The organism is Roseateles sp. GW821-FHT09B06 (assembly GCF_059418245.1).
The window spans coordinates 1-55,300 of record NZ_JBWKPM010000006.1; the positions used below are offsets into that span (position 1 = coordinate 1).

50 protein-coding genes, 3 tRNA genes and 1 riboswitch are annotated in these 55,300 nt (G+C 69.2%); of the genes, 16 read left to right on the forward strand and 37 right to left on the reverse strand.

Annotated elements, in window-relative coordinates; genetic code table 11:
- From AC07OQ_RS07080 to AC07OQ_RS07095, 4 genes are all read right to left on the reverse strand, one after another.
- Window positions 1–92, reverse strand: a 92-nt coding sequence (locus AC07OQ_RS07080) for a GTP-binding protein (protein ID WP_005434227.1), incomplete at its 3' end; no start/stop codon positions are given.
- Between the two features lie 42 nt (window positions 93–134).
- Window positions 135–209, reverse strand: a tRNA-Thr gene (locus AC07OQ_RS07085).
- 80 nt (window positions 210–289) lie between these two features.
- Window positions 290–363: transfer RNA gene (locus tag AC07OQ_RS07090), tRNA-Gly, on the reverse strand.
- Window positions 364–446: 83 nt separating this feature from the next.
- A tRNA-Tyr gene (locus AC07OQ_RS07095) sits at window positions 447–532 on the reverse strand.
- A gap of 392 nt (window positions 533–924) precedes the next feature.
- Here AC07OQ_RS07095 and AC07OQ_RS07100 point away from each other — a divergent pair.
- The gene (locus AC07OQ_RS07100) at window positions 925–3,570 is read left to right on the forward strand and encodes a TonB-dependent receptor (RefSeq protein WP_495052401.1); all 2,646 of its coding nucleotides are present in this window, start codon (window positions 925–927) and stop codon (window positions 3,568–3,570) included.
- Between the two features lie 96 nt (window positions 3,571–3,666).
- Here AC07OQ_RS07100 and AC07OQ_RS07105 read toward each other — a convergent pair whose 3' ends face one another.
- The 15 genes from AC07OQ_RS07105 to trpE all read right to left on the reverse strand — a co-directional run bounded on the left by AC07OQ_RS07105 (window position 3,667) and on the right by trpE (window position 19,011).
- Window positions 3,667–4,377, reverse strand: coding sequence for a DUF6445 family protein (locus tag AC07OQ_RS07105; RefSeq protein WP_495052402.1), 711 nt, complete (start codon window positions 4,375–4,377; stop codon window positions 3,667–3,669).
- A 43-nt stretch (window positions 4,378–4,420) separates the two neighbouring features.
- A complete protein-coding gene (locus AC07OQ_RS07110; protein WP_495052403.1) occupies window positions 4,421–5,494 on the reverse strand; it encodes an acyltransferase family protein in 1,074 nt (357 codons plus the stop codon).
- Between the two features lie 4 nt (window positions 5,495–5,498).
- Window positions 5,499–6,410 (reverse strand): glycoside hydrolase family 16 protein, encoded by a 912-nt coding sequence (locus tag AC07OQ_RS07115; protein ID WP_495052404.1) that lies wholly within the window; start codon window positions 6,408–6,410, stop codon window positions 5,499–5,501.
- A 13-nt stretch (window positions 6,411–6,423) separates the two neighbouring features.
- Window positions 6,424–7,734 carry an MFS transporter gene (locus tag AC07OQ_RS07120; RefSeq protein ID WP_495052405.1) on the reverse strand — a complete coding sequence of 437 codons (1,311 nt, stop codon included), beginning with the start codon at window positions 7,732–7,734 and terminating at the stop codon, window positions 6,424–6,426.
- Between the two features lie 16 nt (window positions 7,735–7,750).
- A complete protein-coding gene (gene nagZ, locus AC07OQ_RS07125; RefSeq protein ID WP_495052406.1) occupies window positions 7,751–9,232 on the reverse strand; it encodes a beta-N-acetylhexosaminidase in 1,482 nt (493 codons plus the stop codon).
- Window positions 9,233–9,341: 109 nt separating this feature from the next.
- Entirely contained in the window at window positions 9,342–10,364 is a 1,023-nt protein-coding gene (locus AC07OQ_RS07130) for an SIS domain-containing protein (protein ID WP_495052407.1), read from the reverse strand.
- On the reverse strand, window positions 10,345–11,481 hold the full coding sequence (nagA, locus tag AC07OQ_RS07135) for an N-acetylglucosamine-6-phosphate deacetylase (RefSeq protein ID WP_495052408.1): 1,137 nt from the start codon (window positions 11,479–11,481) through the stop codon (window positions 10,345–10,347). Before nagA ends, AC07OQ_RS07130 begins: the two co-directional genes overlap by 20 nt.
- A gap of 21 nt (window positions 11,482–11,502) precedes the next feature.
- A complete protein-coding gene (locus tag AC07OQ_RS07140; protein WP_495052409.1) occupies window positions 11,503–12,261 on the reverse strand; it encodes a GntR family transcriptional regulator in 759 nt (252 codons plus the stop codon).
- Complete coding sequence (locus AC07OQ_RS07145; RefSeq protein ID WP_495052410.1) at window positions 12,261–13,193, reverse strand: glucosamine kinase nucleotide-binding domain-containing protein; 933 nt, start codon at window positions 13,191–13,193, stop codon at window positions 12,261–12,263. The genes AC07OQ_RS07140 and AC07OQ_RS07145 overlap by 1 nt, the downstream gene beginning before the upstream one ends.
- A gap of 117 nt (window positions 13,194–13,310) precedes the next feature.
- Complete coding sequence (locus AC07OQ_RS07150) at window positions 13,311–13,997, reverse strand: uracil-DNA glycosylase (RefSeq protein ID WP_495052411.1); 687 nt, start codon at window positions 13,995–13,997, stop codon at window positions 13,311–13,313.
- Window positions 13,994–14,794: an indole-3-glycerol phosphate synthase TrpC gene (gene trpC / locus AC07OQ_RS07155; protein ID WP_495052412.1), complete on the reverse strand. Its 801-nt coding sequence runs from the start codon at window positions 14,792–14,794 to the stop codon at window positions 13,994–13,996. The genes AC07OQ_RS07150 and trpC overlap by 4 nt, the downstream gene beginning before the upstream one ends.
- 5 nt (window positions 14,795–14,799) lie before the next feature.
- Window positions 14,800–15,837 carry an anthranilate phosphoribosyltransferase gene (trpD, locus tag AC07OQ_RS07160; protein ID WP_495052413.1) on the reverse strand — a complete coding sequence of 346 codons (1,038 nt, stop codon included), beginning with the start codon at window positions 15,835–15,837 and terminating at the stop codon, window positions 14,800–14,802.
- A gap of 1 nt (window position 15,838) precedes the next feature.
- Window positions 15,839–16,867: a low-specificity L-threonine aldolase gene (gene ltaE, locus AC07OQ_RS07165; RefSeq protein ID WP_495052414.1), complete on the reverse strand. Its 1,029-nt coding sequence runs from the start codon at window positions 16,865–16,867 to the stop codon at window positions 15,839–15,841.
- Window positions 16,864–17,448: an anthranilate synthase component II gene (locus AC07OQ_RS07170; protein ID WP_495052415.1), complete on the reverse strand. Its 585-nt coding sequence runs from the start codon at window positions 17,446–17,448 to the stop codon at window positions 16,864–16,866. The genes ltaE and AC07OQ_RS07170 overlap by 4 nt, the downstream gene beginning before the upstream one ends.
- 78 nt (window positions 17,449–17,526) lie before the next feature.
- Complete coding sequence (gene trpE, locus AC07OQ_RS07175; RefSeq protein WP_495052416.1) at window positions 17,527–19,011, reverse strand: anthranilate synthase component I; 1,485 nt, start codon at window positions 19,009–19,011, stop codon at window positions 17,527–17,529.
- A gap of 402 nt (window positions 19,012–19,413) precedes the next feature.
- Between trpE and AC07OQ_RS07180 the strand changes: the two genes are divergently transcribed.
- Window positions 19,414–20,022: a chalcone isomerase family protein gene (locus AC07OQ_RS07180; protein ID WP_495052417.1), complete on the forward strand. Its 609-nt coding sequence runs from the start codon at window positions 19,414–19,416 to the stop codon at window positions 20,020–20,022.
- On the opposite strand, the gene gph is transcribed toward AC07OQ_RS07180, so the two are convergent.
- Both gph and AC07OQ_RS07190 read right to left on the reverse strand, forming a co-directional pair.
- On the reverse strand, window positions 20,004–20,672 hold the full coding sequence (gph, locus tag AC07OQ_RS07185) for a phosphoglycolate phosphatase (RefSeq protein ID WP_495052418.1): 669 nt from the start codon (window positions 20,670–20,672) through the stop codon (window positions 20,004–20,006). The two genes, AC07OQ_RS07180 and gph, sit on opposite strands and share 19 nt — an antisense overlap.
- A 62-nt stretch (window positions 20,673–20,734) precedes the next feature.
- On the reverse strand, window positions 20,735–21,538 hold the full coding sequence (locus tag AC07OQ_RS07190) for an SDR family NAD(P)-dependent oxidoreductase (RefSeq protein WP_495052419.1): 804 nt from the start codon (window positions 21,536–21,538) through the stop codon (window positions 20,735–20,737).
- A 110-nt stretch (window positions 21,539–21,648) separates the two neighbouring features.
- Between AC07OQ_RS07190 and AC07OQ_RS07195 the strand changes: the two genes are divergently transcribed.
- From AC07OQ_RS07195 to AC07OQ_RS07215, 5 genes are all read left to right on the forward strand, one after another.
- On the forward strand, window positions 21,649–22,644 hold the full coding sequence (locus tag AC07OQ_RS07195; RefSeq protein ID WP_495052420.1) for a GlxA family transcriptional regulator: 996 nt from the start codon (window positions 21,649–21,651) through the stop codon (window positions 22,642–22,644).
- 61 nt (window positions 22,645–22,705) lie between these two features.
- The gene (locus AC07OQ_RS07200; protein WP_495052421.1) at window positions 22,706–23,800 is read left to right on the forward strand and encodes a carbohydrate kinase family protein; all 1,095 of its coding nucleotides are present in this window, start codon (window positions 22,706–22,708) and stop codon (window positions 23,798–23,800) included.
- 11 nt (window positions 23,801–23,811) lie between these two features.
- Window positions 23,812–24,714, forward strand: a complete 903-nt coding sequence (locus AC07OQ_RS07205; protein WP_495052422.1) for a pseudouridine-5'-phosphate glycosidase — start codon at window positions 23,812–23,814, stop codon at window positions 24,712–24,714.
- A gap of 136 nt (window positions 24,715–24,850) precedes the next feature.
- The gene (locus tag AC07OQ_RS07210; protein WP_495052423.1) at window positions 24,851–26,062 is read left to right on the forward strand and encodes an efflux RND transporter periplasmic adaptor subunit; all 1,212 of its coding nucleotides are present in this window, start codon (window positions 24,851–24,853) and stop codon (window positions 26,060–26,062) included.
- Window positions 26,059–29,172 carry an efflux RND transporter permease subunit gene (locus tag AC07OQ_RS07215; protein WP_495052424.1) on the forward strand — a complete coding sequence of 1,038 codons (3,114 nt, stop codon included), beginning with the start codon at window positions 26,059–26,061 and terminating at the stop codon, window positions 29,170–29,172. Before AC07OQ_RS07210 ends, AC07OQ_RS07215 begins: the two co-directional genes overlap by 4 nt.
- 7 nt (window positions 29,173–29,179) lie before the next feature.
- Here the strand turns inward: AC07OQ_RS07215 and AC07OQ_RS07220 are convergent, their stop codons facing one another.
- The 8 genes from AC07OQ_RS07220 to AC07OQ_RS07255 all read right to left on the reverse strand — a co-directional run bounded on the left by AC07OQ_RS07220 (window position 29,180) and on the right by AC07OQ_RS07255 (window position 37,763).
- The gene (locus AC07OQ_RS07220) at window positions 29,180–30,613 is read right to left on the reverse strand and encodes a diguanylate cyclase domain-containing protein (RefSeq protein WP_495052425.1); all 1,434 of its coding nucleotides are present in this window, start codon (window positions 30,611–30,613) and stop codon (window positions 29,180–29,182) included.
- A gap of 53 nt (window positions 30,614–30,666) precedes the next feature.
- Window positions 30,667–31,146 (reverse strand): low molecular weight protein-tyrosine-phosphatase, encoded by a 480-nt coding sequence (locus AC07OQ_RS07225; RefSeq protein WP_495052426.1) that lies wholly within the window; start codon window positions 31,144–31,146, stop codon window positions 30,667–30,669.
- A 169-nt stretch (window positions 31,147–31,315) separates the two neighbouring features.
- Window positions 31,316–31,600, reverse strand: coding sequence for a hypothetical protein (locus AC07OQ_RS07230; protein ID WP_495052427.1), 285 nt, complete (start codon window positions 31,598–31,600; stop codon window positions 31,316–31,318).
- 354 nt (window positions 31,601–31,954) lie between these two features.
- Window positions 31,955–32,338 carry a hypothetical protein gene (locus tag AC07OQ_RS07235; protein WP_495052428.1) on the reverse strand — a complete coding sequence of 128 codons (384 nt, stop codon included), beginning with the start codon at window positions 32,336–32,338 and terminating at the stop codon, window positions 31,955–31,957.
- A gap of 21 nt (window positions 32,339–32,359) precedes the next feature.
- On the reverse strand, window positions 32,360–35,608 hold the full coding sequence (locus tag AC07OQ_RS07240; protein WP_495052429.1) for an nSTAND1 domain-containing NTPase: 3,249 nt from the start codon (window positions 35,606–35,608) through the stop codon (window positions 32,360–32,362).
- A gap of 7 nt (window positions 35,609–35,615) precedes the next feature.
- Window positions 35,616–36,299: a ribulose-phosphate 3-epimerase gene (gene rpe / locus AC07OQ_RS07245; protein ID WP_495052430.1), complete on the reverse strand. Its 684-nt coding sequence runs from the start codon at window positions 36,297–36,299 to the stop codon at window positions 35,616–35,618.
- Between the two features lie 37 nt (window positions 36,300–36,336).
- On the reverse strand, window positions 36,337–36,963 hold the full coding sequence (locus tag AC07OQ_RS07250) for a DNA-3-methyladenine glycosylase I (protein WP_495052431.1): 627 nt from the start codon (window positions 36,961–36,963) through the stop codon (window positions 36,337–36,339).
- The gene (locus AC07OQ_RS07255; RefSeq protein ID WP_495052432.1) at window positions 36,960–37,763 is read right to left on the reverse strand and encodes a substrate-binding periplasmic protein; all 804 of its coding nucleotides are present in this window, start codon (window positions 37,761–37,763) and stop codon (window positions 36,960–36,962) included. The genes AC07OQ_RS07250 and AC07OQ_RS07255 overlap by 4 nt, the downstream gene beginning before the upstream one ends.
- Before the next feature lie 81 nt (window positions 37,764–37,844).
- On the opposite strand from AC07OQ_RS07255, the gene apaG reads away from it, so the two are divergent.
- Together apaG and tlpB are read left to right on the forward strand one after the other, a co-directional pair.
- Window positions 37,845–38,219, forward strand: coding sequence for a Co2+/Mg2+ efflux facilitator ApaG/CorD (gene apaG, locus AC07OQ_RS07260; RefSeq protein WP_495052433.1), 375 nt, complete (start codon window positions 37,845–37,847; stop codon window positions 38,217–38,219).
- Entirely contained in the window at window positions 38,219–40,249 is a 2,031-nt protein-coding gene (gene tlpB / locus AC07OQ_RS07265) for a transporter-like protein TlpB (RefSeq protein WP_495052434.1), read from the forward strand. Before apaG ends, tlpB begins: the two co-directional genes overlap by 1 nt.
- On the opposite strand, the gene AC07OQ_RS07270 is transcribed toward tlpB, so the two are convergent.
- On the reverse strand, window positions 40,239–40,373 hold the full coding sequence (locus AC07OQ_RS07270) for a hypothetical protein (protein ID WP_495052435.1): 135 nt from the start codon (window positions 40,371–40,373) through the stop codon (window positions 40,239–40,241). The genes tlpB and AC07OQ_RS07270 overlap by 11 nt on opposite strands.
- Between AC07OQ_RS07270 and mltA the strand changes: the two genes are divergently transcribed.
- Together mltA and AC07OQ_RS07280 are read left to right on the forward strand one after the other, a co-directional pair.
- Window positions 40,372–41,523: a murein transglycosylase A gene (mltA, locus tag AC07OQ_RS07275; RefSeq protein WP_495052436.1), complete on the forward strand. Its 1,152-nt coding sequence runs from the start codon at window positions 40,372–40,374 to the stop codon at window positions 41,521–41,523. The two genes, AC07OQ_RS07270 and mltA, sit on opposite strands and share 2 nt — an antisense overlap.
- A 15-nt stretch (window positions 41,524–41,538) precedes the next feature.
- Window positions 41,539–41,808 (forward strand): hypothetical protein, encoded by a 270-nt coding sequence (locus tag AC07OQ_RS07280; RefSeq protein ID WP_495052437.1) that lies wholly within the window; start codon window positions 41,539–41,541, stop codon window positions 41,806–41,808.
- Here the strand turns inward: AC07OQ_RS07280 and AC07OQ_RS07285 are convergent.
- Together AC07OQ_RS07285 and AC07OQ_RS07290 are read right to left on the reverse strand one after the other, a co-directional pair.
- On the reverse strand, window positions 41,747–44,815 hold the full coding sequence (locus AC07OQ_RS07285; RefSeq protein ID WP_495052438.1) for a bifunctional diguanylate cyclase/phosphodiesterase: 3,069 nt from the start codon (window positions 44,813–44,815) through the stop codon (window positions 41,747–41,749). The genes AC07OQ_RS07280 and AC07OQ_RS07285 overlap by 62 nt on opposite strands.
- 130 nt (window positions 44,816–44,945) lie before the next feature.
- Window positions 44,946–45,044, reverse strand: a riboswitch (cyclic di-GMP riboswitch).
- A 135-nt stretch (window positions 45,045–45,179) separates the two neighbouring features.
- Complete coding sequence (locus AC07OQ_RS07290) at window positions 45,180–45,347, reverse strand: hypothetical protein (protein ID WP_495052439.1); 168 nt, start codon at window positions 45,345–45,347, stop codon at window positions 45,180–45,182.
- Between the two features lie 266 nt (window positions 45,348–45,613).
- Between AC07OQ_RS07290 and sodC the strand changes: the two genes are divergently transcribed.
- Window positions 45,614–46,141, forward strand: a complete 528-nt coding sequence (gene sodC, locus AC07OQ_RS07295; protein ID WP_495052440.1) for a superoxide dismutase [Cu-Zn] SodC — start codon at window positions 45,614–45,616, stop codon at window positions 46,139–46,141.
- A gap of 17 nt (window positions 46,142–46,158) precedes the next feature.
- Here the strand turns inward: sodC and AC07OQ_RS07300 are convergent, their stop codons facing one another.
- Window positions 46,159–46,407, reverse strand: a complete 249-nt coding sequence (locus AC07OQ_RS07300; RefSeq protein WP_495052441.1) for a DUF1272 domain-containing protein — start codon at window positions 46,405–46,407, stop codon at window positions 46,159–46,161.
- Between the two features lie 89 nt (window positions 46,408–46,496).
- On the opposite strand from AC07OQ_RS07300, the gene AC07OQ_RS07305 reads away from it, so the two are divergent.
- Entirely contained in the window at window positions 46,497–46,715 is a 219-nt protein-coding gene (locus tag AC07OQ_RS07305; RefSeq protein WP_495052442.1) for a SlyX family protein, read from the forward strand.
- Window positions 46,716–46,749: 34 nt separating this feature from the next.
- Here AC07OQ_RS07305 and AC07OQ_RS07310 read toward each other — a convergent pair whose 3' ends face one another.
- Window positions 46,750–47,751, reverse strand: coding sequence for an aldo/keto reductase (locus AC07OQ_RS07310; protein WP_495052443.1), 1,002 nt, complete (start codon window positions 47,749–47,751; stop codon window positions 46,750–46,752).
- A gap of 62 nt (window positions 47,752–47,813) precedes the next feature.
- On the opposite strand from AC07OQ_RS07310, the gene AC07OQ_RS07315 reads away from it, so the two are divergent.
- Window positions 47,814–48,416: a glutathione S-transferase gene (locus AC07OQ_RS07315; protein ID WP_495052444.1), complete on the forward strand. Its 603-nt coding sequence runs from the start codon at window positions 47,814–47,816 to the stop codon at window positions 48,414–48,416.
- A 71-nt stretch (window positions 48,417–48,487) separates the two neighbouring features.
- Entirely contained in the window at window positions 48,488–50,395 is a 1,908-nt protein-coding gene (locus AC07OQ_RS07320) for a B12-binding domain-containing radical SAM protein (RefSeq protein ID WP_495052445.1), read from the forward strand.
- A gap of 95 nt (window positions 50,396–50,490) precedes the next feature.
- Here the strand turns inward: AC07OQ_RS07320 and AC07OQ_RS07325 are convergent, their stop codons facing one another.
- The gene (locus AC07OQ_RS07325; protein WP_495052446.1) at window positions 50,491–50,871 is read right to left on the reverse strand and encodes a methylglyoxal synthase; all 381 of its coding nucleotides are present in this window, start codon (window positions 50,869–50,871) and stop codon (window positions 50,491–50,493) included.
- Window positions 50,872–50,993: 122 nt separating this feature from the next.
- On the opposite strand from AC07OQ_RS07325, the gene AC07OQ_RS07330 reads away from it, so the two are divergent.
- Window positions 50,994–52,346, forward strand: a complete 1,353-nt coding sequence (locus tag AC07OQ_RS07330) for a TAXI family TRAP transporter solute-binding subunit (RefSeq protein WP_495052447.1) — start codon at window positions 50,994–50,996, stop codon at window positions 52,344–52,346.
- A gap of 102 nt (window positions 52,347–52,448) precedes the next feature.
- On the opposite strand, the gene AC07OQ_RS07335 is transcribed toward AC07OQ_RS07330, so the two are convergent.
- Window positions 52,449–53,111 carry a glutathione S-transferase family protein gene (locus AC07OQ_RS07335; protein ID WP_495052448.1) on the reverse strand — a complete coding sequence of 221 codons (663 nt, stop codon included), beginning with the start codon at window positions 53,109–53,111 and terminating at the stop codon, window positions 52,449–52,451.
- Window positions 53,112–53,447: 336 nt separating this feature from the next.
- A complete protein-coding gene (locus AC07OQ_RS07340; RefSeq protein ID WP_495052449.1) occupies window positions 53,448–55,031 on the reverse strand; it encodes a GmrSD restriction endonuclease domain-containing protein in 1,584 nt (527 codons plus the stop codon).
- Between the last annotated feature and the right edge of the window lie 269 nt (window positions 55,032–55,300).

The window sequence follows — 55,300 nt, forward strand, 5'->3', positions numbered from 1 at the left end:
GCGGCCGTCAGCGTGGTCTTGCCATGGTCAACGTGTCCAATCGTGCCCACGTTCACGTGCGGCTTGGTACGTTCGAACTTGCCTTTTGCCATCTTGCGCTCCTGGAGGCGAACAGATCAGAAGAAAAGAATTGGTGGTGCCCATGACGCGGATCGAACGCGTGACCTCTCCCTTACCAAGGGAGTGCTCTACCACTGAGCCACATGGGCATCGGCACGGGTTTGGCGACTCATCGAGTCAGCAAACCGGTGTCGACACCTGCACAACCAATATCCATGACACCCATCGCTGGAGCGGGAAACGGGAATCGAACCCGTGTCATTAGCTTGGAAGGCTAAGGTTCTACCATTGAACTACTCCCGCCCGGGAGCATTGACCTCCTGAGTTCGGCAGATCGAACCAGTCACTGACTCGCTCGATCTGCCGGCCCATTCAATCGTTCGCCTTGGTGGAGGAGGCTGGATTCGAACCAGCGTAGGCGTAAGCCAACAGATTTACAGTCTGCCCCCTTTAGCCACTCGGGCACCCCTCCGAGGCGAGCCATAGACTATAGCACAGCAAATTTTCAACGCAAAGCTTTTTTCCAGACGCTGGCGAAAGGAGTCGCGCACAAGCCCCTACCCACCCTGCAAATCTCGAGCGTCCGCGAGCAAAAATCGGCCTCCGCCAGCCAATACCAATTCACTACCAAGACCTCGCGACAAGGGGGAGGGAACCGTGGTTTCGGCACCAGTTAGCAGGGAAAACGCGGATCAAAATTGGTAGCAAAGTGGCACTATCAAGACTTATAGTGGCATGGCATTGGTTGTATTTGCAGATCCAGTAGAGGCGCCAGGCGCATGCCAGTTTGCTGTTCGGTATGGGCTGAGGTTCCGCGTCGCAACCGGCCACTCACGAATCCAGGCCATATCGAGGAGCAGTTTTATGAAGGTCAGACAGACCCCCATTGCGGCCGCCGTGTCGCTGACATTGCTGGGTGCAGCGCTCGCCGCCCAGGCCCAACAGGCGGAGCAAGCAGCCAAGAAGCCCGAAGCCACCCAGCTCGACCAGGTGGTGGTCACCGGCATCCGCGCCTCGCTGGAAACCGCCGTGAACATCAAGAAGAATGCCAGCGCCGTGGTGGACGCCGTGTCCGCCGAGGACATCGGCAAGCTGCCCGACTCCGACGTCGGCCAGTCCCTGGGCCGCATCCCCGGCATCTCGGTGGGCCGCGCCTTCGGCCAGGGCTCTTCGGTGTCGATCCGCGGCTCGGACCCGCAGATGACCTACACCACGCTGAACGGCCAGACCGTCGCGTCCACCGGCTGGTATGACCAGATGGACATCGACCGCTCGTTCAACTACTCCCTGCTGCCCGCTGAAATGATCGGCGGCATGGAGGTCTACAAGTCTTCGCAGGCCAACCTGACCGAAGGCGGCATCGGCGGCACGGTGATCGTCAAGACCCGCAAGCCGCTGGACCTGGCCGCCAATACCGCCTTCGCCAGCGTCAAGTACGGCGACGGCACCATCAGCGACTCCGAGAAGGAATTCTCGGGCCTGTACAGCTGGCGCAACGCCGGCCGCAGCCTGGGCGCGCTGGTCGCCGTCGGGCAACAGAAGGGCGACTACATCCGCCGCGGCGTCGAAGCCGACAGCCGCTGGTCCTCGGACGTCGCGCCCACCGCCTTCGTGCAAGAGCGCAAGCGCACCGCCTTCAATGTCGCGCTGCAGGCCCGTCCGGTCGACGGGCTGGAAGTGGGCCTGAATGTGCTGAGCCTGAAGCTCGACGCCAACAGCTCCAACAGCAGCCACTACATCTTCCACGACGCCAACTGCGACAAGCGCAATACCGCCGTCAAGTCGGACTTCAACCCCGACGGCATGTGCCTGCACAGCACGACCACCGCCGCCAACCCGCTGGCCAACGAGTTCTTCCAGGTCTGGGCCCGTGCCGCCGAGATGACCTCGGACAGCGCTGTCGTCGACGCTCACTACAAGCTCGACAACGCCAAGTTCGACTTCGTCCTCGGCTCCACCCGGGCCAAGGGCGGCACCTCGCTGACGGCCAACTATCAGGCCGGCTCCTGGGACGCGGGCGCCACCCTGCCCAAGTGGCAGGGCACGATCGACGCCACCGGCAAGCAGATCGGCATCCACCCCAGCTCGAACCAGTCCTTCACCGTCGCCAACCTGCCCGCGCAGATGAGCCCGCAGACCTGGGCCACCTCGCGCGGCCCGAACAAGGACAAGGAACAGTTCGCCCAGCTGGATGCCAGCTTCGACCTGAACTGGGGCGCGATCAGCGCCTTCAAGACCGGCGTGCGCTTTGCCGATCACACCTTCGAGAAGCGCAGCTACCGCCCGACCTGGAACGCGAGCATCGTCCCCGTCAACACCTCCGGCCTCTTTGACGGCTCGGTGGGCGTCGCCAGCTGGACCGTGCCGCGCCCGAACATCGGCGCGATGATCAGCAACACCGGCAAGAACATCGGCGGCTGGATCGAGGACCGCTCCGGCTACGGCGAGCTGAACGAGAAGAACCGCTCGGCCTACGGCATGTTCGAGTTCGACGCCCAGAACATGCGCGGCAACTTCGGCCTGCGCTACATCTCGACCGACATCAAGAGCATCGGCTACAAGTTCGACGGCACGCCGCTGGCCGCCGGCGACTATGCCGGCAACGAGAACTGGGGCCGCGGCTTCGCGACGACGAAGTCCAAGTACAACGACATCCTGCCCAGCGCCAACATCGCCTTCGACCTGAAGAGCAATCTGGTCCTGCGCATGACGGCCTCCCAGGCCATCACCCGTCCGAACTTTGCCAATATGTTCGGCGTGACGGTGTCGGGCTACAACGATGACCGGCCGAACAACGAGACCTGGACCGTCGGCAATGTCAACCTGAAGCCGCAGAAGTCCAACCAGGCCGACATCAGCCTGGAGTACTACTACGGCCGCGGCAACCTGCTGTCCGCCACCTTCTTCACCAAGGACATCTCGAACTTCATCACCGCCGAGGTGAAGACCAACCAGAAGGTCGGGCTGGTCGACCCCGTGACCGGCGTGGACAACTGGACCGTGCAGAGCTTCGTCAACGCGGGTGGCGGCAAGATTCGCGGCCTGGAACTGCAGGCCAACCACGCGTTCAACAACGGCTTCGGCGTCATCGGCAACTACACCTTCACCGAAGGTACCGCCCCCGCCAGCAGCTACCTGGATCAGCTGGGCGTCTTCACCCAGGCCTCCAAACACAACGTGAACCTGGTCGGCTATTACGAGACCCAGAGCTACTTCGGCCGCCTGGCCTACAACTGGCGTTCCAAGTACATGATCCGCGAGGGCGCCTACTGGTATGGCAACCGCATGCACGATGCCTATGGCACGCTGGATGCCAGCCTGGGCTGGAACATCACCAAGAACCTGAAGCTGTCCTTCGAGGCGCTCAACCTGACGAAGGAAGACGACGTCCAGTACGGCGCCGCCGCGGCCTCCAACACCGGCATCAAGGACCCGCTGCGCGCCGGCTTCCCGGCCTGGAGCTTCAAGGGCGAGACGACCTACAAGCTGGGCCTGAGCGCCAAGTTCTGATCGGGCAATTGCCCCCATGCGAGAGCCCGGCACGCGCCGGGCTCTTTTTCATTGCGGATCCGTGCGGCGCTCGAGCGAGCGCCGCCCCAGCGGGCATCAGAAGTCGAAGAAGGAATTCAGCGTCAGCCGCCCGCGCCGCGGCTCGCTCTCGATGCTGAGCGCCGGGTTGATGCAGGCGCTGTGCAGCAGGCTGCCCGGATAGACCACCAGGCGGTTGAAGCGGGCCGGAATCATGCCCAGGAATTCGAACCGCTCGTCGCCCCGGTCGAAGTAGCGCAGCGGCGGCGGGCGGCGGTTCAGCTCCTCGTAGTAGACGTCGAGGTACTGCTCGCGGTTCCCGGCCGTGACACGCTGGATGCCGGTGGCCTTGTGGCGATAGAAGCCGGTGCCGCCATGGTGCTCGTCGCAGAGGTAGAGCAGCACCGCCATATGGTGCGGCGTGCTGGCGTCGAAATGCGGCGTGCGCTGCAGCGGGCCCAGTTCGCCGGGCGCATGCGTGGTCAGCGAGAAGACACAGGGGCTCTTGCGCAGCTCCAGCGCCTCGGGCACGCCGAAGTTGATCCGGATCAGCGGGTCGATCAACTCGACCAGCCTGGCCGAGTAGCCGGCCGGCGCCTCGGCGCGCAGGCCCGGATAGCCCTTCCGCTCGTCCTTGCGCGGATAGGGCTCGTAGCGGCTCGCGCAGGCCGCCTCCAGCAGGGCCTGCGGATCTTCCAGGAAGTTGTCGATCAGCACCAGCTGGTGTTCGCCGATCCGCACGGAGCGGATGTCCGGCGGCATGCGAATCGCGAAGGGATCATCACTCATGCCCGGATTCTCCGTCCCGGCGCGCCCGCGGCGGCAGCTCCGGCTAGACCTTGATGTAGATGCGCCGCGCATCCAGCACCCGCACGATCCCCCACCAGACCGTGACGAAGGCCAGCGCGAAGGCCAGCGAGCGCCCCTGCGGCCCCACCAGCGGCTCCAGCCAGCCGAAACCATGTGCATAGAGCGGCCCCATCCCGCCGACACCTTCCAGCAGCACCGTGCAGATCCAGGCCCCGGCATAGGCGGCGATCGCATTGACACCGAAGCCGCGCCCCGGCGCCGGCCAGCCGCGCCGGTCCACCAGCGCATGCGCCAGCAGCAGCGCCAGGCAGGCCCAGCCGCCGGTCCAGAGCACGAAGCTGCCGGTCCACAGCTGCTTGTTGAACGGCAGCCAGGGCGTCAGCGCATGGCCCAGCGCCATCACACCGAGGCCCAGCCCGCACAGCGCCGCCAGCCGGCCCTTGCGCAGCAGCTCGCCGGCGCGCAGCCCCAGCAGGCAGGTGGCCAGCGCGCCCAGGGTGCTGAGCAGGCCCTCGGGCTCATGCGCCAGGCCGGTGGCCGGATTCCATTCATAGGCCAGGCGCCCCAGCACGGCCGTATCGATGCGCGAGGCCAGATTGCCGGCCTTGTCCAGCGGCCCGCCCCACAGCAGCAGGGCCGCATAGCCCAGCAGCAGGCCAGCCAGCAGCAGCCACTGCGAACGGGCACGCAGGTACAGCGCCGCCAGGCCGGTGAGAGCGAAGCACAGGCCGATGCGCTGCAGCACACCCAGCAGGCGGAACTCCGGCTTGTCCATCAGCCACCAGGCCAGCGCATGCAGGGCCAGCCCCAGCAGCAGGATGCGCAACGCGCGCTGCAGCACCACGCGCGCCATCGGCGCGGGCGCGGCGCCGGCCTCGATGCGGCCGCCCATGCTCAGCGCGATCGAGACGCCGACGATGAACAGGAGGAAGGGAAAGATCAGGTCGGTGGGCGTGCAGCCATGCCAGGCGGCATGCTGCAGCGGGGCATAGACATGCCCCCAGTCACCGGGGTTGTTGACCAGCAGCATGGCCGCCACGGCCAGGCCGCGCAGCGCGTCGACCGAGGCCAGGCGCTGATTGCTCGATGTAGTCATCGCGTCAGAAGTCGCAGCGGCTTTCCAGCGGCGGCTGGGCGGCCGGAACCTGATCGAGCCGCCCGGTGCCGGCGCGGCGCAGCGCACCGACCTGGTCCAGCACCTGTTCCGGGCTCAGCCGCATGTTGCGCACGTGGAAGACCCAGTCGACGTCCTGCTCCCAGACCCGTGGCATGCCCCCTTGCGGCAGCGGCCCGCCCGGCGAGAACCAGAGGTTGAAGTTGATCGACATCGGCACCACCGGGTAGTTGCGCCCGCCATGCCGGGCGACCTGGCGGCCGTCGATGAACAGGCGCGTCTGCCCGTCCAGTATCTGCATCATCAGCACATGCCACCCGTCCAGCGAGGCGAACTCCTCGTGCGACTGGTTGTAGGCCTGCCAGGGATTGAGCTGCACGGTCTGCCAGGTGATGCCATAGAGGCGCGTCTTCTCGCTGCCCCAGCCGCCGTTGGGCAGGTATTCCCAGTCCAGCTCGCTGAACTCGGGATCGAAGTCATGCCTCAGCGGGCTGACCACATAGAAGGTCTGGATCACCGGGTCACCATCGGCGCCGCTGCTGGGCACATCGCGAAAGCGCAGGCGCGCCGCGTAGGTGCCTTCCAGGTATTTGCGCTGATGGCACAGCTGGGCCTGCGCGGTGCCGGGGCCGGTGCCGTCGGTCTGGGCCGTCAGGCGCAGCAGGCGGTTGCCCTTAGCGTCGGGGTCGTCCAGCAGGCTCAGGCCCTCGGGGGCCCAGCGCGCGCCCTCGATGCCGGGATGACCCGCCTTGCTGCGCGGCATCCAGCCGCCCTGCCCCAGCTCGGCCGCCGAGCGGTAGGAGAAATCGTCGAAGAAAACCTGTCCGGCTTGCGCCAGGGCCGGTGGGCCCAACAACAGGGTGACACCGGCCGCCGTCAGCATGCCTCTCAAGCTCATACCCGTCACCACCTCAGTTGCCATGGGCCGGCGTCGCGGCCGGCTTGCCGGAGGGCTTGTCCGCCGCCTGCAGGCCCTTGCCCGGGATCTTGACGAAGAACATCAGCACGAAGGCCGGCACGCCGCAGGCGATGGTCCAGAGGAAGAAGCTCTGATAGCCCATGGCCAGCTGGATGTCGCCGCTGATGGTCTTGGAGAAGATGAAGCCCAGCTGCATCACGCCCGAGCCCAGCGCGTAATGCGCGGTCTGGAACTTGCCCGGCGCCACCGCCTGCATGATGTAGAGGATCATGCCGACGAAGCCGAAGCCGTAGCCGAACATCTCGACGCCGACCGCGAAACCGATGTGGAACAGGTCGGCCGGCATGGTGCTGGCCAGGTAGTAGAAGGTCACATTGGGCACGGCCATCGCGACGATCAGCAGGGGCATCGCGCGCCGCAGGCTCAACCAGGAGGTGAAGTAGCCGCCCAGGATGCTGCCGACCAGAAAGGCCGCGGTGCCCACGGTGCCGTAGATACCGCCGACCTGCTCGGTGGAAAGGCCGAGCCCCCCCTTGTCGCGCGCCTCGATCAGGAACAAGGGACCGATGGTCTGCACCTGCCCCTCGGCAAAGCGGAACAGCACGATGAAGAGGATGGCCAGCCAGATGCCGGGCTTGCCCAGGAAATCGGCGATCACCTCCCGCAAGGTGTGCCAGACGCTGGCGACGGTCAGGTCGGCATGCTCGGTGTTCAGCACGCCCGGCAGGGCCCAGGCGTTGTAGGCCGCCAGCAGCGCCAGCAGCACGGCCAGCAGTACGAAGATCACCGACCAGGCATTCATCACGCCCAGCGACTTCTCCAGATGCCCGGCCAGCACCAGCAGCCCGCCCAGGGTCAGGAACTTGGAGGCGTTGAAGAAGGCGCCCTGCCAGCCGGCATAGGCGGCCTGCTGCCGGGCGTCGAGACTGGCCATGTAGAGCCCGTCGCAGGCGATGTCGTGGGTGGCCGAGGCATAGGCCAAGAGGAACAGCACCGCGATACTGGCGGCGAACCACATCGGCAGCTGCAGCGCCACGGCCATCAGCCCGAGGCCGACGGCCCCGGTGAACTGCATCGCCACGACGATCAGCTTCTTGCTGCGCGCCAGCTCCAGGAAGGGGCTCCACAGCGGCTTGAAGGCCCAGGCCAGGCCCAAAGCGCCGGTCCAGCGCGCGATCTGGTCGTTGGCCACGCCCATGTTCTTGAACATCAGGCCGGCGATCAGCATCACGACGAAGAACTGCAGGCCCTGCACGAAGTAGAGGCTGGGCACCCAGCGGATGGGGGAGCGGGGCTGGGTCATGGCGAAGGCCTCGGCTTCAGTTCAGGGTCACGGGCGGCGTCGCCGTGGCGGCGGCGCGGCCTTCCAGCCAGGCCTGCAAGGCCGCCAGCGCGCCCTCGGCATAGCCCCAGCTGATCACGGTCGGCGCGGCCACGTCCAGCGACTGGAAGGGATTCCACAGCACCAGGTGCAGATCCGGCCGCCAGCCGGCCGCTTGCGCGCCGTAGCGGGCCCGGTGGGTGGAGGCCAGCACATTGAAGCGGCCGTCCCGGGGCACATCGGCCCAGTCCAGCGCGTCGATGTCGGGCAGCGCCACGAACTCGGCGTCGGCAAAGCCGGCAAACAGCGCGCGCACCTGGGCGCCGGTGGGGCCGGCCTCGGAGACGCCGTCGGTGGGTACCTTGTCCTGCACATAGATGCGCAGCGGCTGGTCCAGGCGCGGGGCGGCGGCGCCGCGCAGCGCGGTCAGCCCCGCGGCCCAGGCGCGGCGCATCAGCGCGTCGTCCGGGCTGCGCTGCGCGTCCGGGTATTCGCTGTGCCGCACGGGATAGGCCGCGGCCAGGGCATCCAGGCGCGCGGCGGCACGCAGGCCCTGCGCGGCGCCCAGCTCGCCGCGCGCGAAGGCCGTGGCCAGCGCCTCGATGGCCTGGCCCTGCTCGGCCAACGAGCCCTGGGCCAGGATCATGTCGGCACCGGCATCGATGGCCAGCACCGCGGCGCGCGCATAGCCATAGCGCTCGGCGATGGCCTTCATCATCAGCGCATCGGTGATCACCACGCCCTGGTAGCCCAGCTCCTCGCGCAGGATGCCGCCCAGCACCTTCTTGGACAGGGTGGCCGGATGGTCGGGGTCGATCTGCGGGTAGACGATGTGCGCCGTCATCATCGACGGCGCCTGGTCGCGCAGGGCTTTGAAGGGGAGCAGTTCCAGCGCGTCGAGCTCGGCCCGGCTCTTGTCCACCGTCGGCAGGTCCAGGTGCGAATCCACATGAGTGTCGCCATGACCGGGGAAATGCTTGATGCAGCAGGCCACGCCCTCGGCCAGCGAGCCGCGCATCCAGGCCCCGGCCAGACGGATCACCGCGTCGGCGTTCTCGGCGAAGCTGCGCTCGGCGATCACCGGGTTGGCCGGGTTGTTGTTGATGTCGGTGACCGGTGCGAAGTTCCAGTTGATGCCGATGCCGCGCAGGCCGCGCGCCACCGCGCCGCCTACCTGCTCGGCCAGCGCCGCGTCGCCGGCGGCGCCCAGGGCCATCGCCGAGGGCGGCTGCGGCAGGAAGGTGGCGCGCACCACCGAGCCGCCCTCCTGGTCCAGGCCGATCAATGCGTTCGGGCCCAGCACCGCGCGCAGATCGCGAGTCAGCGCGCGCACCTCCGCCTGCGTGCCCAGGTTTTTGCGGAACAGGCAGACGGCGCGGATCCCATGCTCGCGCAGGAAGGCGGCGGTCTCGGCATCCAGCGATTTGCCGGGAATGTCGACCATCACCAGATGGCCGGGACGGAATTGCGTGGGGCTCATATCGCTCGTTCTGTGGCTCGGCTCGCATTCCCGGGTGGGCGCCGCAGATCCGGCTTCGCCGGGCTGCCGGCGCCGCCCCTTGAGGGGCGCGCGCAGCGCGTAGGGGTGCTCAATGTGTCTTGGTGACCTTGGCCAGATGGCGCGGCTGGTCGGGGTTCAGGCCCCGGGCCCGGGCCAGCGCTTCCACCATCGGGTAGAAGCTCTGCACCGCGGCGATCGGGTCCAGGTCCTCGTTGCCGGTGGTGGCGAGCTCCAGCTCGGCGCCCGGCGTACCTTTCGGCGCGGCCAGCAGCACGCGCGCACCGCGGCCGCGCATCTCCTCGGCCAGCGCGATCAGGCCGGCCTGGGCCGGGCCGCGCGGCGCGAACACCAAGAGCGGATAGCCCTCCTCCACCAGCGCCATCGGGCCATGCTTGACCTCGGCGCCCGAGAAGGCCTCGGCCTGGATGCCGCAGGTCTCCTTGAACTTCAGCGCCGCTTCCATCGCGATCGCCAGGCCGGTGCCGCGGCCGATCACGAACAGCTTGTCGGCATCCTGCAGCGCCTCCACCGCCGCATCCCAGCGCAGCTGGGACGCGGTCCCCAGCGCCTGCGGCAGGGTCTGCAGCGCGGCGGCGAGGTCTTCGTCGTCCTGCCAGGCCGCGACGAGGCGGGCGCCGGCCACCAGCTGGGCGATATAGCTCTTGGTGGCGGCCACGCTCTGCTCCGGGCCGGCATGCAGCGCGAACACATGCTGGGCGGCCGCGGCCAGTGGCGAACCGGTGGCATTGACGAAGGCGACGGTGCGCGCGCCCTGCTGGCTGAAGTACTGGGTCGGCGCGACCAGATCGGGGCTCTGGCCCGACTGCGAGAAGGCCAGCGACACCAGGCCCTTGCTTTCGATCTTGCTCTGGTAGAGCGTGATCAGCGACATCGGCAGCGAGGTCACCAGGCGGCCCAGGCGCGCCATCATCAGATAGGCCATGTAATGCGCCGCATGGTCCGAGCTGCCGCGGGCGATCGTCAGCAGGCCGCCGGGCGGCTGGGCGCGCAGCGCCTCGCCCAGCGCCGCATAGGCGCCCTGATCGGCGGCCAGCTGGCGCGCCACGGCGGCGGGCGCGCTCAGCGCCTCTTCAAGCATTCGCGAGGTCAATCTCTTCTCCTTCGACGACCACGCGCTGCAACTGCAGGTCCCGGTCCAACACCACGAAATCCGCCCAGGCGCCGATGGCCAGACGCCCCCGGTCCTCCAGGCCCATGTAATCCGCCGCATGGGTGGAGACACGGCGCGAGGCCTCCGCTATCTCCAGGCCCAGGCCCACCAGGTTGCGCAGCGCCTGGTCCAGGGTCAGCGTGCTGCCGGCCAGCGTCCCATCGGGCAGGCGCACGCCGCCCATGCACTTCATGACCTTGTGGCGGCCCAGGCGGTATTCGCCGTCGGGCATGCCGGCCGCCGCGGTCGAATCGGTGACGCAGAACAGGCAGGGAATCGAGCGCAGCGCCACCTTGATCGCGCCCGGATGCACATGCAGCAGGTCCGGGATGATCTCGGCATAGCGCGCATGCGCCAGCGCCGCGCCCACCATGCCGGGCTCGCGGTGATGCAGGCCGGTCATCGCGTTGAACAGATGCGTGAAGCCACCCGCGCCCTGCGCCAGCGCGGCCACGCCGTCCTCGTAGGTGCCCAGCGTGTGGCCGATCTGCACCCGGAAGCCGGCGGCGCGCAGGCGTCCGATCAGCTCCAGGTTGCCGGGCAGTTCGGGCGCCAAGGTGATCAGGCGGATCGGCGCCAGCGCGTGCAGGGCCTGGATCTCCTCGATGCTGGCGGGCTTGGCGAAATCGGGCTGGGCGCCCAGCTTGCCGGGGTTGATGTAGGGGCCTTCCAGATGCACGCCCAGCACGCGTGCGCCATTGGCGGCGCGCTCGCGGCACAGCGGTCCCAGCGCGCCCAGGGCCTGGCGGATATCGTCCATCGGCGCCGTCATCGTGGTGGCCAGCAGGGCCGTGGTGCCGTGGCGCGCATGCATGCGGGAGATCGCGCGGGCGGCGTCGCCGCCCTCCATGGTGTCGCGGCCCGCGCCGCCATGCACATGCAGGTCGATGAAGCCGGGCAGGATCAGCGGCAGCGGCGCGCGCCCGCGACGGACCTCGGATTCGGGGACCGGTTCGCCCTGGATGCGGACGATGCGTCCGTCCTTCTGCTCCATGGCGCCGCGCACGAAACCCTGCGGCGTCAGGACATAGCCCTCGATGTGCTCTACCAACCTCATCCCTGTCCTGTAGTTCGGCCGCTAGCCCTCGCGCCGCATCTCGGCGACGAAGTCGTAGTAGTCGCTGCGGCAATACGAATGGGTCAGCTCGACGGCCTGACCCGACTCCAGAAAACCCACGCGCGTGATGAACAGCACCGCCTGGCCCACCGGCACCTCCAGCAGCGCCGCCAGCTTGGGTTCGGCATTGATGGCGCGGATATGCTGCAGCGCGCGCACCGGCGCGCCGCCATGCTTGGACAGATGGGCGTAGAGCGAGGACTCCACCGCCTGCGGATCCGGCAGCACGGCCTCGGGCAGCACGCTGACCTCGTAGGCCATCACCACCGCGTCCGCCAGGCGCAGGCGCTCCAGGCGCGAGACGCGCGCGCCGGTGGCCAGGCCCAGGCTCAGCTGCTCGTCCGGCGCGGCCAAGGTGAAGCTGCGCGTCAGCCACTTCGAGCTGGGCTTGAAGCCGCGCTGGTGCAGTTCCTCCGAGAAGCTGGTCAGGCGCGACAGCGGCTGCTCCAGCTTGGGCGCGATGTAGTTGCCCGAGCCGCGCTTGCGGATGATCAGCCCCTGCTCGACCAGCCGGTCGATGGCCTTGCGCGCGGTCACGCGCGACAGGTCCAGCGCCTCGGACAGCACCCGCTCCGAGGGCAGGGCCTCGTCGGCGTGGTAATGGCCGTCGCGGATCGCCTGGGCCAGCTTGTGGGCCAGTTGCATATACAGCGGCGAGGCCGCCTGGGCATCGGGCTTGAATTGGAAAGGCAGCTTGGTTGTTGTCGTGGTGGAGCTCATCACAGTCCCTGTTCGGTGAGCGCGCGGCCGATCATCAGCAGCGCACCGTCCGCCGAGTCGCCTTGCGGCTCGACGCAACGGGCTCGAATGGTGCCTGAGAATTGATCGCCCACCCGCCGCGCGATGCTGCCGCACAGCGCCAGCGGCAGGCGCCCCGACGGGTCCAGGGCCTGGGCCAGCCTTTCCAGTTCGGCCACCGCCTCGTCCACGAAACCCTGGGCCACCGCATCGGCAGCGGCCTGCTCGAACACCAGCGGCGCCAGGCCGGCAAAGCCATGCTGGCCGGCCGCGGCGCAGAAGGCCGCCAGCTGGTCGCGCTGCGCGCCGGCCGCGGCCCAGACCGCGCGCGCCAGCGCGCCGGCCGGCACGCGGCCGTCCATGGCCTGCTGGGCATGGCGGACGGCCTTCAGCCCCAGCCAGGCGCCGCTGCCCTCGTCGCCGGTGACCCAGCCCCAGCCGCTGATCAGCACGCGCGTGCCGTCCTCGCGCAGGGCCTCGCCCACCGCGCCGGTACCCGAGGCCACCACGGCGCCGGGCCGGCCGCCATGGGCGCCCAGCACCGTCGTGAAGCCGTCGTTGTCCAGCAGCACCCGGGCATAGCCGGGCTGCAGGGCCAGGAAGCCCTCGGCCTGCTCGGCGATGGTGGCGCCCGACAGGCCCAGGCCGATCGCGCATTCGGCCAAATCCAGCTCGGCCAGCTCGGCCTGGGCACAGGCCAGCGCACAGGCCTGCTGGATATGCCGCCAGGCCTGCTCCAGGCCCTGGCCCAGGGCCGAGGGACCGGCCTCGCCCTGCCCCAGCAGGCCCCCCTGGCGGTTCGCCAGGCGCAGGCGCGTGCCCGTGCCGCCGCCGTCCACACCGATCAGGTAGCGGATGGGCTTGCGGGCAGAATGCGAGGGCGCGCCGGAGGCGCGGGTGAAAACCGTGTTCATAATTTAATACCAGTCTAGTACCAAAAACGCTTGAGCGTCAATTGGTATTGGCTGAAATTACTATGAGTCGGCTTAAAGCGGCCTGTTTCCCGGGTTAATACCAATGAGGCACCAGCCTCAGGCGGGGAGACCCCAGTCGATGGCCCGGCCCTGCGCGGCCAGCCAGGCGGCGGCCTGCGAGAAATGCCCGCAGCCGATGAAGGGCACCGGCGGCCGGCTGGCCGACAGCGGCGAGGGATGGTTGGCCTGCAGCACCAGATGCCCCGGCCCGGCCGCTTCGATCAGCGCCGCCTTGGCCTGGGCATGCGCACCCCACAGCATGAAGACCTTGGATGCCGGATCGGCCGCGGCGCGCGCAATCAGCGCGTCGGTCAGCGCCTCCCAGCCACCGCCCTTCTGGAATTTGGCATGGCTGGCCGGCGCGCCGTCCTCCACGGTCAGGCTGGTGTTGAGCAGCAGCACGCCGCGGCGCGCCCATTCGCCCAGATGACCGCTGGCCGGCGGTGCCTGGCCCAGGTCACGTTGCAGCTCCTTGAAGATATTGCGCAGGCTGGGCGGCAGCTTCTTCAGGCCCGGCGGCACCGAGAAGGCCAGGCCCTCGGCCTGGCCGGGGCCATGGTAGGGGTCCTGGCCCAGGATCACGGCGCGCACCTCGGCGAGCGGCGTCAGCTCCAGCGCGCGCAAGGGTTCGGGCGGATAGATCAGCGCACCGGCCGCCCGCCGCGCGGCCAGATGCGCTTCCAGCGCCCGGCCGGCCGGGCTCTCGCGCCAGGCCTCGACGACAGCCTGCCAGTCGGGGCTCAAGAGAACAGGGCGGCCAGGGCCGCGCCGGGATCGGGAGCCCGCATGAAGGCCTCGCCGACCAGGAAGGCGTTCACGTTCGCGGCGCGCATCGTCTGCACATCGGCCGGGGCCAGGATGCCGCTCTCGGTGATCAGCAGGCGGTCATCCGGCACCTGCTTCAACAGGCCCAACGTCGTGTCCAGCGTGACCTCGAAGCTGCGCAGATTGCGGTTGTTGATGCCCAGCAGCGGCGTCTTCAGGCGCAGCGCGCGCTCCAGTTCTTGGCCGTCATGCACCTCGACCAGCACGTCCAGGTTCAGGCTAGCCGCGCAGGCCTCCAGTTCGGCCATCTGGCCGTCGCCCAGGCAGGCGGCAATCAAGAGGATGCAGTCGGCGCCCATCGCGCGGGCCTCGAACACCTGGTACTCGTCGACCATGAAGTCCTTGCGCAGCACCGGCAGCGTGCAGGCCGCGCGGGCCTGGCGCAGGTAGTCGGCCGAGCCCTGGAAGAACTGCGCGTCGGTCAGCACCGACAGGCAGGCCGCGCCATGGCGCTCGTAGCTCTGCGCGATCTCGGCCGGGCGGAAATCGGCGCGGATCACGCCCTTGCTGGGGCTCGCCTTCTTGATCTCGGCGATCACGCCGCTCCCCTTCAAGGGGCTGCCTGCGGCGATCTTGGCGCGCAGCGCCGTTTCAAAACCGCGCGTGACGCGGTCGGCCTCGGCTTCTTCACGGAGGCTGGCCAGCGAGCGCCTGGCGCGTGCCGCCTTCATTTCCTCATGCTTGACCGCAACGATGCGCTTCAGGATGTCGTCCACCGCCCTCACTCCTTCTTGCCCAGCGCCCGGGTCGCCGCGACGAATTGTTCCAGCTTGGCCTTGGCCGCGCCGCTGGCGATCGCCTCGCGGGCCTTGGCGATGCCGGCCGCGATCGAATCGACCACATTGGCCGCGTAGAGCGTGGCGCCGGCATTCAGCAGCACGATGTCGCGCGCCGCGCCGGCCTCGTTGCTCAGCGCGCCCATCAGCATCACGCGCGACTCCTCGGGGCCGGCCACCTTCAGGCTGCGGTTGCTGACCATCGCCAGGCCGAAGTCCTCCGGATGGATCTCGCACTCGCGCACCTCGCCGTTCTTCAGCTCGCCCACCAGGGTGGCCGCGCCCAGCGAGATCTCGTCCATGCCGTCCTTGCCGTAGACCACCACCGCATGCTCGGCGCCCAGGCGCTGCATCACGCGCACCTGGATGCCGACCAGGTCGGGATGGAACACGCCCATCAGGATGTTCCTGGCGTCGGCCGGGTTGGTCAGCGGCCCGAGGATGTTGAAGATGGTGCGCACGCCCAGTTCCTTGCGCACCGGCGCGATGTTCTTCATCGCCGGATGGTGGTTGGGCGCGAACATGAAGCCGATGCCGGTCTGACGCACGCTTTCGGCCACCTGGGCCGGCGTCAGCATGATGTTGGCACCCAGGGCCTCCAGCACATCGGCGCTGCCGGTCTTGCTGGAGACGCTGCGGTTGCCATGCTTGGCGATCTGCGCGCCGGCCGCGGCCGCCACGAACATCGAGCAGGTGCTGATATTGAAGGTATGCGCGCCGTCGCCGCCGGTGCCCACCACGTCGACCAGATGCGGGCCGGCGACGACCGGCACCTTGTTGGACAGCTCGCGCATCACCTGCGCGGCGGCCGTGATCTCGCCGATGGTTTCCTTCTTGACCCTCAGGCCGATCAGCAGGGCCGACGCGATCACCGGCGACATCTCGCCGCTCATGATGCGGCGCATCAGCGCCAGCATCTCGTCGTGGAAGATCTCGCGGTGCTCGATGACGCGGGTCAGGGCTTCGTTGTCGGTGATGGGCATCTCAGTCTCCGAAATACGAACGGACGGCGGCGATCGCCTGGTCGACGCCGGCGGCGTCGACATCCAGATGGGTCACGAAGCGCAGGCGATAGAGGCCGGTGGCCAGCACGCCGCGCTGCTTCAGGTGCTCGATCAGGCCGGCCGCGCGTGCCGGCGCCACATCGGCGAACACGATGTTGGTCTGCGGCGCCTCGACCGTCAGATCCGGCAGCCCCTGCAGGCCTTCGGCCAGCCGCCGGGCCAGCGCATGGTCCTCGGCCAGGCGGCGCACATGGTGCTCGAGCGCGTGATGCGCGGCCGCGGCCAGCAGGCCGGCCTGGCGCATGCCGCCGCCGGCCATCTTGCGCCAGCGGTGCGCGCGCTGGATGAAGTCGCGGCTGCCGCACAGCACCGAACCGACCGGCGCGCCCAGGCCCTTGGAGAAGCAGACCGAGACGCTGTCGAAGTAATGGCAGATGCGGCGCGCCGCCGCATAGGGATCGGCGCCGTCCACCGCCACCGCAGCATTGAAAAGCCGCGCGCCGTCCAGATGGCGCGCCAGGCCCTTGCGCTGCGCCAGTTCGGACGCCGCGGCCAGATAGTCCATCGGCAGCACCTTGCCGCCGATCGTGTTCTCCAGCGCCAGCAGTCTCGTGCGCGCGAAATGCGCGTCGTCGGGTTTGATATTGGCCTCGATGTCGGAGAGCGCCAGCGAGCCGTCCGCCTGATGCGGCAGCGGCTGCGGCTGGATCGAGCCCAGCACCGCGGCGCCGCCGCCCTCCCAGCGGTAGGTATGGGCGAACTGGCCGACGATGTATTCGTCGCCGCGCTGGCAATGGCTCATCAGCGCGCAGAGATTGCTCTGCGTGCCGGTGGGCATGAAGAGCGCGGCCTCGAAGCCCAGGCGTTCGGCCAGATCGGCCTGTAGCGCATTGACGCTGGGGTCGTCGCCGAACACATCGTCGCCCAGCGCGGCGGCCAGCATGGCCGCGCGCATCGCGGCCGTCGGTCGGGTGACGGTATCGCTTCTGAGGTCGATAAGGCCGCTCATAGGACACGCTCCAGGAAATTCTTGAGCATCGCATGGCCATGCTCGGACAGGATGGATTCGGGATGGAACTGCACCCCTTCCAGCGGCGCGGCCGTGCCGGCCAGCTCGCGGTGGCGCACGCCCATGATCTCGCCGTCCTCGCTGCGCGCGCTGATCTCCAGCACCTCGGGGCAAGTCGCCTCCTCGATCACCAGCGAGTGGTAGCGGATCACGCTGAAGTCCTTGGGCAGGCCCTTGAACACGCCCTTGCGGTCGGTCGTGACCATGCTGGCCTTGCCATGCATCTGGGTCTTGGCCCGGATGATCTTGCCGCCCAGCGCCGCGCCGATGCTCTGGTGGCCCAGGCAGACGCCCAGGATCGGCAGCCGCCCCTGGAAGGCGCGGATCGCCTCGACGCAAACGCCCGCCTCGGCCGGCGTGCAGGGCCCCGGCGAGAACACCAGATGATCCGGCTTCAGCGCGCCGATCTCCTCGACCGTGATCTCGTCGTTGCGCACGACCTTGACCTCGGCGCCGAGTTCGCCGAAATACTGCACCAGGTTGAAGGTGAAGCTGTCGTAGTTGTCGATCATCAGCAGCATGTCAGGACTCCCGCAGGGCCGCCCCAAGGGAGGCCAGCCCCCTCGGGGGGCAGTGAACGAAGTGAACGTGGGGGCTCATCAAAAACCCTCCTCAACCAGTTCGGCCGCACGGATCAAGGCACGTGCCTTGGCCTCGGTTTCCTTCCATTCCAGCTCGGGCACCGAGTCCGCCACGATGCCGGCCGCCGCCGAGACATAGAGGGTCTGATCCTGCACGATGCCGGTGCGGATCGCGATCGCCAGGTCCATGTCGCCGGCGAAGCTCAGATAGCCGCAGGCACCGCCGTAGATGCCGCGCTTGACCGGCTCCAGCTCGTCGATGATCTGCATCGCGCGGATCTTGGGCGTGCCGCTCAGGGTGCCGGCCGGGAAGGTGGCACGCAGCAGGTCCATATTGCTCTGACCCTTCTTGAGCGTGCCCTCGACATTCGAGACGATGTGCATCACATGCGAATAGCGCTCCACCGCGAAGGCATCGGTCACCTTGACCGAGCCGGTCTCGGCGATGCGGCCGATGTCGTTGCGCGCCAGGTCGATCAGCATCAGGTGCTCGGCGCGCTCCTTGGGGTCGGCCCTCAGCTCGGCCTCCAGCGCCTGGTCCAGCTCGGGCGTCGCGCCGCGCGGCCTGGTGCCGGCCAGCGGGCGGATCGTGATGCGGTCCTCGTCGGCGATGCGTTCGTGGCGCACCAGGATCTCCGGCGAGGCCCCGACGATCTGGAAGTCCCCCATGTCGTAGAAGTACATGTACGGGCTGGGGTTCAGCGAGCGCAGCGCGCGGTACAGGCTCAGCGGCGACTCGGTGTAGCGTTTGCTCAGGCGCTGGCCGAACACGATCTGCATGCAGTCGCCGGCGGCGATGTATTCCTTGGCCCTCAGCACGCCGGCCTCGAAGTCCGCGCGCTTGAAGTCGCGCTGCACCGGGTGCGACTGGCCGCGCTTGACCTGCGGGGCGCTGACGCTGTAGCCGAGCTTGTCGCGCAGCTCGGTCAGGCGCTTCTTGCCGCCGAAATAGGCCTCGGGCTGGGTGGGATCGGCATAGACGATCAGGTAGAGGCGCCCCGACAGGTTGTCGATCACCGCCAGCTCCTCGCATTGCAAGAGCATCAGGTCGGGCGTGGCCAGGCCGCCTTCCTTCTTCGTCTTGGCCAGCTTGGGCTCGATATAGCGCACCGCGTCATAGCCGAAGTAGCCAGCCAGGCCACCGCAGAAGCGCGGCATGCCGGGGCGCAGCGCGACCTTGAAGCGCTGCTGGTAGGCCTCGATGAAGTCGAGCGGGTTGCCTTCGTGGGTCTCGACCACCGCGCCGTCGCGCAAGACCTCGGTCGTGAAGCCTTCGCTCTTCAGCACGGTGCGGGCCGGCAGGCCGATGAAGGAGTAGCGGCCGAAGCGCTCGCCGCCCACCACCGACTCCAGCAGGAAGCTGTGGCGCCCCTGGCCGGCGCCGGCGCAGAGCTTCAGGTAGAGCGAGAGCGGCGTCTCGAGATCCGCGAAGGCCTCGCTGATCAGCGGGATGCGGTTGTAGCCTTGGGCGGCCAGGCTTTGGAATTCCAGTTCGGTGATCACGTCGTCAAACCTTTGATGCAAGGCGGCGCGGTCAAGAAACGGACGCGCGCACGCCGGATGTCAGGTCGCTTGACTGCGGCCATCCCGGGCGGGATCAATCAACAGGTTGGGATTGTGGGGCCCTTCGGTGACAAGGGGCCGGCAAGCTCAGGTCAAGCGGCTTCAGCGATGAAGTCGTGCGGGCGACGCCAGGGCCAGGCTCCCCGGTCGTTCGACCCCTTGATGTGCTTGCGCGTGATGAACATGGTGAACCAAGTGTAGCAGCGCGGACGCGGGTTCCGCCGCTCAGGGTTTGTGCGCGATGCCGGCGTGACGCAGGCCACGGACAAGCGTGCGCGGTTCGCGCCATACTCGCGCCCAGCCCGGCCCACCGGGCACGCAAGACGGAGCGAGACAGAACTTATGCGATCACTCATCACAGCCCTGCTGCTGGCCCTGGTGGCCTTCCAGGCCGCAGCGCAGCCGGTGGAGGTGGCCGGCGTCAAGTACGAGCCCACGGCCGAGGCCGGCGGCCAGAAGCTGCAGCTCAACGGCGCCGGCATCCGCTACAAGGCCATCTTCAAGGTCTACACCGCAGGCCTCTACCTGAACGCCAAGGCCGGCACGCCCGACGCGGTACTGAGCAACACCGGCCCGAAGCGCCTGCATATCCAGATGCTGCGCGACATCGACGGCAACGAGCTCGGCAAGCTGTTCACCAAGGGCATGGAGGAGAACGCCTCGCGCGAGGAGTTCGCCCGCGCGATCAACGGCGTGCTGCGCATCGCCGACATCTTCGCCACCAAGAAGAAGCTGGCGACCGGCGAGAACTTCAGCGTCGAATGGCTGCCGGGCACCGGTACCGTGGTCTATGTCAACGGCGCCAAGGTGGCCGGCGACCCGATCAAGGAGCCCGAGTTCTACAACGTGCTCTTGAAGATCTGGCTCGGCAAGGCGCCGGCCGATGCGCAGCTGAAGGACGCGCTGCTGGGCATCCAGCGCAGCAGCGGCCGTCAGCCCTCGGGCAGCTGAATCAGGTCCAGCCGGTCCAGGTGCTGCAGCGCCGGCACCGCATCGATCGGCTCGCCATGGTTGTAGCCATGGCGCAGCAGCACCACCGGGCAGCCGGCCGCATGCGCGGCCTGCGCATCGTTGCTGGAGTCGCCGATCATCCAGGTGACCGACGGGCTTGTGCCCAGCGCCTCGCAGGTCTTCAGGAGCGGCAAGGGATCGGGCTTCTTGCGCGCGAAATCGTCGCCACCGAACACCCGCTCGAAATAGCCCGCCAGCCCCTTGCGCGCCAGCAGTTCGCGCGCAAACGCGGCCGGCTTGTTGGTCAGACAGGCCATCGGCAGGCCCAGGGCCTTGAGCTTGTCCAGGCCCGCGACGGTGCCCGGGAACAGGTCCGAATGCCGGCCGTTGAGCCGCTCGTAATGGTGCTGGTAGCGCGCCCAGGCCGGCTCGTACAGCGCCGCCGCGCCGCCGACCTGGCCCAGGGTCGAGCGGATCAGGTACTCGCTGCCCCGGCCCACGGTCAGCTCGACGAAGTCGCGCGTCACCGCGGGCAGGGCCAGTTCGGCCAGCACCAGGTTGAGCACCGCGACAAAGTCGCCGAGGGTGTCGACCAGGGTGCCGTCGAGGTCGACGATGAAGGCTTGGGGCGGCGGAAGGCTTTGGGGCATCGTGAGGGCGGCCGGGAACATGGAAGGCCGCCCATTCTCGCCGCGGCGCTTCTTCGGCCTCCTCAGACGCCGTAGCGCGCGCCCGGCCGATCGTGCGCGAAGCGCTGCGCCAGCTCGCGCCGGCCGGCCTCGTAGCGCAACCAGTCCTCGCCGTCCTGCAGCGAGGGGATCGTGACCGCCTCGCCCTGGTCCAGGCCCGCCAGCGCCGCGTCCACCATGTCCTCGGCGCGCATCACCCAGCCGGCCGGCAGCTGCTCGTGCGAATGGCCGGCCACGTCCCAGAACTCGGTGGCCGTCGCCCCGGGCAGCACCGCCTGCACCCGCAGACCCTTGTCGGCCAGCTCGTGCTGCAGCGACTGGGTCAGCGCCAGCACATAGGCCTTGCTGGCGCCGTAGACGCCGTTCAGGATCTCGGGGCCGATCGCGACGATCGACGCGATATTGATCACGGTGCCGCCGCCGCGCGCCACGAAGGCCGGTGCGGCCGCATAGCTGAGCCGCGTCAACGCGGTGATGTTCAGGTCGATCATCGCCTCCATGCGGTCGACGTCGCTGGCCAGCAGCGGCGTCACCGCGCCGAAGCCGGCATTGTTCACCAGCAGGCGGATGCCCTGATCCTCCTTGATCAGCGCCTCGACCCGGCGCAGCTCGCTGCCGTTCTCCAGATCGGCGCGCAGCACGCGCACCTGGCGGCCGGGGTGGGCGGCGCGGATGCGCGCGGCCACCTCGTTCAGGCGCGCCTCGTTGCGCGCCACCAGCACCAGGTCGTGGCCGCGCCGGGCCAGCCGGTCCGCATAGAGGGCGCCGATGCCGCTGGAAGCGCCGGTGATCAGGGCCGTGCCCTGGGTGGAGGTCTGCGTGCTCATGATGGGGTCCTTGTTGAATCCGGCTCGAAGCAAGCCGATGTCCTGATTCTGGGGATGGCCATCGAAGTCTGAAATGACATGTTTACCGCAAAAAGAGACATACTCGCCAGATGGACAAGGACCCCACCCCCGCCGCCCGCAAGATCGCCCTGCTGGTGTTCCCCGGCTTCCAGATGCTGGACCTGGCCGCGCTGACCGTGTTCGAACTGGCCGCACTGTCGGAGCCGGCGGCGCGCTACCAGGCGGAACTGGTCTCGGCGCAGGGCGGGCTGGTGCTCAGCTCGGCCGGCCTGGCGCTGCAGACCCGCGCGCTCGGCCGCAGCCACTTCGACACCCTGCTGATCGCCGGCCCCACCCTGCTGAATGCGCCGTTCGCGCCGGAGCTCGTCGCGGCGCTGGCCGGCGCGGCGCGGCGTGCGCGCCGGGTGGCCAGCATCTGCACCGGCGCCTTCCTGGCCGCCGACGCGGGCCTGCTGGCGGGCCGGCGCGTGACCACCCACTGGGCCCATGCGCAGGAGTTGCAGCGCCGCCACCCCGACATCCGCCTGCAGGACGACCGCATCTTCGTGCACGACGGTCCGGTCTGGAGTTCGGCCGGCATGTCGGCCTGCATCGACCTGGCGCTGGCCCTGGTGGAGGCCGATTTCGGCGCGGCGCTGGCCAAGTCGGTGGCGCGCAAGATGGTGGTCTACCACCGCCGCACCGGCGGGCAGTCGCAGTTCTCGGCCCTGTCCGAGCTGGAGCCGGCCTCCGACCGGGTGCGCGACGCCCTGGTTTATGCACGCGCCCATTTGCGCGAGCCGCTGACCGTGGAGCAACTGGCCGAGCGGGTGCATTGGAGCCCGCGCCATTTCAGCCGCGCCTTCCGGCTGGAGACCGGCCTCTCGCCGGCCAAGGCGGTGGAAAAGCTGCGCCTGGAGGCGGCGCGCGAAATGATCGAGGCCGGCCACGATTCGCTGGGACGCATCGCCCGGGACAGCGGCTTCGGCGACGAGGAGCGCATGCGCCGCGCCTTCCTGCGCAGCCTGGGCAAGCCACCGCAGGCCCTGCTGCGCGAGCAGCGCCGGCCCGCGGCGGCCACCGCGCTGCTGCCGGCGGCCTACTGAGCGCCGGCGATCATAAGGACATTTGTTTATAAAACGAACGAATGTTTGTTACCATGGCGGCATGCTGGACAGCAAGAAAGAGCAGCTGCTCGCCCTGATCCGCGCCAATCCCTTCGTCGGCCAGCAGGAACTGGCCGAGCGTCTGGCGCTGTCGCGCTCCGCGGTGGCCGGCCATGTGGCCGGCCTGACGCGCGAGGGCCGGCTGCTGGGCCGCGCCTATGTGCTGCCGCCGGCCGCCGCGCCGATCGTCTGCATCGGCGGCAGCAATATGGACCGCAAGCTGCGCAGCCTCAAAGCCCTGCAGATGGGCGAATCCAACCCGGCCAGCCAGCGCGAGACGCCCGGCGGCGTGGCCCGCAATGTGGCCGAGAACCTGGCGCGCCTGGCCTTGCCGGTGCGCCTGCTGAGCGCCGTCGGCGACGATGCGGCCGGGCATGCGCTGCTGGACGAACTGCAAGGGCTGGGTGCCGACACCAGCGGCTCGCTGCGCCTGGCCGGGCACAGCACCGGCAGCTACACCGCGGTGCTCGATCCGGCCGGCGCCATGGTGCTGGCCTTGGCCGAGATGGCGGTGACCGAGGCGCTGACGCCCGAATTCCTGCGCCAGACCGCGCCGCTGCGCGCCGGCGCCGGCCTGCTGGTGGCCGACCTCAATCTGCCGGCCGACAGTCTGGCCCAACTGGCCACCGAGGCACGGGCGCAGCCGCGCCCGCTGCTGCTGGTCGCGGTGTCGGCCCCGAAGATGGCGCGCCTGCCCGAGGACCTGCGCGGCGTGGCCTGCCTGCTGCTGAACGAGGGCGAACTGGCCGCCGTGCTGGGCCGGCCGCTGACCACGCCGGCCGATGTCGAAGCCGCTTGGCGGCTGCTGCGCGCGCGCGGCCTGCGCCAGCTGGTGCTGACACGCGGCAGCGCCGGACTGCTGCACAGCGGCGCCGATGCCGCCCTGCATGCGCAGCCCGCGCCCGCGGTGGCGGTGCGCGACGTCACCGGCGCCGGCGATGCCTTCGCGGCCGGCGTGGCCGCTTCCCTGTACCAGGCCCCGCAAGACCTGGCCCTGGCCTGCCGCCGCGGCCTGGCCCTGTCGGCCCTGACCCTGCAGACCGAGGCCACGGTCCATCCGGACCTGGGCCCCGCGCTGCTCGCACAAATCAGCTGAGGACCCTCCGCATGCAAGCCTTCATCGAGTATTCGGCCGAGGTGGCCGCCGCCCGCGCGGCCGGCCTGCCCGTGGTCGCGCTGGAGTCCACCATCATCTCGCACGGCATGCCCTACCCGCAGAACGTGCAGACGGCGCGCGAGGTGGAGCAGATCATCCGCGACGGCGGCGCAGTGCCGGCGACGATCGCCGTCCTCGGCGGCAAGATCCGCATCGGTCTCTCAGGCGAGGAGCTCGAACAGCTGGGCCGCTCGCCCGAGGCCCTGAAGGTCAGCCGGCGCGACCTGCCCTATGTGCTGGCGACCGGCAGGATCGGCGCCACCACGGTGGCCGCGACGATGATCTGCGCGGCGCTGGCCGGCATCCGCGTCTTCGTGACCGGCGGCATCGGCGGCGTGCATCGCGGCGCCACGACCTCGTTCGACATCTCCGCCGACCTGCAGGAGCTGGCCCGCAGCTCGGTGGCCGTGGTCTGCGCCGGTGCCAAGTCCATCCTCGACATCGGCCTGACCCTGGAATACCTGGAGACCCATGGCGTGCCGGTCCTCTCGATCGGCCAGGACAACTTCGCCGCCTTCTACACGCCGGACTCCGGCTTCAAGGCCGATTACCGCATCGATGATCCCGCCGAGCAGGCCCGCTTCCTGAACACCAAATGGGCGCTGGGTCTGGATGGCGGCGTCGTGATCTCGAACCCGGTGCCCGTGCAGGAGGCCATGGCACGCGCCGAGATCGACGCGATCACCGAACAGGCGCTGCAGGAGGCGGCTGCGCAGGGCATCGCCGGCAAGGCGGTCACGCCCTATCTGCTGGCCCGCATCAAGGCGCTGACCGGGGGGCGCAGCCTGGCCACCAATATCGCGCTGGTGAAGCACAACGCGCGCGCCGGGGCGCGGCTCGCACGGGCGCTGTAGTCCAAGCGAGGCGGATCGCACGCCCTGGAAAACGCTTAACCGAAGCGCAACAAAAGCTTCCACGCACGGGCTTAAGCTGCTGAGCGGCCTCCGGTCCCGGAGGCACAAACACGTCCGTACGTCCGAAAGCCCCCGCATGCGTCGCAAGCCCCTCGTCCTGATCTTGATCCTGATCGCCCTGCTGGCAGCCGGCGGGTGGTGGTGGAAGGGTCGGGCCTCGAGGAGCGCCGAGGCCCCGACAGGGCCGGCCGCGGCCGCCGCTCCCGGCGGCGGCACCCAGGCGGTCGGCGTGATCAAGGCCCAGCAGCGCGATGTGCCGGTGATCGTCGAGGCCAGCGGCACCGTGACCGCGTTGAATCTGGTGGACCTGCGCGCCCAGACCACCAGCACGGTGCGCGAGGTGCTGATCAAGGACGGCGACACGGTCAGAAAGGGCCAGCCGCTGTTCCGCTTCGACGACCGCGCCGACCGTGCCAATCTGGAGAAGGCGCGCGCCCAGGCCGCGCGCGACCGTGCCACCCTGGCCGATCTGGAGCGCCAGTACCGCCGCGCCCAGGAGTTGCTGGCGCAGAGCTTCATCGCGCAGAACGCGGTGGACACGGCGCTCGCCAATGTCGAGAGCGCCCGCGCCCTGGTCCAGTCCGACGAGGCCGCGCTGCAGGCGGCCCAGGTGGCGCTGAGCTACAACGAGATCCGCGCGCCCTTCGCCGGCCGGGCCGGTGCCGTCAATGTCTACCCGGGCAGCCTGGTGCAGGCCAATGCCACGGCCCTGCCCCTGGTCAGCATCGCCCAGATCGACCCGATCGGCGTCGGCTTCACGGTGCCCGAGACCCAGCTGAACGCCCTGCTCTCGGCCAGCCGCGCCGGCGAGGCCCTGAGCGCCGAGGTGCTGGCGACCGACGGCCGGCGCAACGCCGCGGCGCAGCGCGGCCGCGTCACCTTCATCGACAACAGCGTCGACGCCAGCACCGGCACCATCAAGCTGAAGGCCGAATTCGACAACAAGGGCCAGACCCTGTGGCCGGGCCAGTATGTGCGCCTGCGCATGACCCTGCGCGACATCAAGAGCGCGGTGGTCGTGCCGCAGGCCGCGATCATCCTGCGCGGCACCGAGCGCTCGGTCTATATCGTCGACGCCGAGGGCAAGGCGCAGCTGAAGACCGTGCAGCTGCGCTACCCCTTCGGCGAGCTGGCCGTGGTGGAAGGCATTGACCCCGACGCCACCGTGGTGCTGGACGGCAAGCAGAATCTGCGTCCTGGCAACGCGGTGCGCGCGCAGCCGGCGGCCATCAATCCGGCGGCCGCTGCCGCGCCGCGCCGCGCCGCCTCGGGAGCTTCCGCGCCATGAACCTCACCGAACTGTTCATCCGGCGGCCGGTGATGACCGTGCTGCTGAACATCGCGCTGGTGATCGCCGGCCTGGCGGCCTGGGGCAAGATCCCGGTGGCCGCCCTGCCCTCGTACAACACGCCCATCATCAATGTGCAGGCCAGCCTGCCCGGCGCCAGCCCCGAGACCATGGCCTCCTCGGTGGCGCTGCCGCTGGAAAAGCAGTTCTCGACGATCGCCGGCCTGCTGACGATCTCGTCGACCAACACGCTGGGCTCCAGCTCGCTGACCCTGGAGTTCGACCCCTCGCGCGACATCGATGCCGCCGCGGTCGATGTGCAGGCCGCGCTGTTCCGCTCGCTGCGCGCCCTGCCCACCGAGATGACCACGCCGCCCAGCTACCGCAAGGTCAACCCGGCCGATGCACCGGTGCTGCTGGTGGCGCTGACCTCGCCCTCGATCAATCTCTCCGAGCTGAACGACTTTGCCGAGAACCTGATCACGCCCAGCTTGTCGACCATCACCGGCGTGGCCCAGGTCTCTATCTTCGGCCAGAAGCGCTATGCGGTGCGCATCAAGGTGCGCACAGAGCTACTGAACCAGCGCAACATCACGCTGGAGGAACTGCAGACGGCGATCCGCGGCGCCAATGCCAACACGCCGGTGGGCGTGCTGGACGGCACGCGCCAGACCCTCACCATCCAGGCCAACAAGCAGCTGCGCAACGCCGCCGAGTTCGGCGCCGTGGTGGTGGCGACGCGCAACGGCGCGCCGGTGTTCCTGCGCGACCTGGCCGATGTGCAGGACAGCTACGAGACCGCCAAGTCCTTCTCCAACTTCAACGGCGAGCGCTCGATCGTGCTGGCCGTGCAGCGCCAGCCCGACGCCAACACGGTGCAGGTGGTCGACGCGGTCAAGGCGATGCTGCCGCGCTTCAAGGCCCAGCTGCCGGACTCGGTGCAGATGAGCACCCTGAACGACCGCTCGGTGTCGATCCGCGAATCGCTGCACGACGTCTATTTCACGCTGGCGCTGACCGTGGCCCTGGTGGTGCTGGTGATCTTCCTGTTCCTGCGCCGCCTGGTGGCGACCCTGATCCCCACGCTGTCGCTGCCGATCTCGCTGATCGGCGCGCTGACCCTGCTCTACGCTTTGGGCTACAGCCTGGACAATATCTCGCTCTTGGGCATCACCCTGGCCGTGGGCCTGGTGGTGGACGACGCGATCGTGATGCTGGAGAACATCCACCGCCATGTGGAGGACGGCATGGCGCCGTTCGAGGCGGCGATCCGCGGCGCGCGCGAGATGGCGTTCACGATCCTGTCGATCTCGATCTCGCTGGTCGCGGTGCTGATCCCGATCTTCTTCATGCCCGGCGTGATCGGCCTCTTGTTCCACGAGTTCGCGGTGGTGGTGTCGCTGTCCATCCTGGTGTCGGCCGGCGTCTCGCTGACCCTGGTGCCGATGCTATGCAGCCGCTTCCTGAAGCCCCACCACGCGGTGCGGGAGAACGCGCTGGGCCGGATCTTCGAGCGCGGCTTCAAGGCCCTGCTGGACGCCTACGCGGCCAGCCTGGACTGGGCGCTGGCGCGCCGCTGGCTGGTGACGGGCATCGCGCTGCTGACGTTCGCCGCCTCGGCCTGGCTCTACATCACGATTCCCAAGGGCTTCTTCCCCGAGGAGGACATCGGCCAGATCTCGGCCAGCACCGAGGCCGCGGAGGACATCTCCTTCGCCGCGATGACGGTGCTGCAGGAGCGCGTCGCCGCGATCGTGCAGAACGACCCGGCGGTGGCCAGCGTCTCGGCCGCGGTCGGTGGCGGCAACAGCGGCGGCAGCAGCAACACCGGCCGCATGTTCATCAACCTGAAACCGCGCGCCGAACGCCCGCCGATGAAGACCGTGCTGGAAAACCTGCGCAAAAAGCTGCGCCAGGTGCCGGGCATCGCGGTCTATCTGCGCCCGGTGCAGAACCTGCAGCTGGGCGGGCGCCAGAGCAAGAGCCGCTACCAGTACACCTTGCAGTCGGTCAGCACCGGCGAGCTCAACACCTGGGCCGTACGGCTGCAGGAGAAGCTGCGGGGCGATCCGCTGTTCCGCGACGTCACCAGCGACAGCCAGCTGCGCGGTCTGCAGGCCAATCTGGTGATCGACCGCGAGCGCGCCACCCTGCTGGGCGTGCAGATGCAGGACCTGCGCAGCGCGCTCTACAACGCCTTTGGCGACCGCCAGGTCTCCAGCATCTATGCCGAGAGCAACACCTACCAGGTGATCATGGAGGCCAGCGAGGCCGACCGCCTCAGCGAGGACGCCTTCGGCAAGATCTACCTGCGCGGCCTGAACGGGGCGCAGGTGCCGCTCTCGGCCTTCGCCACCGTGCAGCGCGGCCTGGGGCCCACGGCGGTCAACCACCAGGGCCAGCTGCAGGCGATCACGATCGCCTTCAACCTGGCGCCCGATGTGCCGCTGGGCGACGCCACCGCCAGGCTGGAAGCCTATGCGCGCGAGATCAAGCTGCCGTCCAGCATCATCACCAGCTACGGCGGCGACGCCGCGGTGTTCCAGGACTCGCAGGGCGGCCAGCTCTTGCTGATCGGCCTGGCCGTTGCGGTGATCTATGTGCTGCTGGGCGTGCTCTACGAGAGCTATATCCATCCGCTGACCATCCTGGCCGGCCTGCCCTCGGCCGCGGTGGGCGCACTGCTCACCTTGCAGCTGGCCGGCATGGAACTGACCATCATCGCCACCATCGGCATCCTGATGCTGATCGGCATCGTCAAGAAAAACGCGATCATGATGATCGACTTCGCCCTCGATGCGCAGCGCAATGGCGCCATGACGCCGCAGGCCGCGATCCGCGAGGCCTGCATCCTGCGCTTCCGTCCGATCATGATGACCACGCTGGCCGCACTGATGGGTGCGCTGCCGATCGCGCTGGGCCTGGGCGCCGGCGCCGAGTTGCGCCAGCCGCTGGGCCTGGCGGTGGTGGGCGGGCTGATCCTGTCGCAGGCCGTGACGCTCTACATCACGCCGGTGATCTATCTGGCGCTGGACCGCTTCAGCGGCCAGGGGCCGGACACCAGGCCGGTGGCGCCAACGCGCATGACGGGTCACGCCGCGGCGGACTGAGCGCTGCTCAGAGCTGCACCGGTGGCGGCATGGCCGCCTTGCTGGCGGCCTTCTGCGCATACATGTCCTGATCGGCCAGGCGCAGCAGGCTGGCAGCGTCCTTGGCCGTCTCGGGAAACAGGGCGATGCCCATCGCCGCCGAGATCTGCACCACCACCTTGGGCACCGGCAGGTAGATGGGCTGGCGCAACAGCACGTCCAGCTTCGTGCGCACCTGCTCGGCCGCCGCGCGACTCGCTACGCCGACGAGGATGATCACGAACTCGTCGCCGCCGACCCGGCCCACCGTATCGGCATCGCGCAGCGCCCCGGCCAGGCGCTGACCCACCACCTTCAGCACCATGTCGCCGGATTCATGCCCGTAGAGGTCGTTGACCGGCTTGAAGCCGTTCAGGTCGATGAACAGCAGAGCCAGGCCCTCGCTGTCGCGCTCGGCGCGCGCCAGCGCGCGGTCCAGCCGGTCATGCAGCAGGCGCAGCGAAGGCAGACCGGTCAGCGCATCATGGTTGGCCAGGTGCTGCACCGCCTCTTCCGCGCGGGTACGCCGCTGCACCTCCTCGCGCAAGCCGGCCAGGCTGCGCTCCACCGACTCGGCCATCTCATCGATCACGGCCGAGAGTTCGCCGAATTCGTTGTCACCCTTCAGCCGGGTCCGGCTGTCGTGCCGGCCGGCGCGCACCGACTGGGCCCAGACGCGCAGCGCCGCCAGCGGCTGGCGCACCGAGCGGTCCAGGCGCCAGGCCGCCGCCAGCGCCTGCAGGGTCAGCAGCAGCAAGGCGCCGCCGGCCAGGTAGGCCGCCCGCTGCACGCCCGCCTGGGTCTCGGCACGCTCGGTCTCCAGACGTTGATCCAGCGCCTGGAGCATGCGCCGCATCGGCAGGATGACGGCGGCACGGGCACGCAGATAGGCCTCGCCGTGCACCAGTTCCAGGGCCTCCTGCATGGCCGATCCGCCACGCGTGCCGGCCAGCACCATCGCGCGCCGCTCGGTGTCCATCAGCGTCAGCGACTCGCGCCGCGCCTCCTCCAGCAGGGCCAACTCCTGCGCCGCGAAACCCGCGTCGTGCAGGCGCCGCAGCAGCGCCATGGACTGGCCGGACGATGCCGGCAGCATGCCCTGAACATCGGCCAGGCGCAGATCCCAGTAGCCGGCGCCGAAGCCGGCAGGTCGCGCGGTCTCGCCCTCGCGAATGCGCACGATTTCCTCGTAGTAGCGCGCGAAGCGGATATCGTGGCGCACCACGTAGAGCCGCGCCATCAGGCCCAGCGCATCGCTGCTCTGGTAGAGCTCGCCCACCAATTGGTGGGCCTGCAGGCGCCGCGCCTGGGCGTTCTCCAGCGCGCGGTAGGTGACGGCCAGATGCAGCAGCGCCAGCCCTAATGCCGCCACCAGGGCGATCTGCACCGCCAGATGGAGCGCCAGCTTGGTGCGAATCTGCATCGGCGCAGCTTATCGCCTGGCACCGCCCTTGCGTAGCCGGTGGCTCCCCGGATTCAAGCCGGCAGCAACAGTCCCCGCTCGCCGGCCCGACGCAGCGCGGCGGCGCCCAGTTCCAGCAGGTCCAGCACATGCTCAAAGCCCTGCTCGCTGCCGAAATAGGGGTCGGGCACCTCCTCGCCGGCATGCCCGGGGACGCCATCGAGGAACAGACGCAGGCGCGGGTGCCGCTCGACCGGACAGAGCTCGCGCAGGGCGAGCAGATGGTCCTGCTCCATCGCCAACACCAGGTCGAAACGTCCGAGCTCATCCTTCGGCAGGGGCCGCGAGCGCCAGCGCCGCCCCAGCTCGTAGCCGCGCTTGGCCAGCGCGCGGGCGGCCCGGGCATCGACCGGCTCGCCGCGCGGCCCGGCGCGCACGCCCGCCGACTGCACCCGGCCAAACAGGCCCTGGGCTTTCAGCACCGCCTCGGCCATCGGCGAGCGGCAGATATTGGCCGTGCAGACCAGGAGGATGGAGGGGCCGGGCAGGTTCATCGCCGCGATGATAAAGAAAGGCCCGGCGCGCGAGCGCGCCGGGCCTTCAAACGGAGGAGCTGCTGCGGCCCAGCCCCTTTGATCCGCGCTTCTTCGCAAGTTTCCGCAGCTCCCTGAGTAAGCGGCAGTGTGAGACCGAAATCAAGCGGTGAATGGCATCAAATTGGGATCATATTCTCTGATCCCGCCCCGCCTTCACCGAACTTCCATCGTGCCGTATCAAAGTCTGGACCGGCACTTCAAAATAGCGGGCCAACTCGCGGGCGACCCGGTATATGACAGGCTTCCCCGTCTCGGCACGCTTGATCGACGCAATCGAAACGCGGATTTTCATGTCGCTGCAGGCGAAAGCCATTTCCTCTTGGCTCTGCAGTTTCTCGCCGCGCAGGTTTTTCAGTATCTCGGTGACCAGGAAAACACGCCCCGTCGTTGGGTTCTCGATTTGTTCCTGCATCTGGCTTTCTCCCTTGTTCCACTGGATGGCGGAGCAGCGAGCTCCGGCACGGGCCCAGAGACCTGGCCCTGGGATGGAGTCAATGTAGGAAGAAGCAGGAACGGTCGCCTTCCGGAAACCTTCCGGAGCATGCATCGATGAAAACCAAAGGAAAACCCGGAGAACCCCGGGTTGGCGATGCCTGCCGTGTGGCGACGGGCAAGGAGATCCGGGCGCCATTGTGAGCGCATCCGGTCGCGCCGGCGGATGCATGTCGGGCGCAGATTGGGATCAATCAGCGCAATAACATAGAGAAAAGCCCGTCGGAGCGGGCTTTTTCATGACGGCGAAGTAGGCCGAGCCGACCGTGCGGGATCAGCCCTCGTCGTTGATCACCTGGGGATCGCTGCTGGGGTAGAGCGACGTCACCTGGCCGCGATCGGCAAACAGCAGCACCACGCCCTTGGTCACGACCTCCAATATGGGCATGGGCACGGCGGTCACTCCTTCGTCATTGGACGGGCTGTAGTTGCTGTTGTTCAGGGCGGGCGGCAGGCCCAGGGTCTTGTAGACCGATCCCAGCAGCACGAGTTCGGAGCCGTCGGCTTGGGCGATCAAACAGCCACCGGCATTCGTGGGAATATGCAGCGCCGCCTCCGCATAGGGCTGCGTCGCCGCCTTGTCTAGAAAATAGGAGCAAAGCGCAAACTCACCGCTCGCGTCCAACTGGCCCTGGACATAGTAGGTATTCGTAGCCATGCTGCATCCCTTTCGATGAAGTTAGTGATTCACGGATCGGGTCTTGGGTTCGGTTTTCTGCGCCAGCCAGGCGCTTTCAAACTCCACCTCGGCACCTCGATCCAGGCAGGAATATGCCTCGACCCATGCCTTGGTGATATGAAAGTGAACCCTTAGCAGCGAACGCAAGTCGCCGATTTTCTCAATTACCGCCTGACATTGCGTTCTCGCGGTGCCGATTTCCTGGCGGATCTGGTGATTTCGGGACAGTTCCAACAGCGTCCGCGCCACGGCGGCACGCAGTTTCAGATCCTCCGGCCGCTTGAGCCCTGCCTCATTCAAGGCGCTCAGCAGCTGGGTCAGCAGGCCATGGGCCTGCTGGGCCTGCTTGCCGGCCTGCAGTTCCTGCGCACGCAACCACAGCGCCTGGGCGCGCACCGGCAGGCGTCGCAGCGCGCCGCTCGCATTGGTCGCGCGGTCCAAGGCGTCCAGGCGGGCGATCAGTTGCTGCGGGGTCCCGCCGTGCCCCGCTGCAGCGCCCAGATCGGCCTGCGCCACCTCCATGCGGATCAGCTCGAAGGACCAGCGCTGGTTGGAGGGCTCCTGCTGCAACAGCCCGCGAAGCTGGCTCCCCGCCAGCTGCAGCTGGCGGAGGGCAGCATCGGTCTGCCCCACATCGCGCAGCGCCTCTGCGAGCCAGACCCGCATCGCCGCCTCACGGTAGACCCAATCCAGGTCCGCGGGGGACTGGTGGCGGGCGGCCCCGATCAGGGCGACGCCCTCGGCAAAGAGATCGCGCGCCGAAGAGAACTCGCCGCCAAAGAAGAACACCGTTCCGAGCCAGCTCAGGCTGTCCGCCAGGTCCATCTGCAGCGTCAGATCCTTGGGCCTTGCATGCTGCGCCCGTCGCTTGAGTTCGATCGAGGCCCGGAACTGCTCGGCGGCCCCCGTCAGATCCCCGCTGTCGAGCAGCACGCTGCCCAGGCTGTTCTGCGCATAGGACAGTTCGATCAGGGGCTCCGCTTCGCCGGGCGCGGCGGCCAGCCATTGCGCCGCGTGGACCCGATAGGCCTCGAACGCCACGCGCGCCGATGCCAGCTGACGCTGGGTGTAATGGACATGCCCCAGCCAGAAGTCCGCCGTCCCCTGCGCCTTGCGCCACGCGGCCGTCAACCCCGCATCGGGCAGGGGCGGCTCCAGCAAGCTGCGCGCCGCCTCCAGCGGCGCCACGGCCGCGTCCAGCTCGCGCTTGGAGACGCGCACCTCCCCGATCACCGTCAGGGCCTTGGCGCGCTGCAGTCGCGCGCCGGCATCCGTTTCGCCGCCGCCCGCAGCCAGATGCTCCAAGGCCTTGCTGCCCACACTGTCGAGCAGGCCGAGGCGGCCGATGGGCCGCAGCTTGTCGGCGAAATCACCGAGCATATAGCCCAGCAGATCGTCGGCCTGCGCGCTGCGCTGCCGCGCCAGATCCTCGGCACGCTGCGCCCGCCAGGCCTGGCCAGCGCTGAGCACGGCCAACAGGGCCAGGGCGCCGATCGCGGCCACGCGCAGGCGTCCGCCGCGCGCCGCACGCGCCTGCGAGGCCCGCACATAGGCGCGCTCCGTCTCGTTGAAGCCGAACGCGCCGCGCTCGAGCAGCTCACCGGCCTCGACCAGCTGCTTGCCCTTGGGCAGCAGGTACTCGGCCGCCCGCCCCTCGGCCTGCCAGCGCTCGACCTGCTGACGCAGCCGGCTGCGCAGCTGCAGCGCCTGCTGATGCGCAGCGATCCACTCGGTGACGCGCGGCCAGCGCCGCAGGATCGCCTCGTGCGCGACGCGAAAGCCGGCCTGCTCGCCCTCGCCCAGGTCGCTGACCAGCAGGCGCGCGTCCACCAGGGCCTGCACCAGCTCGCGCTCGGCCGGGCCGGCCAGCTCGTCCCACAGCGCGCGCCGACCGGTCGTGCCCTGGCCCTCGTCGGGCAGCATCACCAGCAAGGCCAGCACCTGGGGCAGCGCGGCCTGCTGGATCGGCTGCAGCGCGGCGATCTCGCCCTCGGCGCGCCGCCCGATCGCCCCCTCCAGACCGCCCAGCTCGCGGTAGGACTCGAAGCGCAGCTCGTCATGTGGACCACGCCGCCGGTACAGCTCCTCCAGCGTGTACTGCAGCAGGGGCAGCGCATCGGGGCTGGCCGCGGCGTCGTCGCAGAGCTGGTCGTCCAGCCGCGTGCGGGTCTCGGCATCGATGCCGAAGCTCAGGCCGGCGGCCCGCGCCGGCAGCCGGATCATCTGCGCGATTTCGGCGCGCGTCGGCGGCGCCAGGTCGAAATGCCCGCCCAGGGCCTTGTCGCGCATCAGCAGCGCATGCTCGGACAGGCGCGGATAGAAATCGTTGCGGCAGGCCGCGATCACGCTCACGTCGCCGCTGTCGGCCAGGGCCTGCAGCGCGTCGAGGAAGAGCCGGCGCGCGAAGGCATCGACATGCGGCGCGACAAACAGCGCCTCCAGCCGGTCGACGAACAGCAGCAGCGGCACGCCCTCGCCCGACCGGCCGGCCCGCGCCGCCGCGATCTCGGTCAGCACGGCCGCGGGCGTCAGCATCAGGCTGTGCGCCAGCGCTTCGGCGCTGGCGCCCGGGAACACCGGCCTGGCCTCGCCGCCGATCTCCCAGTCCAGCAGCGCCGCGCCCAGCGCGGCCAGCGGCAGGTGTGCACCAAGGTCGCCCAGGTCCAGGCTGGTGGTCGACAGCGCCTGCAGCGCGGGCGCCAGGCCGGCCAGCACCAGCGAGGTCTTGCCCGAGCCGCTGGGGCCCAGCAGCAGGGTGAAGGCACGGCGCTGCTGCCATTGGCAACGCACCGTCTGCAGCAACTGCTGCAGGGCCTGCTCGCGGCCGAAGAACACCGCAGCATGGGCGGCGTCGAAAGAGCGCAGGCCGCGGAACGGCGAGCCGCCGCGCCAGCCGCCATCGCGCGCCAGCGGTGCGGCGCCGTCGGTCGAACGCACCGGCGCCAGCACCCGGTAGCCGCGCTTGCGGATGGTCTCGATATAGCGCGGCGCGCTGGCGCTGTCGTCCAGCACGCGGCGCAGCTGGGCCACGGTCTTGTGCACCGGGTTGTCGCCGGCCGGCGTCTCGGGCCAGCATTCGGCCAGCAGCTGCTCGGCGCTCAGCACCTCGCCGGGTCGCCGGCTCAGCGCTTCCAGCACCTGCATCGCGCGCGGCTCGACCTGGCGGCGCTCCGCGCCCCGGCTCAGGCTGTTGCTGCCCGGATCGACGGCCCAATCGCCGAGCAGGAAGCGGCCCAGCGTGACGCGCATGGCGGCTCTAGCGTGCCAGTTCGGCGCGCATCGCGTCGATCACGCTCTTGTAGTCGGGCTTGCCGAAGATGGCCGAGCCGGCCACGAAGGTGTCGGCGCCGGCATCGGCGATGCTGCGGATGTTGTCGACCTTGACGCCGCCGTCGATCTCCAGGCGGATGTCGCGCCCGCTCGCCTCGATGATCCGGCGCGCCTGCTGCAGCTTCTTCAGCGCGGCGGGGATGAAGCTCTGGCCGCCGAAGCCCGGGTTGACGCTCATGATCAGCACCAGGTCGACCTTGTCGATCACCCACTCCAGCACGTCCAGCGGCGTGGCCGGGTTGAACACCAGGCCGGCCTGGGCGCCCTCGGCCTTGATCAGCTGCAAGGTGCGGTCCACATGGGCGCTGGCCTCGGGGTGGAAGCTCACCAGGTCGGCGCCGGCACGCACGAAGGCCTGGGCCAGGGCGTCGACCGGCTGCACCATCAGGTGCACGTCGATCGGCGCCGGCGTGCCGTCGGGCTTGACCGCATGCTTCTTCAGCGCCTCGCACACCATCGGGCCGAAGGTCAGGTTGGGCACGTAATGGTTGTCCATCACGTCGAAGTGGATCCAGTCGGCGCCGGCGGCCAGCACGTCGCGCACCTCCTCGCCCAGGCGGGCGAAATCGGCGGACAGGATGCTGGGGGCGATGCGGTGGGTGGAGCTCATGATGGCGGCGGCGCTGAAAGGGCAACAGGCCGCAATTCTAGGGTTTGGGCCTGCTGAAACCCCGGCGCGCCGCGCGAACTTCGGCATGCACGACACAGCCCGGCGTATGGTCGTTGATCAGACCCATCGACTGCATAAAGGCATGCATGGTCGTGGGGCCGACGAACTTCCAGCCGCGCTGCTTCAGGTCCTTGGACAAGGCCCGGGAGGCCGGCGACTCGGTCTGGCCCAGATGCTCGGCCTCGCTGCCCGCCGCCGGTTCGAAGCGCCAGATATAGGCCGCCAGCGAGCCCTGCTCCGCGATCAGCTCCAGCGCGCGGTGGGCGTTGTTGATCGCCGCCTCGATCTTGCCGCGGTGCCGCACGATGCCGGCATCCTGCAGCAGGCGCTGCACATCGGCCGCGCCGAAGCGCGCCACCCGCTCGATCTCGAAATTGGCGAAGCCGGCACGGAAGGCCTCGCGCTTGGCCAGGATGGTGCGCCAGGACAGGCCGCTCTGGAAGCCCTCCAGGCACAGCTTCTCGAACAGGCGCCGGTCCTCGGCCACCGGGAAGCCCCATTCGGTGTCGTGGTAATGCAGATAGGGCGCCCAGTCGGCGGCCGCGGCGCACCAGGAGCAGCGCGGCCGCCCATCGGCGGCGAGATAGTGATTCATCGAAGTCATGGTTGTCGGTATTTGTCGGCCAGCGCACGCAGCCGGCCCTCGCGCTCCAGGCTCTGCAAGGCCCGGGTCAGGCGCTGCGCGATGGCCGGGTCCAGGCCGCGCGCCACCGCCGCGTATTGCGCCTCCTCCTGGAACACCATCGGGGCCAGGCGCAGCCGGCCGGCGAACTCGGGCTCGCGCAGCAGCGGCAGCAGCGCCATGTCCTGCGCATAGACCGCGTCGGCACGGCCCAGCAGCAGCATGCGCAGGGCCTCGGCATCGTTGCGCGCCGCATCGCTGTGCGGCACCTGAGCCTCGCTCAGCGCGTAGGCCAGCACCGAGCCCTGGGCCACCAGCACGGGCTTGCGGCGCCCCAGCTCGCGCAGCTCGGGCCAGCCGGCCAGTTCGGTCGCGTCGTCGCTGCGCTGCACCACGCGATGCCGGATCGGATAGAGCGGCACCGGCAGATAGTCCCATTGGCGCTGGCGTTCGGGCGAACGGATCAGGCATAGGAACACGTCGATCTCGCGCTGGGCCAGCATGCGCTCGATGCGGCGCAGCGGCAGCAGGCGGCCCTGGCCACTGAACTGCAGCGTCGGGTCCAGCCGCTCGATGGCCTGCAGCAGCTCGGCGCACAGCCCCGGGCGGGCCGGGTTGCCGAACGCATACTTGACCGGTGCCGAGTCCTGCGACGCGGTGCGCAGCACGGCCACGGGCTCCTCGGCCAGCGCCGGCAGGGCCGGCGCGAGCAGCAGGTTCAGCAAACCCTGGGTGAACAGGCCCTGGGTGAATCTCCGGCGAGTGCGCGATGCGCTTGTCATCCTCGATCTATTTATCCTGGCACGGCGGCATGCGCGAAGCATAGCGCCTTCGCCGCCGCGCCCGGCCTCATAGAATGAACCATGGCTCATCCGCAATTCCGCTGCAGCGCTGTCGTCCAGCCCCTGCCCGAGCAGACCCAAGCCGAGCTGGGCCTGTACGCCTTCAGCTACACCATCACGATCGAGAACACCGGCGACATCAGCGCCCAGCTGGTGGCACGCCACTGGCAGATCACCGATGCCAAGGGCCATGTGCAGGAGGTGCAGGGCCTGGCCGTGGTCGGCCACCAGCCGCTGCTGGCGCCCGGCCAGAAGTTCCAGTACAGCTCCTGGGCCCAGATCGCCACGCCGCAGGGCAGCATGCAGGGGCGCTACCTGTGCGTCACCGAGCAGGCCGAGATCTTCTACGCCACCGTGCCCGAGTTCCTGTTGGCCGATTCCGGCAGCCTGCATTGATGCGAGGCAAGTCCTCCGAACCCCAGGGCTGGGACCTGACCGCCCTCCTCAACGCTGCCGACCCGCGCGCCGAACTGGCCGCGCGCAACCTCTGGCTGGTGCGCCTGCTGGAATGGCTGCGCCGCCCCAAGGCCGGAAGCGACGAGACGGCCGGCGCCGAGCCCGGCCGGCCGCTGCCCCTGCTGCGCCTGAAGCACCTGCTCAATATGCTGGAGCGCAACCCCGAGCATGCGCAGCGCTTCGCCGCGATGCTGGGTTCGGTGTGGCGCGACGTGCATGCCGAGGGCCTGTTCGCCGACGTCGGCTTCGCGCCGCGCATGGCGCTGTGGAGCGAGTTCCTGCACCGGCTGCGCCAGCGCGCCCTGCCCGACACCGTCGACACCAACCAGCTCGGCGATCTGTTCGGCCTGTTCTTCCCGACCCCCGAGGACGAGGCCTGGCTGGCCGCGCTCGACGACGAGCTGCTGGCCCGGCTGGCGGCCCTGTTCGCCCAGGCCATGCCCGGCAGCGGCATCTGGCGCGAGCCGATGCTGCACGGGCTGACCGTGCTGATCAGCGGCGTGCGTGCGGCCGGCCTGTCGGGCCCGCTGCGGCAGCGCATGGATGTCGAGCTGCTGGCCCTCAAGCCCTTCGCCCAACTCGCGGGCGCCAGCGAGCGCTTCGCCGAGGCCCTGCAGGCCGACGACACGGCGGCGCTCCTGCCCGCCCTGCAGTACCTGCGCGTGCTGCTGGACACCTGCCGCCAGGCGGCCTTGAGCGTGCCGCGCCATCTGGAGGACTATGGCGTCTCGGTGGACATCATGTTCGAGGTCGAGCAGTTGCTGGAGCGGCTGCGCCGCATCGAGGCCCTGCTGGACTGCCTGGTGTCGCCGCAGCCGCGGCGCGAGCTGGCGCGCCTGACGGCCAGCCTGGTGGGCGTGGTGCAGGCGCGCCGCAGCGTGCGCACCCTGTTCGCGCGCCATTACTCGCTGCTGGCGCGCAAGGTGGCCGAGCGCAGCGCCGAGACCGGCGAGCACTACATCACCCGCGACGCCACCGAGTACCGCGACATGCTCAGGCGCGCGGCCGGCGGCGGCGCGGTGATCGCCGGCACCACCTTCGTCAAGTTCGCGGTGATGGCGCTGTCGCTGTCGGCCTTCTGGGCCGGCTTCTGGGCCGGCGCCAATTACGCGCTCAGCTTCGTGCTGATCCATCTGCTGCACTGGACCGTGGCCACCAAGCAGCCGGCGATGACCGCGCCGGCCATGGCCAGCAAGCTGACCGACATCGACGACGAGCATGGCCTGCAGGACTTCGTCGATGAGGTGGCGCATCTGCTGCGCTCGCAGATGGCCGGCATCGTCGGCAATCTGGCCCTGGTGGCGCCCCTCGTGCTGGGCATCCAGTTGCTCGCCCGGCAGCTGTTCGGCGCGCCGCTGATCGGCGTCAAGGAGGCCGAGCATGTGCTGCATTCGCTGACCCTGCTGGGCCCCACCCTGCTGTTCGCCGCCTTCACCGGCGTGCTGCTGTTTGCCAGCAGCCTGATCGCCGGCTGGGTGGAGAACTGGTTCGTGTTCTACCGGCTGGAAGCGGCGATCGCCTGGAACCCGCGCATCGTCGCGCGCCTGGGCCAGGCGCGCGCGCAGCGCTGGGCCGCCTGGTGGCGCGCCAACATCTCGGGCCTGGCCGCCAATATCTCGCTGGGCCTGATGCTGGGTCTGGTGCCGGCCCTGCTGGGCTTCTTCGCGCTGCCGATCGAGGTGCGCCATGTCACCCTGTCCACCGGCCAGATCGCCGCGGCCGCCGGCGCGCTGGGCTGGCAGGTGCTGCACCAGCCGGGATTCTGGTGGTGCGTCGCCGCGATCCCGCTGACCGGCCTCTTGAACCTGAGCGTCAGCTTCCATCTGGCATTCAAGGTGGCGCTGCGCTCGCGCGGCATCCAGCTGGCCGATCGCGCGCGCGTCAGCCGCGCGATCTGGCGGCGCCTGCTGCAGCAGCCGCGCAGCTTCTTCCTGCCGCCGAGGACGGCCCCGGACGCGCCTAAGCCTTAGGGTCGCCATCCTGGCGGGCGTCCTCGGGGCGCTCGCCGCCCTTGCGGCCCGAGAACATGGTCCACCAGACGATGAACACCAGCAGGGCCAGCGCGCCCAAGGCCTCCAGCAACAGAACTCCCATGACTCAGCCTTCCTCGCGTAGCTTCCTGGCGGCGGCGATTCTAGGCCTGCTGGCCGCCTGCTCGACGACGCCGCTGCCGCCGCTCGATTCCCCGCCGCCGGCCGTCACGCCGTCCCGCCCCGCCGCCCTGCCCGGCGCCGAGACCTCCCGCGCCGTGCTGCAGCGCGAGCGCTCGCGCTGGGTGGCGGCGGACTGGAGCGAGCTGCCCGGCTGGGGCGAGGACCGCGCGGCCGAGCTGTGGCCGGCCCTGCTGCGCGGCTGCGCCCGTCCCGCGCCGGGCTGGGCCGAGCTGTGCGCGCGCGCCGCGCGGCAGGCGCCGGCCGACGATCTGGAGGCCCATCTGTGGCTGATCAAGCATCTGCAACCCTACCGGGTCGAGAGCCTGGAGGGCGAGGCTCAGGGCCTGCTGACCGGCTATTTCGAGCCCGAGCTGGAGGCACGCCGCCAGCCCGGCGGCGCCTTCCTGGTGCCGTTGCTGGCAGCGCCGCCGGATCTGCAGCAGCGCCGACCCTATTACACGCGCCAGCAGATCGACAGCGAGCCGCTGCGCGCCCGCATGCGCGCGCTGGTCTATATCGAGGACCCGATCGACCTGCAGATCCTGCAGCTGCAGGGCTCGGGCCGGGTGCGGCTGGCCGATGCGGGCGGCGAACCGCGCTGGCTGCGCATGGCCTTCGCCGGCCACAACGACCAGCCGCTGCAGCCGCTGGGCCGCGCGCTCGCCGCCTTGGGAGAATGGCGCGAGGGCCCGGCCGCGCCACGCGCGGCGGTGCGCGACTGGGCACGGCGCAACCCGCAGCGGCTCAACGAGCTGCTGTGGAGCAATCCGCGCTATGTGTTTTTCCGCGAGGAGCCGCTGCCCGACCCGAACCTGGGCCCGCGCGGCGCCCAGGGCGTGGCGCTGACGCCGAGCCGCTCGATCGCGGTGGACCGCGCCAGCATCCCCTACGGCACGCCGCTGTGGCTCGACGCCACCGAGCCGCTGAGCACGGTGCCGCTGCGCCGCCTGGTGATGGCGCAGGACACCGGCAGCGGCATCGTTGGCGCGGTGCGCGCCGACTATTTCTGGGGCTGGGGCGCCGAGGCCGAAACGCGCGCCTCGCGGACCAAGCAGGCCCTGCGCCTGTGGGCGCTGTGGCCCAGGGGCTGAGAGAATCCGCCACCCATGATGAAACGCTACCACTCCCACCTCGGCCGCGACATCTTCGTCACCGCCGGCAGCGCCCGCGAGCTGGCGCCCGGCAGCTTCGGCATCTGCGCGATCGGCGGCGGGGCCGAGGGCTGGGCGGTGGTGCATGTCGGGCCCGACGGCGATGCCGCCGATCTGGGCGGCGAGTACTACTTCGCCACGCCCGAGGAGGCGCTGGACTTCCTCAAGGAGCTGATCGCGCTGATGGCAGGCGCTCAAACTCCGCCAGCGGCAGAGGCCGGCTGAACAGAAAGCCCTGGTGGGCCGCGCAGCCCTGGTTCAGCAGGAAGGCGCGCTGCGCCTCGGTCTCCACGCCCTCGGCCAGCACCTCCAGCCCGAGGCTCTGGGCCAGCGCGACGATGGTGCGCACGATGGCCGCGTCGTGCTTCTCGGTCAGCACATTGCGCACGAAGCTCTGGTCGATCTTCAGCTGCTCCAGCGGCAGGCGGCGCAGGTAGTTCAGCGAGGAATAGCCGATGCCGAAATCGTCGAGCGCAAAGCCGACGCCGCAGGCCTGCAGCGCATTCATCTTGGCGATCACGCCCTCGACATCGTCCATCAGCAGGCTCTCCGTCAGCTCCAGCTTCAGGTGCTGCGAGGGAGCGCCGCTGCGCGCCAGCACGCCCTGCACGCGGGTGACGAAGTCGGGTTGCTGGAACTGCCGCGCCGAGACATTGATCGAGAGCGTGAGCCCGGCCAGCGCCGGCCGGTGCGCCCATTCGGCCAGTTGCCGGCAGGCCTCGTCCAGCACCCATTGGCCCAGCGGCAGGATCAGCCCGCTCTGCTCGGCCGCCGCAATGAACTCCAGCGGCGACACCAGGCCGCGCACCGGGTGCTGCCAGCGCAGCAGGGCCTCGGCGCCGGTCAGGGCGCCCCGGGCGTCGACCTGGGCCTGGTAGAACAGCCGGAACTCGCCACGCTGCAGACCGCGGCGCATCTCGGCATCGAGCGTGGCGCGTGCGCTGGCCGCGCTCTGCATGGCCGGATCGAAGAAGCGGATCGCGTTGCGACCGGCGGCCTTGCTCTGGTACATCGCCAGGTCGGCCTGCTTCATCGCGTCGTCGGGCCCCGACGTGGCGGGGCCGAACAGCGCGATGCCGATGCTGGCGGTGCTGTGGTGCTCGACGCCCGGCAGCTCGTAGGGCTCGGTCAGCAGCTTCAGCAGCTTGGCGCCCACCGCCTGGGCCTCGACGGCGGCGCTATGGCCGTCCTCGCTGAGTTCGTCGAGCACGACGACGAACTCGTCGCCGCCCAGGCGCGCCACCGTGTCGCTCTTGCGCACGCAGGGCGAGAGCCGCTCGGCCACCCGCTTCAGCAGCAGGTCGCCGAGGTCGTGGCCCTGGGTGTCGTTCAGGGTCTTGAAATTGTCCAGATCGATCAGCAGCAGCGCGCCATGGCGGCCGCCGCGCTGCGCGGCGGCCAGCGCGCGCTGCAGCCGGTCCAGCAGCAGGCGCCGGTTCGGCAGGCCGGTCAGCGGATCGTAGAAGGCCAGGCGCTCGATCTCGGCCTCGGCGGCCTTGCGCGCGGTGATGTCGCTGAACAGGCCGACGCAATGGCTGATCGCGCCCTCGGCATCGTGTACCGCCGACAGGGTCAGCCATTGCGGATAGACCTCGCCGTTCTTGCGCCGGCTCATGATCTCGCCCTGCCAGTGCCCCTGGCGCGCCACCAGGGCGGCGACCTCGTCGATGTAGTCCGGCCCATGGTGGCCCGAACTCAGCAGGGCCGGCGTGTGACCGACGGCCTCCGCGGCGCTGTAGCCGGTGATCGCGCTGAAGGCCTTGTTGACGCGCAGGATGCGGCGCCCGGCGTCGGTGATGAACATGCCTTCCTGGGCCTCGAAGGCGGTGGCCGCCAGGCGCAGCTCCAGCTCGGACTGCTTGCGCGCCGTGACGTTGTTGCCGGTGCCGCGGTAGCCCAGGAAGCCGCCGTCCTCGCCGAACACCGGCAGGCCGGAGATCTTGATCCAGCGCCAGCTGCCGTCCGGCTCGGGCAGGCGGAACTCGAACTGCTCGACCGCCCGGCGCTGCTCCAGCGCCTGCAGATAGGGCACCCAGGCGCGGTCCTCGCCCTCGGGCAGGCCCGCCATCAGCTCGCGCGCGCCGCGCCCCAGCAGGGCGTCCACCGCTCGGCCGGTGGCGTGCACGCTGTTGGGCGAGACATAGCTGAAGCGCAGCTGTTCATCCAGCTCCCAGAACCACCAGTCGCCCGCCGCGGTGGCGAAGTCGTGAAAGCGCTGCTCGTTGGCGCGCAGCGCCCGGTCGGCGCGCGACAGGACGCGCGCGACCCGGCGCACGCGCCAGTACAGCCCGACCAGCAGGGCCGCCACCAGCGTGCCGCACAGCCCGCCCATCCAGGCCCAGCGGCGCTCGGCCGCCGCGCGCTCGGCGCTGACATCTTTCAGCAGGGCCAGCGAGGCGAGCGGGCGGCCCTGGCGGTCGTGCACGCCCAGCAGGCTGGCCAACCAGATGCGCCGGCCGTCGTGCAGTTCGAGCACGCCGGGGTCCTCGCCGCCGCCCGCCAGTTGCTCCCAGGGCTCCAGCAGCGCCATCGGCAGGGCCGGCAGGCTGTTGTGCACCAGGGCCAGCTCGGCATGGTCGTCCCAGTTGCCGGCCAGGCCCAGCAGGGCCTTGCCATAGGCGAAGGCCTCGGCCCGGCCATGGCGCTTGTGCACCGCGGCGATCACCTCCTGCGACAGCAGATCCCCCAGGCGGCGCGCGAACCAGCCCAGCTCGGTGCCCAGCTCCAGATAGCCCAGCAGCTGGCCGTCGACCCACCAGGGCCGCACATGGCGCAGCACCGGCACGCCGGTCTTGGCCTGCTCCCAGCCCTCGGCCGGCGCGTTCAGGCGCATCGCCTCGGCCAGCACCGGGCGCTGCACGCGGTCGCCGCTCAGCGCCGGATCGTGCAGGCGCAGCACCACGCTCTGCTGCGCATCGATGAAGGCGAAATGGCTGAGGCCGGACTCGCGCCGCATCAGGCCGTATTCGCTGCGCGCCGCCGCCAGCAGGGCCACGCCGTCGCCGCTGCGCATGGCGCGCTGCAGCGCCGGGTTGGCCTCGGCCTGCTGGGCCAGCCAGCGCAGGCGCCTGGCCTCGTCCTCCGCCAGGCGCAGCCACAAGCCCTGGGCCTGGCGCTTGAGCTCGCCCCCCTGGAGCAGCTCGCTGCGGCTGAGCTGCTGACGGGCGGAGAAGCCCAGCAGCAGCGCGATGGCCAGCATCACCACCAGCACGGGAGCGAGGATCTGACGCATCAGATGACGGCCGCTGAAACGCCGCGGCCGGGCCGGCGCGGGGGGCGCAAGAAGCGAGTGCAGGGAGGCGCTCATGAGCTGCGGGCGGGCCCGAGCGGGCGCAAAGCGCGGACGGCGCGCACGCGCCGACACCGGCAACCCCGCTGTCATGGCCCCTGGCGCATGCCGGGGGCGTTAGACCGGAGGCTTTGCGACCCCGCTTTTCAGACCGGGTGTGCCTTGAATCTGTGTAGGGCGTCGATACTAACCGTTACAAGCGACGCCGGGCGGCCGGGCGGCGCGCGCTTACAAGCCTGGCGCCGGCCACGCGAAGAATTCACGCTCGGCGCGCCATGGAGCGCGCCTTCCGGCCCTGCCGGAGCGCTCAGAGCAGCGCGAAGGCGAATCCGAGCAGGGCGATGCACAGCGGCAGCAGGCCCAGCAGCGCCTCGATGCGCGCGGAACCGGTCCAGACGGGCAGGCCATGGTCCGCCTCCGGCAGGTCTTCGACAAAGGCTTCGCTGCGCGGCATCGGCCGAGGCAATGTGGGCATGGCGGGCTCCTCGACGGGAAGCGGGTATGGACCTACTGTCGCCGCGCGGTGTCGCAGCCCGATTTCCGCCAGGTCAGGCGCGTGTTTCGTTTGTATTAAGACGGCCGGGGCTATGCCGGCGCCGCTGGGCCTCGGCGAACTGGACTGGGAGGACCTCGCCGACGGCGCGGCGAATACCAGGGCGCGGCCGCATCCCCAAGTTGAGGGAGCGGCCGACCTTGCATTCGCGCCAGAATCCGCCGTCCACCCCATCCCCAGGAACCACCATGCCCCGCAGCCTTCTCGTCCTGCCACTCCTTTGCCTGCTGGCCGCCGCCCCGGCGCTCGCCGCCGAACGCAGCGTGCCGCTGAAGATGGCCGGCCCCGACGGCGAAGGTGCCGGCGTCGGCAGCGTGCGCATCGTCGAGACGCCCCATGGCCTGGCCTTCTATCCGGCCCTGAGCGGCCTGGTGCCCGGGCTGCATGGCTTCCATGTCCACGAGAAGCCGTCCTGCGCCCCCGGCGAGCAGAACGGCGCCAAGGTGCCGGCGCTGGCGGCCGGCGGCCATCTAGACCCCGCCGGCAGCAAGAAGCATGGCGAGCCCTGGGGCGACGGCCATCTGGGCGATCTGCCGCCGCTGTACGTGGCGGCCGACGGTTCGGCGCAGCAGCCGGTGCTGGGCCCGCGGCTGAAGCTGGCCGATGTGCTGAACCGCGCGCTGATGCTGCATGCCGGCGGCGACAACCATGCCGATCACCCGGCCCCGCTGGGCGGCGGCGGCGCGCGCGTGGCCTGCGGCGTGATCGGCGGCTGAGTGCCGCCGCGCCGGTCCTAGCCCGCGGCGCAGCCCGGGTGCGGCTTCAGCACCCGCTCGGTGGAGGCCGGGAACCTGGCCAGCTTGGCGGCCGGCCGGCGCGGGCGCGGCAGCAACTCGCCGCCGCAGTTGGGGCAGGTGCCGGCCAGGCGCTGCTCGGCACAGGTGGCGCAGAAGGTGCATTCAAAGCTGCAGATGCGCGCCGCGCCGGACTCGGGCGGCAGGTCCACATCGCAGCATTCGCAGTTGGGGCGCAGTTGCAGCATCGCTCGGTCTCTCAAGACGGATCAGGGATCAGGGCCGCCATGATGGCGCGGAATCGACCCGCAAGGCGCGAATAGCGTCCAATACAGCCATGGATACCGCACAAGCCCTGGAGCAACGCATCACCGAGCTGGAGATCAAGGCCAGCTTCACCGAGGACCTGGTCGACACGCTCAACGAGATCGTGGCGCGTCAGCAGCAGCAGATCGAGCTGCTGGCGCGGCAACTGACGGAGCTCAAGCAGCAGGGCCCGGGCGAGGGCGGCCCGACCATGCGCAGCCTGCGCGAGGAATTGCCGCCGCATTACTAGCCGGAGGATCCGCGGGCGTTGCCGGCTCACTCGCTCAAGCGCGTCGCTTTTCGATCGGATAGGCCGGATCCAGATAGCCCGGCGTCGACGGATGGCCGGGCGGCACCAGGCGGTCGACCAGGGCCTCGTCGGCATCGTCGATCCGGCAGTCGAGCGCGGCGAAATAGTCCTGCCACTGCGCCAGGGTGCGCGGACCGGCGATCACGGCGCTGACCGCGCGGTGCGCCAGCACCCAGGCGGTGGCGAAATGCGCCAGGCCCAGGCCCCTGGTCTCGCAATGCGCCTTCAGGGTCTGCGCGATCACCAGCGACTCCTCGCGGAATTCGGTTTCGAGCATGCGCCTGTCACCGCGGCCGGCGCGCGAGCCCTCGGCCGGCTGCGCGCCCGGCGCGTACTTGCCCGAGAGCACGCCGCGCGCGATCGGGCTGTAGGGCACGACGCCCAGACCGAAATGCGCGCAGGCGGCCAGGATCTCGACCTCGGGCTGGCGGTTCAGGAGGTTGTAGTAGGGCTGGCAGGCCACCGGCGGCGGCATGTTCAGCGCGCGCGCCAGCGCCACCGCCTCGGCGATGCGCCAGCCGCGGAAGTTCGACAGGCCCCAGTAGCGGATCTTGCCCTGCTCGATCAGCGCGGCGATCGCGCGCAGCGGCTCCTCCAGGTCCAGGCCCGGGAAGTCGCGGTGCAGGTAGTAGAGGTCGATATGGTCGGTGCCCAGGCGCTGCAGGCTGGCCTCGCATTCGCGCTGCACCCAGGCGCGCGAATAGCCGCGCTCGTTGGGCCGCTCGGACATCTTGTTGCCGATCTTCGTGGCCAGCACCCAGTCGTGGCGCCGCCCCTGCAGCAGCTCGCCGACCATTGTTTCGCTGCGGCCCAGCGAGTAGACGTCGGCGGTGTCGATGAAGTTCACGCCATGCTCCATCGCATGGTCGACGATGGAGCGCGCCTCGGCGGCATCGGTCTGGTCGGCGAACATCATGGTGCCCAGGCACAGGGCGGAGACTTGCAGCGGGCTCTTGCCCAGGGTCCGGTATTGCACGACGACTCCCTTCGATGGATGGCCGGCTATCCTATGCGCTTCACCATCCCGAGGCCAAGGCCATGCAACTGATCGGCATGCTCGATTCGCCCTATGTGCGCCGCGTCGCGATCGCGCTGCAGCGCCTGGGCCTCCCGTTCACGCACCGTTCGGTCTCGGTGTTCCGCGGCATCGCCGAATTCAGCAAGATCAATCCGGTGTTGAAGGCCCCCAGCTTGGTCTGCGACGACGGCACGGTGCTGATGGACTCCACGCTGATCCTGCAGTACGCCGAAGGCCTGGCGGGACAGCGCCTGCAGCCGGCCGACGCGCGCTCGCTGCGCCTGACCGGCCTCGCGCTGGCCGCCTGCGAGAAGAGCGTGCAGATCGTCTACGAGCACAATGTGCGCCCGCCCGAGAAGCTGCACGAGCCCTGGCTGGAACGCGTCACCGGCCAGATGCGCACGGCCTACGGCCTGCTGGAGGCCGAACTGCATGGCCGCCCCCATGCGCAGGACGACGCCGGCCTGACCGCGGCCGTGGTCTGGTTCTTCACCCAGCAGAAGCATCCCGAGCTGGTGCCGGCGGCCGCGCATCCGGCGCTGGCCGAGCTCTCCGCCTGGGCCGAGGCCCAGCCCGAATTCCGCGCCGCGCCGCATGGCGAAGGGGTTTACGTCGGAGGGTAGAAGAGGGCGAGAGGGCGGCTGGCAAAATACGCGCTCCTGCCGCGCCCTGCCAGCCCTCCCCGCCCCTGCCGATGTCCGCCTCCCCGCCGCGCGTGCTCGCCGTCATCCCGCCGATGACGCAGCTGAACACGCCCTACCCTTCGACCGCCTACCTGACCGGCTTCCTGCGCTCGCGCGGCGTGCCCGCGGTGCAGGAGGACCTGGCGCTGGCGCTGATGCTGCGCCTGTTCTCGCGCGAAGGCCTGGCGCAGCTGCACGCGGCCGTGGCGGCCCTGCCCGAGGGCGAACGCACGGCGCGCGTGCGCAGCTTCGCCGCGCAGTACGAACGCTATGCCGCCACCATCGCGCCGGCCATCGCCTTTCTGCAGGGCCGTGACGCGACGCTGGCGCACCGCATCAACACCCGCGGCTTCCTGCCCGAGGGCCCGCGCTTCGAAACGCTGGAAGCCTATGTCGACGAGGACGGCGGCGACCCGCTGGCCTGGGCCTTCGGCGCCCTTGGCTTGCAGGACCGCGCGCGGCATCTGGCCACGCTCTACCTGAACGATCTGGCCGACGTGCTGCGCGACGCGGTGGACGAGCGCTTCGAGTTCGTCCGCTATGCCGAGAAGCTGGCCACCGCCCAGCCGACCTTCGAGCCCCTGGCCCAGGCCCTGGCCGCGCCGCCGAACCTGGTGGACCGCAACTTGCAAGACCTGACCCTGGCCGCGCTCGCGAAGCACCGGCCCGAGGTCGTGCTGCTGTCCGTGCCCTTCCCCGGCGCGGTCTACGCAGCGCTGCGCATCGCCCAGGCCATCAAGGCCCATGACCCGGCGATCGTCACCGTGCTGGGTGGCGGCTTCGTCAACACCGAGCTGCGCGAGCTGAAGGAGCCGCGCCTGTTCGACCAGATCGACTTCGTCACCCTGGACGCCGGCGAGCGGCCGCTGCTGGCGCTGCTGGAACATCTGCAGGGCAAGCGCTCGCGCCAACGCCTGGTGCGCACCTTCGTGCGCGAGGATGCCGAGGTCCGCTACATCAACTTCGTCGAACCCGACATCCCCTTCGACGAGGTCGGCACGCCCACCTGGGACGGCCTGCCGTTGGACCGGTACCTGTCGCTCCTGGACATGCTGAACCCGATGAACCGGCTGTGGAGCGACGGGCGCTGGAACAAGCTGACCGTGGCCCATGGCTGCTACTGGAAGAAGTGCAGCTTCTGCGACGTGTCACTGGACTACATCTCGCGCTACGAGGCCGCCTCGGCCACCACCCTGGTGGACCGCATCGACGCCATCGTTGCCGAGACCGGTCAGACCGGTTTCCATTTCGTCGACGAGGCGGCGCCGCCCAAGGCCCTGAAGGCGCTGGCCCAGGAGCTGGAGAAGCGCGGCTCCGCAATCAGCTGGTGGGGCAATATCCGCTTCGAGAAGACCTTCACGCCCGAGCTCTGCCAACAACTGGCCGACAGCGGCTGCATCGCCATCTCCGGCGGGCTGGAGGTGGCCTCGGACCGGCTCCTGCAGCTGATGAAGAAGGGCGTCTCGGTGGACCAGGTGGCCAGAGTCACCAAGGGTTTCGCCGATGCCGGCATCCTGGTGCACGCCTACCTGATGTACGGCTTCCCGACCCAGACCGTGCAGGACACGGTGGACGCGCTGGAATATGTGCGCCAGCTATTCGCCAACGGCTGCATCCACAGCGGCTTCTTCCACCGCTTCGCCTGCACCGTGCATTCGCCGGTGGGCCAGAACCCGGCCGAGTACGGCGTGCGGCTGCTGCCGCTGCCGGACAGCCCCTTCGCGAAGAACGATGTCGGCTTCGTCGACCCGAGCGGCGTCGACCACGATGCGCTGGGCCGCGCGCTGAAGAAGGCGATCTACAACTACATGCACGGCATCGGTCTGGACGAGGATGTGCGTGCCTGGTTCGGCGGCCGCGCGCCCAAGACCACCGTGGGGCGGCACCGGATCGCGAAGGCGTTGGCGGCTGGTTGCTGACGGCTGAACTTTTTTAGCCCCTGTCTCGCCGATAGCAGCACGGGAGTCCCGCACGCACGCCACGAGACTCGTCGCAATACGTCGGGTCGCGTCAATCAGCCATCTGTTTCGCCGGCCCAGGCCTGCAGCATCACCCGCGCCCCCGCCACATTGGTCGCGCAGGGCACATCGTGCACGTCGCAGGCCCGCACCAGCGCGTTGATGTCGGGCTCGTGGGGCTGTGGCGTCATCGGGTCGCGCAGGAAGATCACGCCGTCCAGTTCGCCCATCGCCAGCCGCGCGCCGATCTGCAGGTCGCCGCCCAAGGGGCCGCTGAGCAGGCATTCGACATGCTCCAGCCCCGCCTCGCTGCGCAGGCGCCCGCCGGTGGTGCCGGTGGCGATCAGGCTGCAGGTCTTCAGGAAGGGCGCAAACTCGGTGGCCAACTCCACCATCGCGTCCTTCTTGTGGTCATGGGCGATCAGGGCAAGCTTCATATACGCATCTTAGGCCCCTGCCCGTTACGGCGTCGCGTCAAGTGGTGACCGTTCCGCGCATTTATCCTTGAGGCCGCCCGGCCGCAATGGACAGAAAACGGATCAAGAAAGAAAGAACGGACATGACTTCCTTCCAGCAATGGCATGCCACCCGCCGTCTGCGGCTGCTGGTGCAGACGCTGCGCGACCTGGTGGTCTCGCTGGGCCCGCTGCTGCTGCTCGGCGGCGGCCTGCTGGTGGCCGCCTACTGGTGGCTGGACCCGCAGCCGCCGCGCCAGGTCAGACTGGCCACCGGCCCGGCCGGCAGCGCCTATGCGAATTTCGGCGAGCGCTATGCCAAGGCCCTGGCCCGCGACGGCATCAAGGTGGAGCTGCTCGCCACCGAGGGCGCGCAGGACGACCTGGCCCATCTGCGCGCGGGCACGGCCGACCTGGGCTTCGTGCGCGGCGGCATGGCCGATCCGGTGGCCGACCAGGAGGCCGGCATCGTGTCGCTGGGCAGCCTGTTCTACGAGCCGATCTGGGTGTTCTACCGCCGCGAGCTGGCCCGCCGCAACCCGGCGACCCCGGGCGAGCTGCAGCGCCTCGCCCAGTTGCGCGGCCTGCGCGTCAACGTGGACCAGGACGGCAGCGGCGTGCCACAGATCATGGAGCGGCTGCTGGCCGTCAACCAGCTGAAGCCCGCCGATTTCCGCCTGATGCATCTGGACCCGAGCGCCGCCGGCGCCGCGCTGCGCCAGGGCCGGCTCGACGCCGCCGTGATGATCTCGGCCCCGCAATCGAGCCTGGTGCGCGAGCTGCTGCGCGATCCGGCCATAGCCCTGATGGCTTTCGAGCAGAACGAGGCCTATGCCCGCCACCTGCCCTTCCTGTCCACCGTGACCCTGCCGCGCGGCGTGGTGGACCTGGCCACCGACCTGCCGCCGCGCGACGTGCCCCTGCTGGCCACCACCACCGCGCTGCTGGCGCGCGAACAGACCCATCCGGCGCTGCGCCAGCTGTTCGCCCAGACGGCGCAGAGCCAGCACAGCGATGCCGGCTGGTTCAACGGCGCGCGCGACTTCCCGAACACCCGCACCAGCGAGCTGCCGGTCAGCGCCGAGGGCGACCGCGCCATCAACGGCACGCCGCCGGCCTGGGCGCGCTATTTACCCTTCTGGGCCGGCAATCTGTTCGAACGGATGTGGCTGGTGATCGGCGGCCTCCTGGTGCTGATGCTGCCGCTGTCGCGCGTGGTGCCGCCGCTCTACACCTTCCGCGTGCGCTCGCGCGTGTTCCGCTGGTATGCGCGGCTGCGCGAGGTCGAGGCCAGGCTGGAGACCGGGGAAGGCGAGCGCGAGGCCCTGCTGAACGAGCTGGACGAGCTGGACCGCGTGACCCACCGCATCGCGGTGCCGCTGTCCTATGCCGAGGAACTCTATGCGCTGCGCAACAACATCTACGCGGTGCGCAAGCGCCTGCTGGCGCTGAAATGAGCCCCCCCTACCGGCTTCACCGGCCCCCTCAAGGGGGCAGCGCCAGCCGCCCGGCAAAGCCGGATCGGCGGCGCTCGCTCGGGAATGCGGGCGCGCCTGGGCTCAGTCGCGGTCGGGCGCGCCCAGCGGGAAGAAGTGGCGATAGGGCCGGGCCTCGTCGACGGCGCGCGCGAGCGAGGGCCGCACCAGCAGGCGGCGGCGGTAGGCCAGCACATGGGGGTAGGCGTCGCCGATCGCATGGGTCCAGTCGGCATAGAACAGGAAGGGCGCGGCCGCGCAGTCGGCCAGGCTGAAGCGATCGCAGGCCGCCCATTTCCGCCCTGATGCCATGCGCGCGTCGAGCCAGGCATAGGCGGTGTCGAGCATCGCGCGGGCCTCGGCCACGCCATGGGCGTCGCGGCGCTCGGGCGGCCGCAGCGCATCGAACACGATCTTCTGCTGCGGCGTCGCGACATAGTTGTCGAAGAAGCGGTCCAGCATCCGTACCTCCAGCGCCGCGCGCGGATCCTCGGGCAGCAGGCGCACCGGGCCGGGCCGCTCCAGGCCCAGGTATTCGATGATGCAGCTCGCCTCCATCACGGTCCGCTCGCCGTCGACCAGCACCGGGAAACGCTTGATCGGCCACAGCCGCGCCAGCTCCTGCGAGGCCGGGCAGTCCGGCCCCTCCAGCAACCGCGGCTCGAAGGGGATCGCGTTCTCGTAGAACGCGATCAGCGCCTTCTGGCAGTAGGAGGAAAAGGGGTGGTAGTAGAGCTGCAGGGCCATGGGTGTGTCTCCTTGGATGGCGATGGTGCCACCGGGAGGCGACGAACGGGCTTGGCCATTTTCGACAAGCCCCGTTCGACATCCCCTCAGGCCGCGCGGCGGAAGCCTGCTGCACCAGGCTGGTGGCCACGGGGCTTCGGGGGCAGGTCTCTGGCTTGTCGAGCCTCTTCAGATTCAAGACTTGACCCTGTCGCCCTTGCAGCGGGTGCTGGCCTTCGCCGTGGCGAGTGGACTCACACTGCCTCGGCCAAAAACTGCCGTTCCCGACCGGCCGTATGCTGGTTGGCTGGGGGAATCGAACTCAAGCCTCTCTACGTCCAGAACTGCCCCAACTGATCACGCAATCAACTTGTTCGCAAACGCTGCCAAGCGGCCACACCGCGCCTTCAAGAACTTGGGGTAGTCGTCGTCGAATTCGCTTTCGACACAGAACGCCGAGGCTAGCGCTACTTCCCGGCCTTCGTTGTCCCCGACCAGCTCCTTCACGTACACCGACGGGCGCTTGCGTCCGATGCTCTTGTTTTCCGCCGCGCTCAGGAAGCAGAAGTTTCCGAGGACGTTTATTTGCTCATCCGGGATACTCAGGTCACGGAGGAATGCCCGGGGATAGATGTGATGGAACTCCGAGCGGTTGTAGCGCTGGAGCACCTTGTCCAAATCAACCGCTTTGCCCGAGAGCAGGCTGCGGGCATCGTGGTTGGCAAGCATCAAGACGAACGTCTTGGTCGCTGCCGCTCCGACCCGGAAGGAACTGGAGAAGAACTCTTCGTTCACCGCGATGTCGATCTGGTCCAACGTACTGGGTTGCCCGTTCTTGAGCCTCATCATCTGCTCGATATCGGCGATGGTGGTCTTTCTTGTTTGGCTGGTGTACCTGCCGGAGAAGCAGGTTCTCCAGAACCACCGCTTCAGCGCCTGGTAGGTCTTCCCGTCATACACGACTTCCTTGCCAGCAGGCTCGGCAAAGAAGGCCGAGAGCGGCACGAGCATTGAGGGATACGGCAAGAGCCGAAGGTGGACCACCTTCAATTGCTGCCGCAGGAAGTCAATGGCGCCCCGGATACCTTGCTCGACCCTGGTGAACTGCGCTCGCACCTCGCCGCCATTTAGATCGAGCAGCGTCTCGGCACCTGGCTTTCCCGTCAAGATGCCGGCCACACAGCTTAGGACCAAGTCAGCATCATCCCCGACTCCCTCGAATCCGAAATCAGACAGCTCTTCACGCAGTTCCTTAAACTTCTCGAGGAGGTCAAAGTCCTCATTCCATGTCCACGCCGACAGAAGTTGCAAGGTATCGAGCGGAAGGCCGAGGTGGTTAATCCGTTCGAAAACGATGGCGACGATGGACCGATCCTCACTCTTTAGAACTTGGACCGGAATCGACACCTCCTTGAACTTCTCCTGAAGTTTGTCAACGAGTTCGATTTGCTCTGGCTTTAGGTGTTCGGTCGCAGCGCGATACCTCACCGAATCGAACAGGACGTTCATCGGGAAGTACTTGGTCTTGTCGTAGTCCTGGCCTTCCGGAATGGCGACGAAGACGCTGTCCTGCGGGTTGCTGGGAGCCACCATGTCGAAATAGACGTCCGACCAGTCAGGATTTTCGCGGGGCGTCAGTTCAGTCTGGAAGACAGTAAAGAGCGAGGTCAGGCGCTGCTGACCATCGAGCACGTAGTCGATGGGATAGTCGACCTGCGGATCCGGCAACGTGAACGTGCCTAGGTCTCGCTCAGTCGTCAACTTTTGCTTCGTCCGCCAGAAGAGAAGAGAGCCAAACGGATAGCTCTTGTAGATACTGTCCAGAAGGTATGCCACACGGTCCATCTCCCACACAAAACCGCGCTGGAACGCAGGAATGCGGATCTCGCCGCTGACAACCGCGTCCAGAATCTTTCGAATTGAATAGTGCTGGTATTCCATGAGCCGCTCCGGCCTCGTGCTGCCTCAACGGCGCAACTGTATCCGACGGCCAGCAGGGGCCGACGCCACCAGGCGACGCGAGGACTCACCGCTGAGGCAGCGCCGGCCGAAACCTGCGCCTCAACCAAGTGGCGTTGACAGGGGACTGCCTTCTGGGCGGCTGGCTTCCTGGGGGCGACACGTGCACACACCCCGCGCCGCCGCCCCAACGCGCCAGTGCCTGCTCTCGGGCATTGGGTCAAGACGGGCGACCGACCGCAACTGGTTGG

Excerpts from the sequence above, each read along its gene's own strand:
- AC07OQ_RS07100 (WP_495052401.1), top strand. The coding sequence starts at position 925 with ATGAAGGTCAGACAGACCCCCATTGCGGCCGCCGTGTCGCTGACATTG.
- AC07OQ_RS07105 (WP_495052402.1), bottom strand. The coding sequence starts at position 4,377 with ATGAGTGATGATCCCTTCGCGATTCGCATGCCGCCGGACATCCGCTCC.
- AC07OQ_RS07110 (WP_495052403.1), bottom strand. The coding sequence starts at position 5,494 with ATGACTACATCGAGCAATCAGCGCCTGGCCTCGGTCGACGCGCTGCGC.
- AC07OQ_RS07115 (WP_495052404.1), bottom strand. The coding sequence starts at position 6,410 with ATGAGCTTGAGAGGCATGCTGACGGCGGCCGGTGTCACCCTGTTGTTG.
- AC07OQ_RS07120 (WP_495052405.1), bottom strand. The coding sequence starts at position 7,734 with ATGACCCAGCCCCGCTCCCCCATCCGCTGGGTGCCCAGCCTCTACTTC.
- nagZ (WP_495052406.1), bottom strand. The coding sequence starts at position 9,232 with ATGAGCCCCACGCAATTCCGTCCCGGCCATCTGGTGATGGTCGACATT.
- nagA (WP_495052408.1), bottom strand. The coding sequence starts at position 11,481 with ATGAGGTTGGTAGAGCACATCGAGGGCTATGTCCTGACGCCGCAGGGT.
- AC07OQ_RS07140 (WP_495052409.1), bottom strand. The coding sequence starts at position 12,261 with ATGAGCTCCACCACGACAACAACCAAGCTGCCTTTCCAATTCAAGCCC.
- AC07OQ_RS07145 (WP_495052410.1), bottom strand. The coding sequence starts at position 13,193 with ATGAACACGGTTTTCACCCGCGCCTCCGGCGCGCCCTCGCATTCTGCC.
- trpD (WP_495052413.1), bottom strand. The coding sequence starts at position 15,837 with ATGCCCATCACCGACAACGAAGCCCTGACCCGCGTCATCGAGCACCGC.
- ltaE (WP_495052414.1), bottom strand. The coding sequence starts at position 16,867 with ATGAGCGGCCTTATCGACCTCAGAAGCGATACCGTCACCCGACCGACG.
- AC07OQ_RS07170 (WP_495052415.1), bottom strand. The coding sequence starts at position 17,448 with ATGCTGCTGATGATCGACAACTACGACAGCTTCACCTTCAACCTGGTG.
- AC07OQ_RS07180 (WP_495052417.1), top strand. The coding sequence starts at position 19,414 with ATGCGATCACTCATCACAGCCCTGCTGCTGGCCCTGGTGGCCTTCCAG.
- gph (WP_495052418.1), bottom strand. The coding sequence starts at position 20,672 with ATGCCCCAAAGCCTTCCGCCGCCCCAAGCCTTCATCGTCGACCTCGAC.
- AC07OQ_RS07190 (WP_495052419.1), bottom strand. The coding sequence starts at position 21,538 with ATGAGCACGCAGACCTCCACCCAGGGCACGGCCCTGATCACCGGCGCT.
- AC07OQ_RS07195 (WP_495052420.1), top strand. The coding sequence starts at position 21,649 with ATGGACAAGGACCCCACCCCCGCCGCCCGCAAGATCGCCCTGCTGGTG.
- AC07OQ_RS07200 (WP_495052421.1), top strand. The coding sequence starts at position 22,706 with ATGCTGGACAGCAAGAAAGAGCAGCTGCTCGCCCTGATCCGCGCCAAT.
- AC07OQ_RS07205 (WP_495052422.1), top strand. The coding sequence starts at position 23,812 with ATGCAAGCCTTCATCGAGTATTCGGCCGAGGTGGCCGCCGCCCGCGCG.
- AC07OQ_RS07210 (WP_495052423.1), top strand. The coding sequence starts at position 24,851 with ATGCGTCGCAAGCCCCTCGTCCTGATCTTGATCCTGATCGCCCTGCTG.
- AC07OQ_RS07215 (WP_495052424.1), top strand. The coding sequence starts at position 26,059 with ATGAACCTCACCGAACTGTTCATCCGGCGGCCGGTGATGACCGTGCTG.
- AC07OQ_RS07220 (WP_495052425.1), bottom strand. The coding sequence starts at position 30,613 with ATGCAGATTCGCACCAAGCTGGCGCTCCATCTGGCGGTGCAGATCGCC.
- AC07OQ_RS07225 (WP_495052426.1), bottom strand. The coding sequence starts at position 31,146 with ATGAACCTGCCCGGCCCCTCCATCCTCCTGGTCTGCACGGCCAATATC.
- AC07OQ_RS07230 (WP_495052427.1), bottom strand. The coding sequence starts at position 31,600 with ATGCAGGAACAAATCGAGAACCCAACGACGGGGCGTGTTTTCCTGGTC.
- AC07OQ_RS07235 (WP_495052428.1), bottom strand. The coding sequence starts at position 32,338 with ATGGCTACGAATACCTACTATGTCCAGGGCCAGTTGGACGCGAGCGGT.
- AC07OQ_RS07240 (WP_495052429.1), bottom strand. The coding sequence starts at position 35,608 with ATGCGCGTCACGCTGGGCCGCTTCCTGCTCGGCGATTGGGCCGTCGAT.
- rpe (WP_495052430.1), bottom strand. The coding sequence starts at position 36,299 with ATGAGCTCCACCCACCGCATCGCCCCCAGCATCCTGTCCGCCGATTTC.
- AC07OQ_RS07250 (WP_495052431.1), bottom strand. The coding sequence starts at position 36,963 with ATGACTTCGATGAATCACTATCTCGCCGCCGATGGGCGGCCGCGCTGC.
- AC07OQ_RS07255 (WP_495052432.1), bottom strand. The coding sequence starts at position 37,763 with ATGACAAGCGCATCGCGCACTCGCCGGAGATTCACCCAGGGCCTGTTC.
- apaG (WP_495052433.1), top strand. The coding sequence starts at position 37,845 with ATGGCTCATCCGCAATTCCGCTGCAGCGCTGTCGTCCAGCCCCTGCCC.
- tlpB (WP_495052434.1), top strand. The coding sequence starts at position 38,219 with ATGCGAGGCAAGTCCTCCGAACCCCAGGGCTGGGACCTGACCGCCCTC.
- mltA (WP_495052436.1), top strand. The coding sequence starts at position 40,372 with ATGACTCAGCCTTCCTCGCGTAGCTTCCTGGCGGCGGCGATTCTAGGC.
- AC07OQ_RS07270 (WP_495052435.1), bottom strand. The coding sequence starts at position 40,373 with ATGGGAGTTCTGTTGCTGGAGGCCTTGGGCGCGCTGGCCCTGCTGGTG.
- AC07OQ_RS07280 (WP_495052437.1), top strand. The coding sequence starts at position 41,539 with ATGATGAAACGCTACCACTCCCACCTCGGCCGCGACATCTTCGTCACC.
- AC07OQ_RS07285 (WP_495052438.1), bottom strand. The coding sequence starts at position 44,815 with ATGCGTCAGATCCTCGCTCCCGTGCTGGTGGTGATGCTGGCCATCGCG.
- AC07OQ_RS07290 (WP_495052439.1), bottom strand. The coding sequence starts at position 45,347 with ATGCCCACATTGCCTCGGCCGATGCCGCGCAGCGAAGCCTTTGTCGAA.
- sodC (WP_495052440.1), top strand. The coding sequence starts at position 45,614 with ATGCCCCGCAGCCTTCTCGTCCTGCCACTCCTTTGCCTGCTGGCCGCC.
- AC07OQ_RS07300 (WP_495052441.1), bottom strand. The coding sequence starts at position 46,407 with ATGCTGCAACTGCGCCCCAACTGCGAATGCTGCGATGTGGACCTGCCG.
- AC07OQ_RS07305 (WP_495052442.1), top strand. The coding sequence starts at position 46,497 with ATGGATACCGCACAAGCCCTGGAGCAACGCATCACCGAGCTGGAGATC.
- AC07OQ_RS07315 (WP_495052444.1), top strand. The coding sequence starts at position 47,814 with ATGCAACTGATCGGCATGCTCGATTCGCCCTATGTGCGCCGCGTCGCG.
- AC07OQ_RS07320 (WP_495052445.1), top strand. The coding sequence starts at position 48,488 with ATGTCCGCCTCCCCGCCGCGCGTGCTCGCCGTCATCCCGCCGATGACG.
- AC07OQ_RS07325 (WP_495052446.1), bottom strand. The coding sequence starts at position 50,871 with ATGAAGCTTGCCCTGATCGCCCATGACCACAAGAAGGACGCGATGGTG.
- AC07OQ_RS07330 (WP_495052447.1), top strand. The coding sequence starts at position 50,994 with ATGACTTCCTTCCAGCAATGGCATGCCACCCGCCGTCTGCGGCTGCTG.
- AC07OQ_RS07335 (WP_495052448.1), bottom strand. The coding sequence starts at position 53,111 with ATGGCCCTGCAGCTCTACTACCACCCCTTTTCCTCCTACTGCCAGAAG.
- AC07OQ_RS07340 (WP_495052449.1), bottom strand. The coding sequence starts at position 55,031 with ATGGAATACCAGCACTATTCAATTCGAAAGATTCTGGACGCGGTTGTC.